Origin of the sequence: Porphyromonas levii (assembly GCF_018206105.1) — a bacterium.
In the GTDB taxonomy this organism is placed as follows: Bacteria; Bacteroidota; Bacteroidia; order Bacteroidales; family Porphyromonadaceae; genus Porphyromonas_A; species Porphyromonas_A levii.
This window is the reverse complement of the sequence record NZ_JADRGN010000001.1, coordinates 1-57,671: the sequence shown is the minus strand read 5'-3', so window position 1 is coordinate 57,671 and position 57,671 is coordinate 1. Positions and strand designations below refer to the sequence as shown.

The following is a 57,671-nucleotide window of genomic DNA, read 5'->3' as shown; positions in this document are numbered from 1 at the left end:
TAGTTCGGGCTCTCCACCAATTGCTTCGTTGCTTGTAGCTCTTCTGCATCGTGGTGCTCAAAAGGTTGCCCATCCCATTCTACGAACTTAAAGTGGGCACTCATTTCCTCCTCTAACTGCTCCACGTTTTGTTTCACCTTCTTGTAGGGTGACTGGTTGTTCTCAGCTGCCATACTCTTATGCTCATTTTGGTTAATACTATAGTCCCTTATCTCAGGAACCTCTAGAGTCTTCTCCTCTTCCTCCTCATAGCCCACAGGCTTCCACCCCATAGCGCAGTCATACAGTCTATCCTGATAATGCTCCAGATAGCCGTGTAGTTCTTCTGGGTAGTTATCACTATTCGTACGCCTAAATCGCCTTATCAGGCGGCCAAATTCTGCTCTCTTCTTTTCGTCAGGAAAGAAACCACCCTCCGTGTGGATCATATTCTGAAACTTACTATCCGTCTCCACATACTTCAAGAAGTCCTGCTCCAGTTGGTGACCAGCATCGATAAGCTCTCGATCCATCTCCTCTTCTAGATTGAGTCTTTTCACGAACTCCTCCACAGAGTCTACCTTTGCCGCCCCACCGTTGGCGGGCTTTTTATTGGCATCTGGTGCCTTAGGCAAAGCGGTCTCCCCCTTATCCTCTGGATATACTGTGGCAGTTATCTCCAGCGAAGTGGCAGGCAAAAAGCCCGCATCATCGAGCTGAACCCCAATCTCGCTCTTACTACTAGGGTTGCGGGTGATGGTATTGTATATCCGCTTGTAGTGCTCCCAGAATCCCATAAAGTAAGGCTCCCTCAGCTCTTGGTCTATCTCAATGATACCATTGAAGTTGAAGATCGTAATCAGGTACTCCTGTACGCTCTTCTTCAGTTGCTTGGCACGGTCTACGAAGCCCTTATCATCGGCCCCCTCTGTTGTTTCCTTGCCTGCCGCCATGCGCTTCTGGGCTTCCATCATCTCCCGCCTTATCCACTCCTCTATCTTGAGTAGCACCTCATTGAGTGCCGTAGTCCGCTCCGTTGGTTCCAGTTTGTGCAGTTCCACAAACCGCCTGAAGTAAAGGCAGTAGAGCTCCTCGCCCATCAGTTCCTCCCTTATCTTATGGAGCTTATCCAGCGCTTGCAGAGGCTCCAAGATGGTAAAGGTAAGGTCGCTATACTTTGCCAGGGCTTCTTTCAGGTGGTGGATATTCACATTCTTGTGCGAGATATCTATCACATGGCAGTCTACCTTATGCTTATTCTTCGTCGTGCGGTTCACACGGCAAATGGTCTGAATCGCATTGATGCCCGATATCTCCTTATCCAAGAATAAGGTATGTAGTAGCTTCTCATCAAACCCTGTCTGTAGCTTGTCCACCACAATGATAAGCCCATTCTTACCCTTCTGGAAAGCTTCGATCACCTCGGCTTCACTCTTCCCCTCATTGTAGGTAGAGGCAGATGGCATATCTTGGCGGTCGCTATAGACGATATACACCTTGGCGTCATTGAACCTCGGCATTGTCCCTCTTCTGGCGATCTCCTTGCGTATCTCCGTCACGTACTTGATCGCCGACTCTATAGAGCTTGTGGCGAGCATCGCTTTGCCATAACCCCTGATACTAGGGTATACCGTGGTGTAGAGGCGCTCCACAATCTTTTGCGCTATATTTCTGATCCTAGCGTCGTTATTGTAGATCTGTTTCTTGCGTAGAGCGTACTGCTCCTCCTCATTGCTCATCCCTGCGGGCACGGTGTACTCCATAGCCACCACCCACTTGTAGATATGTGCAGCGGGGTTGAGCACATACCCCTCCTCTATCGCCTCTTTCATGGTATAGGAGTCGAAGGGTACCCATATTGGTCGGGTATCTTCTGTCTTCAGGAATTCCCCAAACCTAGCCAGCACTGTATCGCTTGGCGTAGCCGTGAGACCAATGATCACATTCTTCTTCCTGCTCTTTCCTGCCTCGCCCTCTATATAGGGGCGCTCTAGAGCATCTTGGAGCGATTCAAAGCTCGAACGCATCTCATCATGTAGTTTGCCACTATTGGTGCGGTGGATCTCATCGATGATAAAAGCCACCCTCATCTGCTTAGTCCCCAAGCCACGCTCTGCTATTACTTGCTCAAAGTCATTGAACTTCTGGATATTTACCACTGCCACCCGCACATTATCATCGTTCATAGCGTTGATAAGCTCCCGCCTATTGGTAACGTCGGTAAAGTTCACCCTACTGAGGTTCATATTGTGCATCATCTCATTGAGCTGATTGCGTAGCTGTATGCGGTCTACCACTATGAGTATCTTATCGAATACCAGTGTCCCCTCTTCCCTCATATCGCTCATCATAGAGGCGAGCCAGCCGATGATGTTGCTCTTGCCGAACCCAGCGGCATACTGTAGGAGTAGCGAATACACATACTTATTATTGAGTATCTTATTCCGCTCCTCTAGGATCTGCTCTATCCGTTCTGGGCTCAGCTTCTGCGCTTCCAGCTGCTTACGCAGTTGCTCTATATAGTAGTTGGGCTCTCCCTCGTGCTTAAGGAATTCCCGAAGCCTGGTGAGCACCTTATCCACGCCAAACTTCTGCTTGGGGCGAGGACTAATTAGGGTACCCGTATTGCCCGAACGCAAAAGTGTGCCGCTCTTCTCCTTATTATTATAGGTGTACTCTAGGAAGTTGTAATACCTTATCTCCTTCTCCACCTCTTCTCGGGCATAGAAGCGCGCAAAGGTCTCCTTAAATACTGCCACAGGGTCGAGTGTCCCCTCTGCCCCTTTAGGGTACTCCTTGATCTCTGCTGCCACTTGGTCTACAGCATCTGTACGGTATATCTCATTATTGACAAACTGGGTTTTGAGCCCTTTGGTAAGAGTAGAGAGGGTACGCACCACATAGAGCGAACTGAGGTCGCAAGTGGTGACATGGATGGCTTTCTCAAATACATGGAGCATCCTACGCCGTAAAGTCTCCGTTACATCATTGGTATACGCTAGTCGGGCATACTGCTCCACCATCTCCACATAGTCGTTGGCTATCTTGCGTCGCCCCTCTTTCTCTGCGGTCTGACCATCGATGGTACTCTTCAGTTCGCAGTAGCCGAAGTACACGCCATTGACAAAGAAAGCGAGGTCGGGACGGAAGCTAAAGACCTGCTTCCCCTCGTGCTCGAAACGATAAGCTAGCTCGGGAACTACGGAAAAGATATTCTTATCGAAGTCGCGCACCTGACCGCCAATACTACTTCCCGAAGCGAAGAAGAGGAAAAAGGGCTCGCCCTGAAAGGTAAAGCTATTGAGCTTCTGTTTGAAGAACGTAGCTACATTCTGACTACTTAGAATATCCTCATACAGCTGAGCCTCGATAGCCTCGGTCATCTCCTCATCGCTGGAGAAGTGCTTACGTACCTTCTTCCAAGAGGCTGGTGAACTCTCTTTGAGGAAACACTGAAGGTCTGAAGTGAGGAATAGGCGTGGCGATACCATGCCATGCACCTCCTGCTTGTAGCCCAAGCCATTGACCCCATCACAAATATACTCTAGTACAATATCCTTCTGTAGTGCTAATTCGCTCATATTCCGCTCCTTTCTCTCTGTTTAGTTGGTTATCCTGCGTTGCCCCGTTACCACTTCCTCTATCAAACTCTTCTTTAGCGATCCTAGTAGATCTATCTTGCGGTCAATCGCCTCTACTAGTCTATCCAACCGCTTACACCGCTCATCCAAATACGCCACTATCTCCTGCTGCTCCTCTAGTGGAGGTAAAGAGATTGGAAATACCTTTAAATCATCTATGTCAATACGTCTAAGTCCTCCAACACCTTTAATAGTTCTTATTGCTTTATTTTTAAACTGATCAGTTTGCAAAAAATATAGCAAGTAAGTAGGATCTACCATAGTGGAAGGTCTGAATGGAATGAGTTCTGAAGACCCAAAACCGATGCCATTAGTCAAACCATTAAGTAATGCAATATTTCCATTCTCGAAAGAGGGAGTGATCTTTGCCATTACTATATCTCCATTAGCACAATAAGTATATTTCCCTTTTACCTCTGACAGTAGACGATTTTGATCATTAATGAAGTATCCTTGTTTGATATTTTCCATTGGAAAAAATGAAACCTGTTCGTTGTCTGATAAATTACCCGTATAACTAGGGTTAATTATGCAAATATCTTTTAGGCGGAGGGTGCGGTAGTTGGCGGGATTGTGGTGGGGGAGACCATGAGTGACGACTTCGGAGATAAGGGAGCGCTTCAGCTGAGCATAGCATTCTCTTTGCTTGGTCAGTAGCTCTACAATACGATCAATCCGCACTGTCTCCCTATCCAAATACTCAGCTATCGCCTGCTGCTCCTCTAGTGGAGGTAAATAGATAGGCATAGACATAAAGGAAATCATGGGAATAACTTTCCTTAGTCCTCGATATAATGGTTTCAAAGACTTCTCATTATCTAAGGCAATAAAGTAATAATAAACATAGAGAGTGTTTGCATTACTAACAGAAAAGACATCGTAGGCTCCAGTCAACATTCCTGTCTGCTGTACATACCCAACCGTTCTTGGTGTTTCATCAACATCAAAAAGGCAAAATACAAGATTAGTGGGGTTCACTATCTTATAGCTGTCAAACTCTTTTGGAAATTTCCCTTTTCCTGACACTATATCACGTTCAATTACGCCTTGAGTAGATAGAGATAGGAGTGTATAGTCATCACTTCTTTCTCCCACAACCTCCTTAATCTCTGTGAAGATATCCTTAATGCGTTTCACCTCCCAGTGCTCGGGTATAGTTCGGAGCCAAGGGAGTTCACTTTCTTTGTATGCTTTGTAGCGCTCCATCATAGCCCGAGTTCGTTGTAGAGTTGTGTTAGCTCTGTATCTATTGCCTTGATTTCGGAGAGTAGGCTTGCTACCGAGGGCAGTTCGGTGGGCTGGTAGAAGACTTTATTGAAGTTGATTTCCACACCTACTTTATTGTCTCCGAGGGTGTAGGGGCGCCCGTGTAGGTGCTCCTCTAGGAAGCGGGTGATGCCCTGTTTATTCTCCTCTTCATCGGGAAGGTAGGGGATAATCTCGTAGTCCTTCACCTTCTTTCCCCCCTTGAGGGGTTTGCCGTTGTCGTCGAGTGGTGCTAGGTTGACCGCCTGATAATTGTAGTAGAAGTGGTACTTGCTGAAGATCTTGGCGTTTTCCGTCTCTTCATAGTGCGCCAATAGCTCCACAATCTTTGCCCTTTGTGCCGCATCTACCTCTACCCTCTTCTTGCCCTTACTCTTGCGTAGGAGCGTATAGTCTGCCGAAGCATCGATAAGCATCACCTTGTCTTTGCGCTCGGGTGCCTTCGCTTTATTGAGCACCCAGAGGTAGGTGGTGATACCGGTATTGAAGAATTCATCGCCTGGTAGCTGTATGAGAGCCTCCACCCAGTCTTGGTCGAGGAAATGCTTGCGGATATTGCTCTCTCCACTGCCTGCACCGCCACTAAAGAGGGTGGAACCATTGTGTACCACTACGGCAATGCCATTGGGGTTCATCTGATTGGTGATATGCTGGGTAAAGAGGAGCTGACCATCGCTCACGCTGGGCTTGAAAGGGTACCATCCATTCGCCAGACTATTGATCTCCTTTTGGTAGCCCTTCCAATTGACACCATAGGGAGGGTTGGCTACTACCACGTCGAACACTTTATCATGATAAGGGTTCTTCACGAGTGTATTGGCATGCTGTATCTCCGACTCCTCGCGAAAACGGCTCTCGATAGAGGCGAGCGCATAGAGGGCATCGTTCCAGTCCACGCCCTTTGTGACCACCGTCTTGTGTGTAACATTGCGTGAGATAGCATCTGCCACACCAAAGAGGAGGTTGCCGCCACCACAAGTGGGGTCGTAGAGCGAGGTAAAGCCCATGGGCTTATTTTCTATCTTGCTGCATACGATCTCGCCAATCAGCTGTATGATATCATCGGGGGTGTATTGTTCTCCTGCCGTGGTGGCAGAGATATCTGCCCACTTCCGCTTTATGTGCTCCTCTAGGGTGGTGATCTCGGAGTTGTTGTAGGCGCTGAGGTCTACTCTGGACCAAAGAGCTACGGTAGGGTAGAGGATGCCTTTCTTGAGTAGCTGGGCGCTGATGCCAGAGATGTCGAGGAACTTCTCATCGCTACTCCCTCGATTGTAGCCGAGTAGCTTTTGTATCTCGGGATCGAAGCCCGCTAGGTACTGCTCCCAGTCGCGTAGGAAGGTGGCTTCGCTCTTCACTAGGTCGCTCACCGTTACGCCACTCTTCACGATGATAGGGTTGTAGCCTATGCTACTTTGCTTAAACTCCCACTCGATATCTTGCTCGTCGGTAATCTCTTCCTTCAGGAGCATGTTTTTGTAGCGAAGCATGCGGCTCTCCAGCATCATAAGTGCTAGGTACGGCATCATAAAGGCAGGGAAGTCGCTCTGCTTAATTCCTGCCCCAATCAATAGGTCGGCACAGCTCCAAACGAGCGGCTCATAGGTCATTATATTGGGTCTATCCATCTCTCAAACTATTCTAAACGCCCTCCAGCCCAAAATTACCTAAAATTGGGCAAAGGCGAGTGCTTTGGTAGGTATTATTATTGTGAGGGCTAATAAGAAAGGAGGATGTGCTGATGGTTACTGGCCATCGGCACACCCTCCTAGGGATATATTACGTGTGGGCTAGTGGATTAGCCGTTAACCTTGTGCATAGTAGCGATGAGGTCGAGTACACGGTTAGAGTAACCGATCTCATTGTCGTACCAAGATACGAGCTTTACGAAAGTATCTGTAAGAGCAATACCTGCCTCCTTATCGAAGATAGAAGAGTGGGTGTCGCCAAGGAAGTCGCTAGAAACTACTGCGTCCTCAGTGTAAGCAAGGATACCCTTGAGGTTAGTCTCAGATGCCTTCTTGATTACAGCGCAGATCTCATCGTAGCTAGCTGGCTTCTCTAGGTTTACAGTAAGGTCTACTACTGAAACATCGAGGGTAGGTACGCGGAATGACATACCAGTGAGCTTGCCATTGAGTGATGGGATTACCTTACCTACAGCCTTTGCAGCACCGGTAGAAGAAGGGATAATGTTACCAGCAGCAGCACGACCACCTCTCCAGTCCTTTAGTGATGGACCGTCTACAGTCTTCTGGGTAGCAGTGGTAGCGTGTACGGTAGTCATAAGACCGTCCTTGATACCAAAGTTATCATTGATGATCTTAGCTAGTGGTGCAAGGCAGTTGGTAGTACAGCTAGCGTTACTTACAATCTGTGTGCCCTTCTGGTACTCGTTCTCATTAACACCGACTACAAACATAGGCGTTGCATCCTTAGAAGGAGCAGACATAACTACGTACTTAGCACCAGCCTCGATGTGTGCCTGTGACTTCTCAGCGGTGAGGAATAGACCGGTAGACTCTACTACGTACTCTGCGCCAATCTCGTTCCACTTTAGCTCCTTAGGATCACGCTCCTGGGTGCAACGGATGGTATTGCCATTTACGGTGATAGTGCTCTTCTCTAGGTCGTAAGATACCTCACCGTCGAACCTGCCGTGCATGGTATCATACTGTAGCATGTATGCCAAGTAGTCTACAGGAAGAAGGTCGTTGATACCTACTACTACGATGTCGTCTCTCTTTACTGATGCACGGAATACGAAACGTCCGATGCGGCCGAAGCCATTAATACCAATCTTGATCATGTCAGTATTGTTGTAAAAAAAATTAGTGTATTATTATTGTTACCGTCTAAAAGTACCTTCCCGAGGGAAAGCTAACCCTCCATCTTTCGTCTGCAAAGATAATGAATTTATTTCGTTTATTAAAGGAAAAAGGAGGTTCAGTGAATTAAGTGCATCTCTATGCGCCTTACTTCTTTTTTCTCCCGAAGCCAAATAGCCTTTTGAGACCGGCTTGGGCTAATGAGCGAGTGCCTTTTAGGCTGTACGACATGAGCTTCATGCTGCCTAGGGTGTATAGGGTAGGGAGTATCGTAGCCTTAAGCCCTTCGAGAGAGAATGGGTTGGCATTGGTAGTCGTCTGCCGGTTGCCGTAGTTGCTAGGCGCTCCTATGGTTCTGCCGAAAAGACCTTTCTTTGGTTCTGGGGTATCCTTTTTGTTGCCAGTGAGGTAATTGATTACCTTGGCAATGACTGGGCTTTGGGGAGCTACATTATCTGCTACATCCTTGCCTATGAGTCTGATACCATCGGTGCGGAGGTAGTCCATGTTGGTTTTGACTTGCTCCAGATGCCAATCGGCACGTGCTTGGAGCTTCTGTTCTCTTGCCGCTAGTCTTAGTTGGGTCGTCTCTCTCTTATTCATAGGCTTTCCTCCTCTCTATTAGTTGGTGCAATATCCTCCGGTCTCTTTCGTAGTTCCGATGGGTCTGCAAGCTGCTTATCGGCTATTGCGCTAAGCTCTTTGGCGTTGAGGCTACGCTCTTGCTGCTCCTGCTGGTCTATCACCTTATTGATCATGCCTAGCTCTATGCTGCTGAGGAAACTGCTCTTTACGGCGAGTAGGATAAGGATGATAATTAGGAAGAGCCCGAGGAGGCAGAGTGCACCAAAGGTGAGTGCCCTTACGGTGATGAACGGATCTGTGTCGCTCTCTATGAAAAGGAGGGCGATGGCAAAGATAGCTGTGATGAGTGCAATAGAGCCAGCAAAGATACCGAGCACAGCTAGTATGGATGTATAAATGGTCTTGGCGACTATGAGCGAACCCTTTTCGGCTGCTTTGAGCTTTAGGATATCGCCTTTGACTTGAAGGTAATCCGTGAGGTCTTGTTTGATCTCGTCGAAAACCTCTTTAATATTGGTCAATGGCATAACTATATCTTGTGTTTTGTCTCTGAGTGGATAAAAAAAGTGGGCGACTCTGCAACTCCGTATTGCTACAGAGCTCCTCGAGCCACCCACCTTGAACATTAGTTGTGTGTGACATCGGGTGCTATAAGACCTCGGTCACAATCATTGGCTAGTTAGTTGCGTGCTAGCTTCTCAGCCTCCTCGCGTGCAGCATCCTTAAGGTCTGCAAGCTCCTCCTCTGTGAGGTCTACAAGCTCCTCTACGCTATTCTTGGCTTTCTTGCCAAGTCCTTTAGCCGAACTGAGCATGTCATCGTAGAGCGTACCAGCTTCGTCTTTGACATCAGCCATGTACCTAGAGAGGTCACGCTTAGCCTTACGAGCGCGAATCTTGCCATCGTAGTAGGCATCCTTGACATTGCTCTTCATCTTCCCACCGTAGTCTGAAACGTCGTCGATAAACTGATTGCGCTTCTGGCTATCTGAAAAATAGGCGAGTGCTGCACCAATTGCTGCACCGATTGCTATGCCTACAAGTACTTTTACTCCATCATTACTTCTCATAATCTTTTCTGCTTTTGTCTGTATTATACACTAGTCATAACCCCTCCCACACCACAAATGTACACTAATTAGGTGAGACTAGTGGAGAAATAGTTTGGAAAAAAGGTTAAACTTCTCTTGCCTGTCGGCACCTCTCGCCTGATAATGGTCTTGGATAGTGAAGGGGGATTCATCTGTCTCGAGGAAGTAATCGTGTAGGGGTGGAGTGGGGGCTAATGGGTGGAGACTAAGGAAGATGCCTGCGTCTGCAAGCTGCTGAGCAAGCTGCGGTTTGCCCCTAAAGCCGTGAACGCACCAAGGGGTGGTGGCTGCTCTGTGCTTACGCAATAGGTGATGCCAGCCCCCAACGATATGAAAAACGATAGGGAGATGGCGTGCTTGGGAGAGCACTATGTGGAAGTCCACGAGTAGGTCTTGCTGCTTGAGCGATAGTGGGGCACGATGATCCCATCCACATTCGCCAAGGGCGATGATGGGGGTAGGGCTACTCTCTATGCGGTCTTGCCACTCTTGGAGTAGCGCTTGGGGCTCGGCTTGATACCTCTGTAGTACATCGGACGCTCCTGGTAGCATAGGGTGTACGCCTAGGGTAGCATAGTCGGCACGGGGGTGTAGGGGTTCCAGTAGGTGTAGTGACTGTACGACAAGTACCGTACTATCGTCTGTATATTTTTCACAGCCCGAGGCATGGGTATGAAAGTCTAGGTACTTCATCAGGGTACAGGGTCATAGCCACTGCCGCCCCATGGGTTGCAGCGAAGGATACGCCAAATAGCTAGGAGTAGCCCCTTGATAGGGCCGTGCTTCTTGAGTGACTCCACAGCGTAGGCACTGCAGGTAGGCGTGAAACGGCAAGAGGGGGGAAGCATGGGCGAGATATACCTCTGGTAGAGGTATATCGGCTGTAGTAGGAGCCACACGAGTAGCCCTTTAATCCACTTGAGCACCTTCATCGTACAGTTTGGATAGCTTGGTGAGGGCTTCGGTTACACCTCGTGTTACCGACTTGTGCCCTTTCACGCCCTCGCCGACATAGATGTATCCGATGAGCAGGGTGTGCTCGGCAGGTAGATGGTCTAGCAACTCCTTTTTATGGAGACGAAAAGCCTCACGGGTTAGTCGCTTGATTCGATTACGATCGACCGCTCTTTTAAGTCGCCTCTTGGGTACAGAGACCATCATCTTGAGGTGCTCTTCTTGGCGGGGTAGCTGGTGGTAGATGACTCGGAAGGGGTAACAAACGAAGCTACCTCTCGAAGCGAATAGCTGCTGCAATTCGCTCCGGAGGTAGATTCTTTCCTCTTTACCGAGTGTGTGCCTAAGCATAGCTCTAGGCGTGTTTCTTGAGTCTCGACTTCACCAAGTGGTCGAGCGCAGCATTGATACTGGTAAAGTCCTTATTTGGTACCGCCATAATGACCTTGATATTGGCCTCCTCAAGTGACCTGAGAGTGCCTTCACCCAGACAGCCTACTAGCTGGTCGCCTTGGGTGTAGTCGGGGATGCTCGCAAATAGAGACTGTACGCCATTGGGGCTAAAGAAGATGAGCAAGTCGTAGCTATCTATCTCTTCTTTGGTCACAGGCGTGTACACAATCCTACTCATCACTGCGGAGGTGAAGTTGATGCTCTGCTCATCGAGGTCGGATAGGTGTTGTTCGCTAACGCCCTCTATCGTGGGAATGAAGTAGCGCTCCTTATTATATTTGTGGATAAGGGCAGCTAGATCAGGAATATTGCCACTCTTCTCAGGGAAGAATACCTTGCGCTTCCTCACGGTGATGTGCTTCTGGAGGTAGGTGGCGATGACCTCTGAGCTACAGAAGTACTTGTAGTCTTCAGGAAGTTCCACTCTAAGCTCCTTTACCAATTGGAAGAAGTGGTCTGCTATAGTGCGCGAGTTGAGGACTACTCCCGTGTGTCCGAGAATGTCTACCTTCTGATCGCGAAACTCGCGAGCACTTACAGGGACTATGCTAAAGAGTTGTTTGAAGTCAATCTCGACTCCCGTTTCTTCAGCCAACTGAAAATAGGGAGACTTCGAATTAGCTGGCTTGGGTTGAGATACCAATATCCGCTTAATTGTTTTAGACATCTTAAATATATCTACTAAATATCAGTTACACTAGGAGAAATAGCAGTGGAGCTATTTCGCAGGTGCAAAGATACAAAATAATATGCAAAGGGTATTTGCGTAGCTTCGGAAAAGTAGTCAGACTAATGACGAGTAGGGTAACTCTAAAGAGTAAATAGATGATGGCAAATAGCACAAAAAAGAGCGACTCGAACTCTGAAAGGTTGATGGAGATAATTAATGGGAGGATTAGGGCAAAGCCGAGGACGCTCCAGATAGTAAAGTACTTCCCAAACCATTGAGTGATATATTCTTTGGTACCGAAGGTATACCACGAGATGCCGTAGAGGAGTGTATTGAACGTGAAGTAGCTTAAGCCCAAGAGTAGACCCTCGCCTGCCGCTCGCCAATAGGCGTCACTAGTGCCGAGCGTATTGGCATAGATCAGTCCTATAACGACGATGGACTGAAGCACGGCATAGACACTGAATACACCTCTTGTGGCTGATACTTGTTTGTGGATATATCGCTTCCGAAGCCCCCAGAATATAGCGCCAATGAGGAGCATTACTAAGAGGAGGGCTACCAAGGTGTCCTGGTAGCCCGGTGCTTGGGGAAGGGTTTCGGGGGCATAGCGCTGCTCAAAGAGCGGCCAGTTATTCATACTCTGTTGCCGAGGTTACTTACGCCACACTTCAGATAGGTCGGCAGGAAGCATGGCTAGGGCATTCTCCTCTGCGGCACGCATCTCAGCTTCTTGCTCCTCCGTCTGATCATCAAATTGGCACATGTGGAGCACGCCATGGATAATCACTCTCAGAAGCTCGCGCTCGAAAGGTTCGCCTAGCTCCTTAGCATTATCCTCGACCATCTCTAGGCTAATCACGATGTCGGCAAAGAGGAGGTTATCTCTCGTCTGGTCGAAGGTGATAATATCCGTGTAGTAGTCGTGCAGAAGGTACTGCTTATTGATCTCCAGAATACGCTCGTTATTACAGAATTGATAGGTTATATCGCCTACCTCGTAGCCATACACAGCAGCTACATCCTTTATCCAAGCGTTTACTGCTCTCCTCCTAAACTGAGGAATCGTCACACCATCTGAGTAGTAATTAATAGCCATATATCTCTTCTCTTTTAGGAATATATTCCGAATAATCTTCTCCAAAGGCAGCAAGCTCACGTACGAGAGAGCTGCTTACGTAGCTGTATTTGCTCTCCGAGAAGAGGCAAAAGGTCTCCACTCCGAAGCGCTCTTTATTGACCTCAGCCATAGCTCGTTCGCTCTCTAGGTCTGCTACGTTGCGTAGCCCTCGTATGAGTATGGCATCATGTTGGCTGGCATACTGGGCAATAATCCCTTGGTGCGACACCACCACGATACGAGGGTTGTCGGCATAAAGCCCTCTGATATCCTCCAACCTATCATCTACAGTGTGGAAGGAGTGCTTCTGTATATTATGCCCCAACACGATATGAAGTTCGTCCACCACCTCTAGTGCCCGCCGAACAATATTGGCGTGCCCAATCGTGAAGGGGTCGAAGCTCCCCGCATATACACCTATTCGTCGCTCTTTCATACTTCCTCTGGCTCTAGGTTCTGTACAATGAATTCCTGACGGTCGGGGGTATTACTACCCATGTAGAACTTTAGGAGTTCCTGTACGTTGTCCTCCTTCTTCATGGTTACAGGGTCGAGGCGGATATTATCACCGATAAACTCCTTGAACTCCTCGGGTCGGATCTCTCCAAGACCTTTGAAGCGTGTGACCGTACAGCCCTTCCCGAGCTTCTTCATGGCGCTGTCTCGCTCTGCTTCGTCGTAACAGTAGATGGTAGTGGCATCCTTCTTATCGCGTACTCTGAATAGAGGGGTCTGGAGGATGAATACATGGTTTTGTCTTACGAGGTCGGGGAAGAACCTCAGGAAGAATGTAATAATAAGAAGCCTAATGTGCATGCCATCGACATCGGCATCGGTAGCCACAATTACCTTGTGGTACCTGAGGTTGTCCATACCGTCCTCAATATTGAGCGCTGCTTGAAGGAGGTTGAACTCCTCATTTTCGTAGACCACTTCCTTCTTTAGCCCATAGCAATTGAGGGGTTTTCCTCGGAGCGAAAAGACCGCTTGGTAGTCTGCGTTGCGGCTTTGGGTAATACTTCCACTCGCCGATAGACCCTCGGTAATAAATATCTGGGTCTGCTCCGCAAGCTCGGCCTTGGGGTCATTGTAGTGCTGTGAACAATCGCGCAGCTTCTTATTGTGTATCGATGCCTTCTTTGCCCGCTCCTTTGCCGCTTTGGATACTCCCGCAAGCGCTTTCCGCTCCCGTTCATTCTCCTGCACCTTTTTCAGTAGTGCCTCGGCTGTCTCTGCGTGGATATGCAGATAGTCGTCTAGGTTGCTCTTGAGGAAATCACCAACAAACTTTTGGATGGTGGTACCACCTTCCTCTATCTCCTTCGACCCTAGCTTGGTCTTGGTTTGGCTCTCGAAGAGCGGCTCTTGTATCCTTATACTGATGGCAGCAGTGATACCAGAGCGGATATCATTGTAGTCGAAGTTCTTCTGAAAGAAGTCTCGAACCACCCTTCCTATTGCCTCTTTGTAGGCGGAGAGGTGGGTACCGCCATGGATGGTATTCTGACCATTGACAAAGGAGTAATACTCCTCACCGTACTGAGTAGAGTGGGTAATCGCCACCTCTATATCCTTGCCGGTAAAGTGTATGATAGGGTAGAGGGGCTCACTTGTCATGTTCTCCTCCAAGAGATCCATCAAGCCATTTTTGGAGACATAGCTCTTGCCATTTAGGGTCAGCTTCAGTCCTGGCTGTAGGTAGGCATACATGCGGAGCATTTCCTGTATGTACTCCATCTGATAGCGGTAGTTGCGGAAGAGGAGCTCATCGGGCAGGAAGTCTACCTTCGTGCCATCTTTCTCCTCGGTATCGAATAGCTCGGCATCCTCCACCAGCTTGCCTCGCTCAAAGACGACTCTCTTGCCCTTTCCCTCCCTGTAGGAGGTCACCTCCATGCGTACGCTCAGTGCATTTACAGCCTTGAGTCCTACGCCATTGAGCCCTACTACCTTTTTGAATACCTCGCTATCGTACTTGGCGCCAGTATTCATCGTGCCCACTGCTTTTACTAGCGAGCCTTGTGGAATACCCCTACCGAAGTCGCGCACCACCACGTGGCGCATCTCCTCTTCGTCTATTGTGATCTGTATCTGGCGACCGAAGCCCATCGTGTACTCATCGATAGAGTTGTCGACTACCTCTTTGAGGAGGACGTAGATACCGTCGTCCTTCGAGGTGCCATCGCCCAACTTGCCTATGTACATACCCGGTCTGAGCCTGATATGCTCCATAGGGTCGAGGGTGACCACCTTATCATCTTTATAGACGGTTTGGGTCGCCTCCTCCTCTGGGTTCCTTACTAGTTCGTCGTCACGATTTATCGCCATATACTCCTTATCCTATAGCACGAGGTGTGGATAGTGCCCACACCTCTATCTATTATTGTTTTACAATTCCTTTACGTAAGCCCTACGCCTCTTGTGGTGTACCTTCTTGAAGTAGTTCCACTGGAGCATCACGCTGAGGTTGGTCTCCAGCTCGGGGTTGCTTTCAGCATACTTCACTTGGTACTTGTTCATAACCTTGATGAGGTCCTCAAATATCAGAGCATTGACCCCTTTATTCTGATACTCAGGCTTCACCCCAATGAGTAACAGCTCCACCACTTCGGTGCGCTTGGCTTTGAGCGCTTTGAGGAGGTGTACAAAGCCTGTAGGGAAGAGCTTGCCACCTGTCTTTTGTAGCGCTTTGGCAATACTTGGCAGGGTGATACCGAAACCAACGACCTCGCCCTGCTCTGTTACCACTAGGTTGATAAAGTCGAGATTGATCAGCGGTAGGTATTGCTTGATTGCCATATCTATCTGCTCGGAATTGAGCGGAGAGAATCCATAGAGCTTGGCATAGGCTTCGTTGTACAATTGGAAGATAGCCTTGCCGTACTGCTGTACGAGGACATCTCTATCGTCAAACTTGAGTAGCCTAAGGCCATACCTATCCTGGACAATTTGACTCATGCGCGCATGCTTTTCGGGTACCAGTTTGGGAATGTATATCTTGTACTCCATCCAATCGGTATCCTTGGTATAGCCTCTGCGCTCTACTTGGCGTGGGTAGTAGGGATAGTTGTAAATGGTTGTCATTGTCCCCATCTGGTCAAAACCCTCTATCAACATCCCCTCCTTGTCGAGGTCGGTAAAGCCCATAGGTCCGTGTATTTCTGTGCATCCCCGCATACGTGCCCACTCCTCTGCGGCATCGAAGAGCATATCTACCACTTGGTTATCATCGATAAACTCTACCCAGCCAAAGCGAGCTCTATTCTCGTTCCACGCCTTATTGGCTCTGTGGTTAATAATCGCTGCAATACGCCCAACTACCTCTAGCCCTCTGTAGACCATGAATAGCTCCGCCTCGCAAAACTCAAATGCGGGATTGCCTTCTTTGGAGAGCGCACTTATTTCGTCGTTGGTGAGGTCAGGGACGAAGTAGGGATTATCTTTGTAAAGATCTAGTTTGAATTGTATAAACTCCTTCAGCTGGTCTTTCGTAGTTACACGTACCAGCTTAAGTCCTTGGTCTGAGTCGTCACTATCGAAGTAACGAGCTACTCTCCTCACCTTCTTTTTGATATCCCAAATCATGAGTCTAATATCTTCGTCTTAGTTCATACCTCCTTTACCAAAGGCATCACCCGCAAATATACACATATTTTGTGGAGTGCGTGTGTGCCGGTCGCTCATCTCGCTGTGGAGAAAGGCTATCAGTGCAGGTAATAGGCAGCAAGATTATATCTGGTGCACCCCCGCTATGAGCGGCTATTCAATAGGTAGAGGGTAAGCGAAGCGATGCCTTGTGTACAATGTATGGCCCTACACCCCCTGCGACCTCGCGGGCGTCGGACTTGTGTAGCCCATATAACGCTTAAAGCCCCCTTTAGGGGGTTGGGGGCTTATTGAATAGTCAACTACTTAGTGCGCATAGTCAAGTAAATTAGGACGTGGTAGTCAACGCATCAGTAAACCCTTTGAGCATAAGGGGAAGTAGATAGTTGGTTCGCCTCGAAAAAAGGTCAACTAATCTAGGAAAAAACGATGCTAGTAGTGGAGATAAATCTTTCAGCCCTACTCGTTGACCGCTCTCACTATACCCCATGACCATTTAATATATACTAATCACCCCATTTAATATATACTAATTGGGTGAATTAATATATATCAAATGGAGTGGTTAGTATATATTAAATGGTCATGCCCTGTATAGAGGAAGGTCAACCGCTTTTGCTATTGCGATCAAGCGGAACGCATTCAGAAATCATATAGTGTTATGGGAAATAATTTGTGGCTTTATCTCAAGAGATTGCTATTATAGCATATCTGTATTGGATAAAATAGGTTGCAATGACGAGTAGAGTTGTAATTTATGGTAGTTTGTTTTGCAAACTACTAAATTGTTTGTATCTTGCCATCGAAAAGGGGTAGGGAACTATTCCGAATTAGGCATTAGAGTAATAACAATAAGGAACAATAGCGTATGCAGGAATCATTGGAAAAAATCAAATCGCAGATGCGTAAAGGGATTATGGAGTATGCCATTCTCCTAGTGCTACGTCATCGTGAGGCGTACAGCGTGGATCTGATAGAGATTCTCAAGCAAAATGATCTGATTGTGGTGGAGGGTACGATATATCCGCTGCTTACCCGACTGAGAAAGGAGGGGCTGATTAAGTATACTTGGGTGGAGAGCACGCAAGGACCTCCTCGTAAGTATTATGTGATTACAGATACGGGTAGGAGCTATCTAGACGAATTGCGAAAGCTATGGGTAGCGATGCGTGACTCTGTGGATCTGCTGGATAGCGATACTCCTGAGTGGGGAGTGGGGAGTTCTAGGACTGGTCTAGAGGTGGCTGAGGGGGAATACATTATCTCCAACCAAGATGATGAGCGAATGATTGTGGATGTTAATGATGAATCAGAAGAGTAACACAGGATTATGAAAAAGACGATAAGCGTGAATCTTGCTAACCGCAACTTCTACATAGAGGAGGATGCGTTCAATGTACTGGATCAGTACATCAAGGGTATTCGTGAATACTATAAGGCGGACGACCCAGAGGGAGAGATAGCGGGCGATTTTGAGATGCGTATGGGAGAGCTTTTCTCGGAGAAAATGCGCCTTGGCCATGAGGTAATTACGCTAGAGATTACTACCGAGGTAATTAAGCAGATGGGGCGAATAGAGGATCTTGATGATCCTGAGGTGAGCAGCGAGGAGCCTGAGTCTGACCAGACAAGTACGGAACGGAGCAACTGGTCTCAGGTTACGGAGAGTTTTTCTGAGAAGTTGGAGAAGAAGCTCTATCGCGACCCGAAGAATAAGTGGCTGGGCGGAGTGATAGCTGGTTTGGCAGTTAATTTCAATACCGAGGTGGCTTTGCTTCGACTCATAGCTGTATTGCTTCTCTTTACTCCACTTACTTGGTTGGTGGTGATTCTATATGTAGCCGGCTGGATTTTCCTACCTGCAGCGGAGACTGCATCGGACAGGCTGAAGATGGAAGGTAAGCCTTTGAATAGTGAAAACCTATGGCATACTATTTCTAAGGAGACGCCTGAAATCAATAAAGGTGAGAAGGTAGAAGAGGAGAGCACAAAGCCAAAGAAAAGCAACGCTATTTGGTGGGTTGTGACCGTGCTATTAATACTCGGTATCATTGGGATGATCGCTTGGGCTATTTCCTCTCTTATTGGTGGGTTTGTAGCGGATCCTGACTATTGGATGGATGGAGACTTTTTGAATCAGGATGGCTGGAGTCTCTTTCTCCTACTAGTGATTGCATTGGTTGTGGTGCTATTCGTCATCTTATTTGGGGTAGGGATTATTGCCCTGATATATATTGTGCCTATAGGATTGATATTGAGGAGCAACTCTCTGAATGCTGTGGCTAAGGCGTTGCTGATTGTGCTTTGGCTCTTCCTTACAGGAGGATGGTTTATCTTGGCCAATATAATGTAGCATAGACTATTGAATATCTTGCCACTTGTGCGAGAGGTGAGCTATAGTAGAGTGATATTGTAAGTTTTCGATTAGTGAGAAGAGGCTACGCAAGACCGGGAATAGGTCTTACGTAGCCTCTTGCTATGATAGGACTATAGGTCTGAGCCCTGATATCAATTGTTCTTCAGGTAGCGATCCATCCAATCGAACCATGTGCGATAGAATAGGACGCCATTCTGTGGGCGGAGAATCCAGTGGTTCTCGTCTGGATAGAATAGGATGCGTGCGGGGATGCCACGGAGCTTAGCAGCATCGAAGGCCATGAAACCTTGGCTCGCTAGGATACGGTAGTCCTTATCTCCGTGAATAACGAGGATAGGGGTGTCCCACTTATCTACGAACTTGTGAGGAGAGTTAGCGTAGATGTGGCGAGTGGTAGCATTGTCTTCCCAGTAGGCACCTCCCATATCCCAATTGACGAAGAACTTCTCTTCGGTCTCGAGGTACTGTGATTCGAAGTTGAAGATACCCGCGTGCGCTGCAAGCGCCTTGAAGCGACCTTCGTGGTGCCCAGCCATCCAGTAGGTAGTATAGCCACCGTAGCTAGCGCCAGTACATCCGAGACGATTCTCATCTACATAAGGCTCCTTTGCTACCTCGTCGATAGCGGCGAGGAGATCCTTCATATTCTGTCCACCCCAGTCTCCGGAGATTTGCTCGTTCCACTCCTTACCGAATCCAGGTACGCCACGGCGGTTAGGTGCTACAATGATGTAACCACCTGATGCGAAGGTGCGGAGATTCCAGCGGTAGCTCCAGAATTGGCTTACAGTGTTCTGTGGTCCACCCTGGCAGTATAGGATAGCGGGGTACTTCTTATTGGCATCGAAGTTAGGAGGGAGTACGACCCAAGTGAGCATCTTCTTGCCATCTGTAGTCGTAATCCAGCGCTTCTGAATCTCGATATTTGGGATATCCTTGAGGAGCGCATCGTTTTCAGTGGTCAGCTTAGTAATGGTTGGCTGTCCTTTCTTGCCCTTAGGTGCCACAAATGAGTAGATATCATTAGGCGTCTTCATAGAGTGAAGGACGAAGAGGAAGTTCTTACCCGAGCCAGTGAAGCCAGCGACATCGGCCATGTCGTAGTTGGTAATCTTGGTAGCGGTCTTACTCTTTAGGTTGATCTCAAAGAGGTTACCTAGTCCTTGGTCGTTGGTAAGGAAACGGATGTTCTTACTATCATCTAGCCACTCGTACTGGTCGAACCAGAGTTCGTAACGCTCGCTTAGGAAAGTCTTCTGTCCCGTAGCAAGGTCTAGGATAAATAGGCGCTTGAGGTCTGCCTCATAGCCATCACGCTCCATGCTTGTCCATGCTAGGTATTTGCCATCGGGAGAGAACTTAGGGGTATCATCGTAGCCCATCATCCCTTCGGATAGGTTGGTGGTGGTGCCAGTAGTGAGGTCGAGCAAGTAGATATCTGTATTGGTAGAGCGTGCGTAGTCGATACCCTTGAGCTTCTTGCAGCTGTAGGCGATTGCCTTGGAGTCGTTGCGCCAAGCAAGCTGGTCGATACCACCGAATGGCTCTATAGGTAGCTCGAAGGTTTCACCCTCGGGTAGGATGTTGGTCACCTCCTTAGAGATGGTGAGGTCTTCAGCGACATTAGCATAATAGCTCTGAGGGTATTCGAGAGTCCAGTGATCCCAGTGTTTGTACATGAGGTCGTCATAGATGCGACCGCTAATCTTATCTAAGTCGGGGTTTTCTTGCTGAGCTATCTGTGGCGTAGTGACCATGCGGGTGATGATGATCTTGGAACGGTCGGGCGAGAATAGGAACTCCGAGATATCGAAGTCGAAGTCTGAGAGCACCCTCTTGTTGCTACCATCAACGCCGATGAGCGCAATCTGGGTGTGCTCGCCTTCAGAGGAGATGTATGCAATAGTGTTATTGTCTAGGAATGTAGGGGCATAACCCTTCACCTCGAGCGCTTTGCCCTTGCCTGCCTCCCCAAATGGCGCGAGGACAATCTCCGTTCGGCTGTTGTTCTCAGCGAGATTAGGAAGGCTACGGGTGTAGACGTAGTTTTTGCCATCAGGCGAAAGGGTAGGTGTATTGATGCGCCAAAGCTTCATCATTACCTCGGGTGTAAAGGTGTTGGCAGGGGTTTCAGCTTGTGCCCCAGCCATTCCAAAAGTAGTCATACTACTGAATAGCAGTGCCGATGATACGGCTGTTATAAAAGTTTTCTTCATCGTAAAAAATGATAATAGATACAAATATCTCGTTTCAAGGTGCTAAATTACAAAATAAAAGTCTAACTTTGTGGGAAATGTGGTACGAACCCCATTTTTATTGAGTCGTAGAACAATTAATAATACATATAGTAATAGAACGGTATGAAGAAAGTAGTTTACGTAGCAATGGCTCTACTATTAGCAGGTGCGTTTACCTCTTGTAAGCCTAAGCAGAGCGCCTATAAGGCAGTAATGGAACGCGCTCAGCAGCGTGAGATTGCTAATGCAGCAAATGAGACTCCTAAGGACGACATCACGCCTGTAACGGTAGACGACGCTGATGTTCGCCCAGAGAGGGTGACTGCAGCCCAAGGTGAGAATGCCAATAACCTAAAGCGCTTTAGCGTAGTTATCGGTAGTTTCCAAAACGAGACCAATGCCCGCTCTCTGAGAAATCGTATGTCTGACCAAGGCTATAACGCTATCCTCGCTCAGAACGAGCAGGGTATGTATCGCGTGATCGTGACTAGCTTCGACGATAAGAATGAAGCTGTTCGTAGCCGTGAGTCTATCAAGAGTATGTTCGCACCACAGTTCCAAGACGCTTGGATCCTTGAGCGCACTTATTGATAAGTAAAAGAGCATGATCATTCTATGTAGAGACGTAAGAGATTACGTCTCTACTAGTTTTGAAAGCTATGGGTCGGAAGGAAATACGAAAAGAAAGTTTGCAAAAGGCAATAGAGCTATACCAGTCGGGCGAGATAGCTAATATCCCGGTGGGTACTGTGGAGGGGCTATGCGCTATCCATAGAGCTCTATTTGGTGGGCTTTACTCTTTCGCGGGGGAGATAAGGAAGATGAATATCTCGAAGGAGAGGTGCCGCTTTGCTAACGCTATATACCTAGATGCCATACTCCCAATCATAGAGGCAATGCCCGAGGATACAATGGCGAATGTGGTGGCTAAGTACGTGGAGATGAACTATGCGAGCCCTTTTATGGAGGGCAACGGAAGGGCGATGAGGATTTGGCTAAACCAGATTCTCCGGCGGTCGATAGGACAGGTTGTGGACTGGAGTAAGATAGACAAGACTGGCTATGATCTTGCAATAGAGCGTAGCGGAGCTAATGACACTGAACTTAGGGTATTGCTAGAGTCTGCACTTACTGATGATGTCGATAATCTAGAGCTTGCACTGAGGGGGATAGAGCAATCTTTTAGTTACTAAAGGGTATGGCACGTAAGAGGAGAAAGGGGACACCACAAAAGCATTGGCGCTTCGACCAGAAGCAGGTAGAGAATATGGAGAAAGCGTATTACTCGATTGCGGAGGTGGCAAAGATGTTCGATGTGGAGGAAACACAGTTGCGCTACTGGGAGAAACATACTTCTCTTAATCCTCAAAGAGCGAGTGGTTCGGGTGCTAGATTATATGATAAGGATGACCTAGAGACGGTCGGGCAGATAAAATATCTGCTGCAGGAGAAAGGATTGGCATTATCAGCCGTCCAAGCAAAGCTAGATGCGGAGGGCGTACATGCTGAACTAGAGATTCGGGGGAAACTCTTTGAAATACGAGACAAGGTGGAGCAACTGAGGGAGATGGTACAGAAACAACTGGGAAGCAATTAAAGATGGCTGAGTGTAATTATGGTGATGGAATGTATCTCAAGGTGCTAGGTTGTGGCTCGGCTATGCCCAAGCCATTGCACCAGCATAGCGCACAGATGCTACGACTGAGGGACAAACACTTCTTGATAGACTGTGGAGAGGGAACACAGATGCAGCTCCTAAGGTTTGGTTCCTCTTGGGCAAACCTCCATCGTATATTCATCTCACACATGCATGGTGACCACTGTCTCGGACTGCCAGGGCTACTCAGCAGTATGTCCATGAGCGGACTGGATCATCCCGTGCATATATATGGGCCGGCGGGCATAGATGAGTACGTCGCCTTTATCCTCAAGACCTTCTGTAGGGAAGATGCCGATAGAATCTTCGCTCATGTGATAGACCACACTCAGAGGTCGGTAGTCTACGAGGATCACTCTATCTCTGTCACTGCATTCCCTCTGAAGCATCGTGTTGCGACTGTAGGGTACCGCTTCGATGAGAAGCCTAAGCAACGCCACCTCAATAGAGAGATGGCGGACTTCTACGGTGTACCTATGGCCTACTTCGGATTGATAAAGCAGGGGCAAGACTATGAAAAGGAGGATGGCACCATTATCAAGAACGAAATGATTACTATCGCACCCCGTGCACCCTACAGTTATGCCTACTGTAGCGATACTGCCTATCTGAGTAGTGTCGCCGATGCAGTGAAGGGAGTTGACCTCCTATATCACGAGACGACATTCGGCGCAGAGATGATCAGTAGAGCCAATGAGACCCTACACAGCAGATCTGTAGATGCGGCTCGTGTTGCTACTGAAGCAGAGGTGGGGCACTTGCTGATAGGGCACTATAGTGCTCGATATTCAAGCCGAGCAATGGTACAAGAGCTATTACAGGAAGCGCAGGCCGTATTCCCCCGCACTATAGCTGCGGAAGATGGGTTGACGCTAGATTTTCAGACATTGAGAGAACAAGGACTATGAGGATATCGGTTTGCAGCTCAATGCACCAGAGGAGTTCGGAAGAGAGTTTTCGCACACTTATCGAGGCCATATTAGCGCTCAGCTCCGAGCATCATGTAGAGATTGAACAGCGTTTGTATAGCTTCCTACTGTCATCGGGATATAATCTGGGAGGGACCTCTATGCTAGTGCCTAAGGGCGTGATAGATACAGATGTGCTATTGAGTATTGGGGGTGATGGCACTTTCTTGCGTACCTCCAAACTGATTGCTGGTACCAAGGCAGGTATCGTAGGTATCAACTCAGGTCATCTTGGTTTCCTAGCTAGTTTGCAACCCGAGGACTTCCCCGCTTTTTGGGCTGAGTATGAAGCTGGGCAAGGGACTACAGAGGAGCGCCAGATGGTAGAGTGCTTTGTGGTGAAGGAGGATGGCAGTGAGGTGTCTCGAGGTTGGGCACTCAATGAGGTCGCAGTCTCTAAGCGCGATACCGCAAGTATGATCTCTGTGGCGACCTATGTCAATGGCGAACTCATCTCCAATACCGATGGCGATGGTCTACTCATCTCTACACCTACGGGTTCGACCGCCTATGCTCTGAGTGTCAATGGTCCAGTCATTCAGCCTCAGAGCCCAGTATTGCTCATCAGTTATATCTCCCCACATACGCTGAACATGCGTCCGATAGTGCTGCCTAATAATGTAGAAATCGAGCTCCATATAGAGAGCCGTAGTGGGAGCTTCCTACTTGCTATGGATGGAAAGAGTACGCCAGAATCTGTGGGTACCATTATCCGTATCCGAAGAGCGCAAAAACACGTGAAGGTATTACACCCTAGTAGCTATTCCTTTTACCAGACACTGAGGAAGAAGTTGATGTGGGGGCAAGACCCACGCCTCTGAAGCCTTAGTCTAGTTCTGCCAGGGCTGAGAAGTAGTCGGTAAGTACCCAGTGCGAAGCACTGTCCTTACGTGTAAACGTGTACTCTTCTAGCATCTCAGAGCCTAGCCACCCGTGGCAGAACGATGCCTCATTAGGTGCAATGTTGCTCCAAGCTCCGAAGAAGTTGGTGCTATCAGGCTCGGCAATCACCAGCGAAAGCGAACTGAAGTCGGGGCGCATACCACCCTCCGAAATCTTTGTACGATTGGCTTGGAACTGGCTATCTCTCGAAAATTGCTCTACAAAGGCTTGCAGAGCTTCCGTGCCTTTGTTGCAGGGCGCCTCTTTATCCAGAAAGACCATGTTGTTGTCGTTGTAGAAACGATAAAGATCGTAAAGCGGATTCTCGCCAGTAGCCTCGGCCATGAGCGCTGTAGCCTCGTCTACAGAGATATCTGTAGCAGGCTGGCTTTCTGGGCGAAATATCTGAGCAGAGGCTGTAGCTGTCTCGTTTTTCCCCCTTCCTCTAGTAAATGCACTATAAGCCATTATGCCCCCAGCTATGACTATTATGACGCTGCCACCTATCAGTAACCCTTTTTGCTTGTTCATATACTTTTGGATGTTTTTTGATTAACGCACCAAAGATACAAAAAAAGTGAATAGAGTAGTAGTATAAGGGTATTATTTTAAGTACCATAGCCGTTTATTGCTAGCTTTAGGTATAATATATAATGTATATTAGTATAGTTAGACCTTCCGGAGTGTCGTTTGCGTAATCCTACTCCTCCGATAATTATTATCCTCTTTAAGCATCATCTGCCCAAGCGATTCTACTTGATCAATGGGTGCTCCCTATGTGGTGCCAATGTTGTCGTAACGGTAGCGCTTGGGTGTAGTCCCAACTTTCCCAACATTTTCCAATAGTGGAAAGCAATCGTTCCAAGGCTGGAAACTTCCCTTTCCAAGGCTGGAAACTTATCTTTCCACCCTTGGAAAAATTAGTCACTATGGTGGGTCGCATGAAATAGTAGGCACTTCCGCTAGTGTTGCGCTCTGTATGGGGCAGTGAGACGTACGATACTAATTGGAAACTGTAGCCCAAAAGCCAACCACGCTGTAGCTGTTGGCATTTGGGCTTGGTCACGTACCCGAGTACGCTTCCGTCATCCTCATCCTCAGCGCCTTGTATTTCGTCTCCGTGCATAGTCTCAGTCGATTGGCGAGCAAATGGGTGAGAATGTCTTGCGAAGTAACAACCTCTATTGGCATTTTTTATTTACTTTTGTAGCTAGAAAGGCGAGTTGTACCTTTTTTTAAGAATTGAAAGTATGAGACAGACTGTATATATATGGAGTGCGCTCCTCTTATTCCTTTCGGCACTGCCACTCAGGGCTCAGATAGTGTCTGGAGGTGAGAGACGTGCAGAGGGCGGTGAAGTGCGTACCTCGGAATTGCTACAATTACCTACACTTAGGTTGCCAGTTTTTGACCAAGATTCAGCGCTTATGGCTATGGAGCAGGCTTCGGCAGAGCTTCGTACCTACGTCTTTGCCCACACCCTTCCCGCAGGAGTAGATATTATTCAGCAGGCGGAGAAGAGTGTGTGGTCGGATGGCACACAGGTCTGGCGCTACAGAGTACGTTCGGCAGGTGCTAAGAGTCTAGGTTTTTTCTTTAGTACTTTTGATATCCCTGAGGGTGCTTATCTCTATGTGTATAGTACACTCGATAATAAAAATGTCATCGGAGGCTTTGGTTCGGAGAATAACAATGCCCAGCATTCGTTGCCCGTTCAGCCTATCTTTGCCGATGATGTCATTATTGAGCTACAGGCTCCTAAAGGTAGCCCTTCCCCTCGTCTCTATCTACAAGAGGTACACCATGGTGTGCGTAGTCTCAAGGTGCCCCCACGTCTTGGTAATCCGAAGAGCTTATTATGCACTCCAGAGCTCGCTTGCTATCCGGAATATAGCGAGGTAGGCAAGAGTGTTGTGCTGATTATGGTCGACGGAAAAGCACTCGGAACAGGTGTGATGGTTAATAATAGTTCAGGGGATGGGCGTCCATTGATTCTTACTGCCGCGCACGTTATCAGTTGGAATTTTTCGAAAGTCGATGTAACAGCTTTCTCTAGCAAGTTCCTTTACTTCTTCGGGTATCAAACCCCTATGTGCGACGGGTCTATACAACCTAGCTTCAGTCATTCGATAGCTGGATCTAGTCTGCTGGCGTACCATCCTTATACAGATACGGGTCTGATAGAGTTGAACCAGCGCCCACCAGTGGCGTATCCTGCCTACTACTCGGGGTGGAATGCTAAGCCCAATCTCCAAGAGACTTATTTCAATATCCATCACCCATATGGATTTACCAAGAGGGTTAATCTCTATCTGGATCATCTAACGTATGGTTCGTTCCCAGGAAATATTAACCCTGCAACAGGCAAACCATACCCTTTTGGTCGTGATCAGCACCTATTTGTTAAGCAATGGACTATAGGGACTACAGCTTCTTGTTCATCGGGTTCGCCTCTTTTCGACTCGGGTCACAGAGTTATCGGAGTGCTTACTGGAGGACAATCCTCTTGTGCACAGAGATATTCCGATCAGTTTGCTTCTCTAGAGCGTGTATGGGCTTCCTCCGACGACGAAGCGCGTAAACTCGTGCAGGCTCTTGACCCCTCGGGGAAGGGACAGACCACAAGTACTCCTGGGCGCACTAGTGGTAACAGTAGCCAGCAAGCGCCTGTACGGGTTACCAATATGTCTATCCCACCGAGCACCAAGCCCGTTTTGGAGATTCTACCACAGCTAGGGAGAGCAGAGGTGGTAGGCGCAGCACAGAGTGCTACAGTGGTAGCAGAGCGCTATCGTGTGGCGGCTGGCTCTAAAATTTATGGAGCCTATCTGATGCTTCATGGCAAAGCTAATAATACTGATCGCTTGCAGCTCAACCTCTATTTCGATGGTTCGACGACTCCTGCTCAGACTTTTCAGTTGCCACTGAGCGAGCTAGGCTTGAATCTCAATGATGGTAGACCACGTGAGGTGTATCTCTCCTTCGAGAAACCTATCACGGTGAGTAGTGAGCAGACCATTCACTTTGGGCTTGCGCTCAACCAGCTGCCAGCCGAACTGAGTATTGTCCACCAGCAGCACGAGGATGCTTCACGAGGTACAGCTCAATGGTTGGTGGGTAGCCAGTGGGTACCAGCAACTGTGGGAGGAAGTAATAGAGGACTTTCCTTGTGGATAGATCCGCTATTGAGCAATGCCCAACTAAAGCCGCAAGATGTAGCTGCACCTCATCTTCGACTCACCCCAGCGCTGGATGGTCAGATGCTCCTAACGCTTGGAGAGGTTGCAGCGGAGAGTGTTAAGAATATCAATGTATACACCCTTCAGGGACAGAGACTATTTTCCGACACACGGGTAGGCGTGCATTTCTTCATCCCACGGAACCTACTCGAAGGGGTAGGGGTGGTTATCATCCATGTAGAGACACCCGAGTGGTCAGACCGTGTGAAGGCATACTTCCCAAAGAATTGAAATACAGAGACAATAGATATATGAAGAGAATTAGTAGCATCATCGTCGCTCTTATCAGCATCTTTATCGTAAGTAGCTGTAATAGTGGCAAGGAATTTAGGGTCGCCGGGACTATAGCAGGTGCCGATAATCAGACTATTTACTTAGAGTACTTAGGATTGGCTGGGACGGAGGTCGTTGACTCCGTAGCACTTGGTCGCGACGGGAAGTATAGCTTCAGTCATGAATTGCCAGAGTATCCCGATTTCTATCGCTTGCGCTTAGGCAAGCAGGTTATTCCTTTTGTGGTGGATACCTTGCCTACCGACCTTACGATTACCTCCGATGTACAGAGTTTTGCCACCAGCTATTCTATTAGCGGCGATCAAGCTTCGGCTCAGATGCGAGAAGTATGGTTGGCATTGCTCGATGCCAATGTAGCTCTCTCCAAGCTCGTGAACGTTCCATCGGACAGTCTCTACACAGTGCGTCGTGATAGCATTATTGGTGGGTATAAGAGTGTGGCAGAGCGTTTCATATTTAGCAACCCACAATCTCCCGTTGCCTACTTTGCACTCTTCCAGCAGGTAGATGGCAATCTGGTATTCAACCTATACGACGAGAAGGACTCTAAGGCCTTTGCCGCCATTGCCAACGTATATCAGGCATTTCAGGCAGAGAATCCTCGCACCAAGCACCTCTATGATTTGGCGCTTCGCTCTATCGCTGTAGTGCGCGAACAGAAGAGGATGGCTCAGGCTGCTACTATGCCACAGGATAGTACCCTATTGGCTGCGGCAGCTAAGCCCATTGGTTATATCGACTTCTCTCTTCCCGATACAGAGGGTAACCAGGTAAGTCTCTCTGCCATCGTTGCTCAGGGCAATAGCCTGCTACTTGCCTTCTCTACGATGCAAGCCAATTGGAGCCAAGAATTCAATGCTGCACTAGCTCAGCTCTATAGTAGGTATAGTGCAAAGGGGCTAAAGATAGTTCAGGTATCGCTAGATACAGACCCGCATATTTGGATTACCTCAGCTAAAGATCTGCCATGGACTAGTCTCATCGATAGAGATGGAGCTTATTCGCGCCTCGTAGGGTTGTACAACCTCCCCTCTCTCCCTTCACTATTCCTTATTAAGAATAACGGGGACGAGCTTCATAGGATAGGTTCGCTAGAGCAGATCTCCTCACTTCTCTAATAGAGGTCTAATGGAAGGGGGGTATTCTTCTCCATTGTAGGTGGTCTCCCTATAGATGCCTGATAAGGTTTCTATAGGGAGACCATTTATAATTAATACTACTTAACTTAATATTGAGGCGCAGTTCGGGCTAACTTCACTTATTGTTGCTACCTTTGATGAGCAATATGAGAGAGATAAATAAAGTCAATATTTAACTACTACAATAGGTAAAAGAATGAAGGGTTCAAGAGCATTGCCTTTGGTTATTATCGCTTTCGCCATGGGATTTTCTTTTTGTTCGAGCAAAAAGGAGGTGGAGGCTCACAATGGGAATATGGAGTTAGGGCTTACCACTTCTATGCTAGGGGAATCGTCTGTAGTGATTCAGCCTGGTAGTCTAGGTGAATCTTGGGCGAGTGATGACGCTATCGGGGTATTCTCTACTACACTAAAGGCGAATAATGTACGGTATGTGGCAAATGGGCAGGGCAATGGTACTCGTTTTACAGGAGGTGTGATTACGATTCCATTCGGTATCGAAGCACATGCTGTTCGGGCTTATGCTCCATACAATCCCTCGGCTACAGATGGGGCTGTGAGGGTAGACCTTTCTAAGGAAAACAACCAACCATTGCTTTGGGCTAAGGGTACGGTTACCAATGCAGAGCCTAATCTGGCGCTCAACTTTACACATAAGCTAGGGCAGCTCCGTATCTCACTCGATACCTCTAAGACTTCTGCCCCTAGCACCTCAGCAAAGGTAAGCGTGCTAGATGTCCTTACCACAGGTGTACTAGACGTGACGAGTGGTCGCTTCACTACAGATTCGGAGGTTGCCTCCCTCTCTTTGGTGCACCGTGGTAGCGAGTACCATACTTATTTGATGCCAGGACAGAGACTTGATGGCATGAGGATTCTGATAGAGCACGATGGTAACCAATACGATGCTAAGTTGTCTTCTTCTAAGTCTGTGGAAGGAGGGAAGTATTATGGCTATACGGTATCGCTAGAGAATGGTGCCGCTGTAGTCCAAGCGGGAGCATTGGTCTACAGTACTTCGTATATGGAGCAGGTGTTGGTGCAGAATGGTTCTATGACAGATATGTATGTGGTACAGCACAATGCTCCCGATGCTTGGTTCGGTGGTGGGTCTACTTTAGGAGGTGTTCGGCGCAACTATACGGTTTACTTTAGTCAGGATAAGTTCCAACCCTATATTGTTGCCTATCCACTATATCATGATTGTGTAGGTAACTCAGGTAGGGCTGATAAAGTGATAGGAAACGATGCTTGGGTGTATGACCCCGATGTCCCCAAGAGGTATCAAATGAATTTATCCAGGAGCTATCGCCCTAGGGAGCTAGACTTTAGTCGTGGGCACATGTTGGCAAGTAACCAACGGACTGCTTCAATAGAGTTGAATAAGACGACCTTCTACTACTCCAATATGGTACCACAGAAGCAATCTCAGAATAGTGGTATCTGGAATGTGCTAGAGAATAAGGAGAATAACTGGGCAAAGCGGGCAAATCCGACCGATACGATGTATGTAGCATGTGGCCCTATATTCTCCCATAATAATGGTACCGTTACCGATAGGGATGGAGATAAGCAGTGCCCTATCCCTACCCATACTTGGAAGGTGCTCCTAAAGAAGAAAGGGGGTAAATGGATATCTATAGGGGTTAAGATGCCTAATATCGATACAAAGAGCAAGTGGTCAGACTTTACTTGTACAGTGCAGCAACTAGAGAAAGAGTTGGGCGTGAAGTTCTTCCCCCATCTCCCCGAGTCGGAAGCTGCGCATGTGAAGAGTCTCAATAATAGTCGCGACTGGTAGACTTGGGAGTTCGGTATACATCAGTTGAAGATAACATAGTTAACAGAATAATAATTTACTAATTAGAAAAGAAAGAGAAATGCAAAGGCTTTATAGACTTATGGCTATGGTCTGCACGCTGCTGTCGGTCTCTCTACTCTCTGCTAGCGCACAGTCGGGCACATCGCTCCGGGGTGTAGTGAAGGATAGTGGTACAGAGCATCCGATAGGCGGGATAGTGGTAACACTGCTGAATAATAATCAGCGGACTACCACGGGAGCGGATGGTAGCTTTGTATTCTACAACGTCGAGGGCGGAAAGGATAAGCTAGTCCTCACCTCTACGCTCCACGCTACAGTCGAACGAGAAGTGGAGATCTCGGCGAATCGTACAAATGATGTGGGTACCATTGTGATGGTACAGAATGTGATGAAGGATAATGCACACTTCGTGGGTATTGTAGACAATATCGACCTTGATCAGATAGATGATGAGGGTCAGGGGCAGAGCGCCAATACAATGGTTATCTTCTCCAACGATGTCTACTTACAGAATGCGGGCTTCCAATTTTCACAGTTCCGCCATCGTACACGTGGTTATGATAGCCAATACGAGCAGAGGTATATCAATGGAATCAACTTCAATGAGGGTGTCCGCGGGGTATTCAACTACTCCTCTGTAGGAGCACTCAATGATATGACGCGCAATGGGAACCGCATTAATTATATGGGTGCTTCCCCATTCTCCTTCGGTGATATAGGTGGTTCGGAGAATATCAATATGCGCCCAGCCAACTATACCCGAGGTGGTAAGTTTACCGTCTCTGGTACCAACCGCAATTATTACCTCCGTTCTATCCTAAGCTACAATACCGGATTGATGGATAATGGTTGGGCAATCTCTGGTGCTATCGGCGGAAGATATGCACACGAAGGCGCAATCCCAGGTGTATTCTACAAGAACATCTCCTATATGTTGGGCGTAGAAAAGGTGTGGGACAATGGCAGACACAGTCTTAGTTTTATCACTTTCGGTTCGCCAGTAGAGCGCGGTCAACAGGGCTCGTCGGTCAATGAGGCAGTAAAGCTCGTGGGTGATAATCTATACAATCCCAACTGGGGATGGCAGAATGGCAAGAAGCGCAATGCCCGAGTGGTGAAGAGCTGGGACCCTACAGCAATTCTCTCTCATGTATGGAAGCCCGATTATCGGACTACTCTTACTTCAGGTATAGCTGCCCACTACAATAGGTATGGTCGTAGTTCGCTCAACTGGTACAACGGTAGCGACCCTCGCCCTGATTACTACCGCTATCTCCCTAGTTACTTCGATGGTGCTCCAGTAGTACAGCACTACTATGAGTCTCTATGGAAGAGCGGTGAGATCTCTCAGATTAATTGGGATCGTCTCTATGAAGTGAACCACCTCAATAATCTCCAAGGTAATGGCTCGGCTATCTATATGGTAGAGGAGCAGAGGAGTGACTTAGGCGAGATAGCCCTTAGTAGCACCCTCAATAGGCAGATCTCTCAGTCCTTGTCGTTTGATGGTGGACTAGAGTTTAGGTACTCACAGTCTAAGCGTTTCAAGACCGTAGATGACCTCTTGGGCGCAGACTACTTGTTGGATAACGACAAGTATGCCGAGAGAGACTTTGCGGGGAACCACGAAGTGCGCCAAAACGACCTCAATAGACCTGATCGCCGTGTCTCCAAGGGCGATGTGTTTGGTTATGATTACCGCTACCATATCTATAACGCAGGTATATGGGCGCAGAACCAACATAAGTACGATAAGGTAGACTTCTACTACGGAGCCAAACTAGCCCTCAATACTATCAGAAGAGAGGGTATGATGAAGAATGGTCGTTATCCCGATAATTCCTTTGGTAAGGGCAAGCTACACGCCTTTATCAATTTCGATGTCAAGGCAGGAGTAGTTTACAAGATTAATGGTCGTCACTTCATTACTGCCAATGCATCCTACCTCAATCGCCCTCAGCTAGAGCGTGAGATGTACATCTCTCCTGATATTACAGACGAAGTAGTGCCAGTACTCAAGAGCAAGCAGATAGCTAACTTCGACCTTAATTATATCTTCTCTGTGCCTAAGTTTAGAGGGCGTATCTCAGCATTCTATACCGGCTTCTGGGATGATATGAAGAAGGTAGCATACTATAATGATAGCGAGCGTACCTTCACCCTCCATACGCTATACGGTATGGATAAGGTGCACCAAGGATTGGAGCTAGGACTAGAGTATCGTCCTACCGACGCACTTACCCTTGAGTTTATCGGTACTGCCGCTCAGTACTACTATAGCAATGATCCAATGGGTGTGCTCAATAGTACCAATGGTCGTATCAAAAACCAAGAAGAAAAGGTGTATTTGAAGAACCTATACATTGGTGGTGTACCACAGGTGCTAGGTACCTTCGGTGTTGGTTACTTCTATAAGTACTGGTTCTTCAATGTCAACTTCAATGGTTTTGGATACAATCATATCGACGTTGCTCATATTCGTAGGATGGCTTCCAACTATACTTCGGTAGTAGCTCCAGGTCAGCCAGGTCACGATCCTAAGCTATATGACGCCTTTGTACAGACGACTACTCAGGAGCGTTTTGCAGCGGGCTTTACCATGGATCTAAGTATCGGTAAAATTCTCTACCTAAAGAATAGAGACCGTATCAACTTCAACTTCTCAGTATCCAACCTTCTCAATAATAAGAACGTACGCGTAGGAGGTTTCGAGCAAGGGCGTATCAACCTAGATCATCCCGAGAGGTTTACAAATAAGCACTACTATATGCAGGGGATCAACTTCTTCCTCAATGCAAGCTATAATTGGTAATATAAAAATTAAGAATACAAATACGAATATGAAACTAAGTAGATTGTCACTTATTTCGCTCGCTGTCCTGCTAGGGTTAGGTTTCGCATCTTGCGAGCGTAAATACGATGCGCCACTGCTAGCTGATCCTACAGTGACACCTGGTGATGAGAAAGTGATCACTATTGCTGAGTACAAGGATAAGTTCAAGAAAGTACCTAAGGAAGGTCAGATAATCGAGGACAACTTGGCCATCCGCGCTGTTGTAGTGGGCAATGATGTATCTGGTAATATCTATAAGCAGATCTACGTACAGGATGCTACAGGTGGTATCTCTATCGGAATCGACCAGAATAATATCTCCAACGACTACCAAGTAGGTCAGGAGGTATTCATCAAGCTACAAGGTCTTGCTGCTACGAGCTATGGCGGCGTGACTCAGATAGGAATGAAAGATACCCAAAGTAATCGCATCCCCTATGAGGTTGTGAAGAAGCAGATCCTACGAGATAAGCGACCAGATGCTGAGAAGGCTAAGCCCAAGACGACAACTATCGCTCAGTTCTCCGATAATATGGTGGGTACGCTTATCAAGTTGGAGAATGTGTATTTCGAGCTAGGTGGTACTGCTACTTATGGTGATCAAGCTCAGAACGCTGTCAACCGTACGCTCAAGGATACCACTGGCAAGAAACTCATTGTGCGTAATAGTAAATATGCTAGCTTCGCCAACGATGTTTTGCCTAAGGGCAACGGTACTGTCGTAGGTATTCTCTCTAAGTTCAACAAAGATTATCAGCTCTTTATTCGTACCGCTGATGATTGTTCTGGCTTCACCGGTAAGGATCCTATCACAGGCGGAGAAGTAAACCCTAATCCTCCTGCCGGTAATGTTATCTATGCCGAAACCTTCGCTGCAGATATGGGCAAGATGACTGCTGTTAGTATCCTGGGTAATGAAGTATGGAAGGTTGATACTAAGTACAAGAATGTTAGTATGTCTGGTTTCAATGGCGGTAAAAACAACCCTAATGAAGACTGGCTTATTTCACCTGCATTCGATCTCTCTGCGGCTAAAAACGCTGTCCTATCCTTTGACCATACCATTAGTCAAGGAAAAGGTAAGACTGTAGAACTAGCCAAGATGAAGGTGGAGCAGACCATTTGGGTGTCTAGCGACTACAAGGGTGATGTTACGAAAGCTACTTGGACTCAGGTGACTATTCCAAACTATCCTACTGGTAAGGATTGGAACGCTGTTAAGAGTGGTGATATCGCTTTCCCCGATAAGATGATGGGTCAGACTAATGTAGTTGTTGCGTTTAAGTACTTAAGTAGTGCAGAGCATTCTTCTACATGGCAGCTTAAGAATTTAAAGGTCACCAGTGAAGGTGGTAAGCTCGCTGCTGGTAGTACAGAGCCTGCTCCACAGCCAAAGCCAGATCCACAACCAGATCCAACCCCTGGTGCTCTGCTCTTCCCAGGTTCTGACTTCGAGGACTGGAGCCTAATGGTGAAAGGCAAGAGCTTGTCGTATGACCTTCATACTATCGTTATGCAGTCTGATAAGGGACATAATGGTAAAGCTCTTCATATCAATGGTACTCCAAGTGGTAATGACTACGTTATTACTGCTGCAGGCAATGGGACTAAGAGCGGTAATGCCATCAGTCTTTATATCAATGGTAAGGCAGACAAATCGCTTTCCTTTATGATTTACAAAGAGGATGGTACCTATGCTGTTTTTAATCTTGACGAGTTTGGCGCAAAGGGACACGTCGTTAGCCCTGTCGATGGAGATATTGTCTTGAAGCCTACTACCAGAACTTACAATGGTAATCCAAGTAATTCATACACAAGAGGTAAGATTGATACCCAAGGAAAATGGATGAAGATAACTTTGGATATATCTAGCTTCAAGCAACTAGCAAAGGAGAAAAACCTTTTCTCTATCAAGATGGGAAATAAAGTAGCCTACGATATCCTCATCGATGATATTACCATCCAGTAAATTTTAGATTATGAGGAAGACACTGTACACGTGGCGTGCCATTATCGTTGTTATTACGGCGCTTGTCTTGGGGAGCTGTGGCTCCACCAAGCAAGTTGCCCGTAATAGTGACGGCAAGCAGTACAACGCCTACGCAGTAGGATTTTACAATCTAGAGAATCTCTTTGATTGCGACGATGATCCCAATAATACGGGGGATGACGACTTTCTACCCACTGGGTCCTATCGCTGGACTCAGATTCAGTATGAGCGTAAGCTCGATAATCTGGCTCGCGTTCTCGGCTCTCTAGGGAAGGAGGTAACACCATACGGTGCTGCTTTTATAGGTGTTGCTGAGGTCGAAAATAGGAGAGTCCTTGAGGATCTTACACAACGGGAAGCGGTAAAAGGTATGGAGCTCAAGGTGGTGCACGAAGATGGTCCCGACCGTAGAGGTATTGATGTAGGTGCATTGTATAATCCTAATATCTTTACCCTTGAGGGTTATGAGTACCATACTCTTAAGTGGGAAGAACAGCCCGATTTCGTTACCCGTGATCAGCTTCATGCGTATGGCTACATTGCTGGTGAGAAGGTGCACTTCATTGTAGTCCACTGGCCTAGTCGCTATGGTGGTGGCGCTTCTGAGCCCCTTCGCTTAGCTGCGGCACGCCTCTCTAAGCAGATTATGGATAAGATATACCAAGAAGAGCCCAATGCAAAGATTATCATGATGGGTGACTTCAATGATGACCCTACCAATAGGAGCGTGACAGAGGTTCTCAATGCCAAGAAGTTGAGGAGCGAGGTCGGTGTCCAAGGACTTTACAATCCCGCAGCATCGCTATTGGAGAAGGGTATTGGTACGCTGGTCTATCAAGACAGCTGGAACTTCTTCGACCAGATGATAGTATCTAAGGGGTTACTTACCGATGATCAAAAACTGAGGCTTTGGAAGATGGAAGTGTTTAACCGTGATTTCCTAGTTACACAGGAGGGCAAACGTAAAGGTTATCCACATCGTACCTTTCAGGACAATTCTTTTATCGATGGTTATAGTGACCACTTCCCTGTGGTTGTATATCTAGTGCAGCAGCGCTAATTTTCGGTAACCAATAGCAGAGCTACGGCGGGGCATTTCCTGTCGTAGCTCTGTTTTCACATACTCTTCTAGGAGACTGTTGCTTAGTGATCTAGTGGATAATCCTCCCCAGTCTCTTTTCTTGCCCCATACGTCGTAATAATATTCTCTCGCCCTAGTGGCTAGAGTTTCTCCCGCTATAAACTCCAGTTTCTCCCGCGAGAGACTCTAGTTTTTCCCGGGAGGAACTCCAGTCCCTCCCGGGAGAGACTGAAGCCGCTCGGTAGAGTACCAATAGCTAATCTCGGGCAAACGGTTCCTTGGTAGGGGTTGTACATAGGATTGCCCTGGATTGCTTTCCAAATGCGCTCTCTATGTGGGGGATTTTAGCTACCTTTGTGAGGTTTATACTGACGGTAATATGACTATGGAAAAGGATAAGAGTATATTGAGGATGCCTGGTGTCCTGGACTTCGTGCAAGTGGCAGCAGCCTACTGTGCACTCGTGGAGCCAGCGACTACTCCTAGATGGGATAGAGATACAGTAGAGAACTGCAGACGCCTTCTTGCTGATATCTATGCATTTGGCTTGGCACTTCCTACGCTTACATTGGATCCTTTTACCGTACTAGAGCGCCAAGTGAGGGAGGAAGACTATGAGGCTGTCCAAAATCGCTTGGAGCGAATATTGGGAGAGCATGATCGTTTTCTCAATGCTCAGATGGAGGAAATGAAGTACTCCGATAGACCTGTTAGCGTAAGTGTGGCTGAAGTGCTAGCCGATATCTACCAAGCACTAGCGGACTTCTTGTGGATTATGAGGAGTGTGCATGAGCAGAATATGTATCAAGCCGTGGCTGAGGTACGCTATACGATGATGGAGCGATGGGGAACGCTCCTATTGGCAGCACTCCGACAGTTACATGACTTATTGAATGATCCCGACTTCGAGCTTGCTGAGGATGGGGAACATGAGGATTGGATGTGATGGCAGAGTATAAGACAAATATCACAAAAGAGGAGCTGCAGAAACTGGAGCCTGAGACCCTACCTATCGGTGTGGTGGTGCTGTCTCATACCAGTTCTATAGAGCAGGTGGAGGAGGCTTGTAATCGTCTGAAGGAGGGTAATAAGGTACTTGGCTTTGATACCGAGACGAAGCCTTCTTTCCGTAAAGGCAAGAGCTATAAGGTCTCTCTCCTACAACTGTCGAGTCCCGACTTTGTGGTGCTTTTTCGTCTATTGCCCTCGTGGGACAAGAAGCTACTGGAGCCGCTGCAGAAGATACTCAAGAGTAAGCGTATCGCTAAGGTCGGTGTAGCTATTGGTGATGATGCCAAAGGGTTGTGGGCGGATCACCAGTTGATAACGAATAGGATGGTAGACCTTCGTACGCTTGCGAAAGGTGCAGGAGTGGAGGTGCTCTCTCTGACTCGGCTTTATGCTGTGCTATATAATAAGCGTATTAGCAAGGGGCAAAGGCTCTCCGATTGGGAGCGTGAGGAGCTTACGGAGGGGCAAGTAGACTATGCCGCACTCGATGCCTATGCAGGGCTTAGGATATTCGAAGGCTTTAAGAGGGTACTCAATAGGAGTATGTATTTTAATTTGGATGTACAGCAACCTAAGAAAAGGGTGCTGAAGAAGAAAGATAGTAAGCAAAGTAAGCAATGAAGCGTGTGCAACTAAATTCGGGGCGTATCGCCTCTCTAGACCGTAGGCATCCTTGGATATTCTCTAGGGCTTTGGTTAGTGTCAAGGGGATAGAGATAGGAGATATTGTGGATGTAGTAGACGAGGGGGATCGGTTTCTTGCCCGTGGCTACTATGAGGAGGGGAGTATCGCTGTACGCTTGCTTACTTTTGATGAGGAGGAAAGCATAGACGCCGACTTTTGGGTACGCCGACTGAGGGAGTCTCTAGATATGAGGAGAGTACTTGGTCTTCTGGAGTCACCTAATGAGGCGTATAGACTAGTTCACGGTGAGGGGGATAGGTTGCCTGGACTTATCATAGATATCTATGGGAATGTGGCTGTCATCCAAGCGCATACCCTAACCATGCATATTCGGCAGAAGGAGATAGTGGAGGCGCTGAAAGCTCTCTATGGTCAACACCTTAGTGCCATCTATTATAAGTCGAGCGACACACTGCCCATAGAGGAACCCGTACTTGATCAATTGCTATGGGGTGAAAGGCATGATATCGAGACGATAGTGGCTGAGGAAAATGGGCTGAGGTTTGCTCCTGATATCCTGAAGGGGCAAAAGACAGGTTTCTTTCTGGATCAGCGACTAAGCCGACAGAGGGTAGGAGAATTGGCGAAGGACAAAAAGGTACTCAATATGTTTAGCTATACGGGTGGCTTTTCGCTCTATGCCCTGAGGGGTGGTGCCCGTCAGGTAGTCTCCCTCGATAGTTCTGCCAAAGCTATTGATATGCTGGAGTCGAATATGAGGCTTAACTTTTCGGAGCCAGAGCTAGAGAAGCATAGTTCTGTGGTGGAGGATGCCTTCAAGTACCTATACGATATGAAAGAGGGCGCATTCGACCTTATTGTACTAGACCCGCCAGCCTTTGCTAAGAGACGTGAAGTCCTTAAAAATGGACTACAAGGGTACCGTAAACTCAATACCGAGGCGATGCGCAAGATAGCTTCTGGGGGTTTGCTCTTTACCTTCTCATGCTCGCAAGTAGTGAGCGTGGAGGACTTCCGTCAGGCGCTCTTCACTAGTGCTCTGCATGCTGGCAGAGAGATAAGGGTACTGCAGCAGTTCGGTCAGTTCGCCGATCATCCTGTGAGTATCTATCACCCCGAGGGTGAGTACCTCAAGGGCTTTTTACTTTACGTAGTATGAAGAATAGAATACTCTTATTGATACCCTTCCTCTTACTCTTGGTCGCCTGTGATGACACAACAGAGACTACCGAGAGTGAGAGGATTTTTTTTCGCTCGTGGGCAGAGATAGAGGAGTCGGATACGCTTAGGATTGCGACAATGACTTCGCCACAGGATTTCTACCTATACCGAGGGGAGACTATGGGTCAAGAGTACCAAAAGGTTGTCGACTTTGCTCAAGCACACCAGTTGGCTCTAGATATTCATATTGCGAAAAGTACCGATAGCCTTCTCAATTGGGTATCTGAGGGTAAAGTAGATTTGTGTATTACCCCTATTCCTATGACCAAAGCCAATACGGAGGCTTTTGACTTCGGCGGTATTGTAGATACTACTTCGCTTGTATTGGTGCAGAAGAAGGGGTCTGTGGTTCATTCCCTCTCTGAGATTGCTGGGAAAGATGTGTGGACAGAGTATGGTAGCGCAGGGGAGCTGCGCCTTCGGCAGATAGAAGAGGAGATAGGGTACCCAATAAATATAACTATTCCAGACACCCTCAGTATAGAGGAAATACTCTTGAAGATGGCTCAGGTGGATAGCATAAAGTATGCGATAGCAGGCAAAGAGCTAGCTAGTAGCATGAAGCTCTTCTACCCTAGTCTGGATAATAGTCTCTTGGTGAGCGCTCCTATCCGTTATAGTTGGGCTGTTGCTAAGGGCAATAGCGAAATGGTAGAGCGACTAGATACCTATCTCTTGGCTCCCGAGAAGATTCGCCATTACTCAGAGCTAAAGGAGCAGAATAGCCATTTGAGGCAATTTATCATAGGCAATACTAAGAAGCCCCTTAAGGTAGCTTTGGAGCGCGGAGCTATCTCGGTCTATGATAATATATTTAAGTCTGAAGCCAAGCGTACACCATGGGCATGGACTTTGCTTGCGGCTATTGCCTATCAAGAGAGTACGTTCAGGAGCAACGTTGTCGGTTGGAGTGGGGCAAGAGGACTAATGGGCATTATGCCGAGTACTGGACGCTCTCATGGTGCTAGCAAGGCACAGTTGTTACAGCCAGAAGTGTCGGTACGTGTCTCTGTGGATGTGCTGATGGATACCTATAGGTATTTTTCGGAAGTGAAGGATCCATTACAGAGGCTTTACTTCACCTTGGCAGGATACAATGCTGGTGCAGGGCATGTCTTAGATGCGATGCGGTTGGCACGCAAACACAATGCCCCAGATACCATTTGGAACGGAGGGGTGAGGCAATTTATTATTCTGAAGAGCAACCCAGAGTACTACAATGATGCGGTTGTCCGTAATGGCTACCTGAGGGGTAGAGAGACCACCAAGTATGTAGAGCAAGTGCTGGAGCGCAAAGCGGCATACGATGCCTTACTGAGTAGAAAATAATACTAAACAAATGATATAAAGAAGTATGAAAGTTATCAATCTTTCGGAGCAAAACTCGATTCTTAATCGCTTTATCGCTGAGCTCCGCGATGTGAATATTCAAGGTGATCGCATGCGCTTCAAGCGTAACATAGAGCGTATCGGCGAGGTGCTAGCTTATGAAATGAGTAAGACCTTTGAATACAAGGCGACTGATGTGCAGACCCCTTTGGCTGTCTCTACCGATATGTTGGATCAAAACCAAGTAGTAGTGGCAACTATCCTCCGCGCTGGATTACCTTTACACCAGGGCTTTGTGAATTACTTCGATAGAGCTGAGAATTGTTTTGTATCGGCATACCGTAGGTACAAGGATCGTCTCAATTTTGAAGTGATGATAGAGTACCTCTCTTCTCCTTCTATTGAAGGTAAGACCTTGATTCTTGTAGATCCGATGCTGGCTACAGGTAGCTCCATGGAGTTGGCATACAAGGCTATCCTTACCAAGGGTACTCCTAAGGAGCTTCATATAGCCTCAGTTATCTCTAGCCAGCCTGCACTAGACTATTTGTCTAAGGTAATGCCTGAGGATTGTACGCTATGGACAGCGGTCAATGACCCTGAGATTGATGACCATTCCTATATTATTCCTGGTCTTGGCGATGCTGGTGACTTAGCTTTCGGAACTAAGCTAGACGACTAAGCCAATAGGTGATAGTAAAACACGGGGTAGACTCATCGCTAGAGTCTACCCCGTGTTTTACTATCTCTTGGCTGTAGCCTATTTGGTTTCAGAACCATCGAGAAGGACTGCGGTAAACATCCATTTATTCGGCGCGTACCAGATGCCGGAGTTGAAGGACGGGATAGGGGCTTTAACTAGAATAGTATTCATACCCTTCTTCAAATGTACTTTGTGTGGAGTACGCATGATATAGTTTTCATCCTCATAGGGGTACTCGTTATCGCCTCCCTTCTGTCCTGCTCTGAGCCACTTAGGTGGGTGTATCTCTTCGCCATTGATCCATATCTTGGCATCATAGTTATTCCAAGTGTCAAGCGCAGGGGTAGGGGTTGCCTGGGAGCGAGAGAAGTCATAGAAGCCTATCCACATGTCTGCTATCTTATCGGTGTCGCTCCACACTTGGCGGGAGGCATAATAAGTGGTATTGGGTTTCGCATCTTGGAAGTGCCCATGGACTGCAGGGTGCCACCAGTGGCGCAGGATAATTGTGCCACCTACTAATGTGGTATCGGGCTGGAGCGTCTCCACACCTTCTATCTCGGGAGCAAAGGCACGAGAGGTCTCTCCTTCGTTGTTGTAGGGACCGTAGATATTCCATCGGATATTAGTCTGCGGAACGTATTGGAAGGGAAGATAAGGGAAGAGGTCTTGGTGTAGAGCTATTATTCGATGCTCTAGGTCGGCAAGTTCTTGCAGGGTTTTCTCCTGAATCCCTACATAGGAGTAGGCGTCGCCACCTCCTACCCAAGTCCTTTCGGCAAAGGCGAATAGGGAAGGGTACACTGCGTTGTGGGCGAAGTTATCTTCTCCTCTCCGAAGTCGACGGTCGTTCCACAGGCAGAGCGTAGCACCGATAGCACGGTCGGATGCCTTGTCTTGCCCGCCTATCTTGTGATTGAATATCAATGGTACGCCCTCCAAAGCGTCGTGGTGATTGATGTAGAGGTTGCGAGAGTCAATATAGACTAGGTCGGAACCCTCTGATAGAGTGCTAGAGTCTTCACCCCATAGCTGTCTGATAACACTATTGGTGAGGTTGCCACCAGGTTGCCATCCCATTACTTTGATACCTTTGCTCTCTAGGATGTGTATCATTGTAGGTAGAAACTTCGTGTCTGTAATCTTGACCTCGTCGCCACCGATATGGATGATATCGAAGTTGTAGGTCTCTGTCACCTCCTTTAGGATATTGGCAACAGCCTGAGTGCCCTCAGGGGTTTGCATCTCGAAGCCCATGGCTCTGACGAATGCTTTGGAGTGCCCTGGCATATCTATCTCGGGCATAAAGGTGATGTGCCTATCTTCGCAGTACTTCTGTAGCTCCTTGATGTCTGCCTCGGTATAGAATAGACCGTGGTCACGGGTCATGGACTCGGGGCTAGTGAGCTGTGGGTACTGCTTAATCTCTAAGCGCCATGCCACATCCTCAGTTAGATGGAAATGGAACACATTGAGCTTGAGTGTTGCCATCACGTCTATCTGCTGCTTGAGCAGGGAGATACTCTGGTAGTTGCGCCCTACATCTACCATATAGCCACGGAACGGGAAGGCAGGAGCATCGTATATCTTGACCATTTGGAAAGCCTCTGTCTCCTTGTTGTAGAGCTGGCGAAGCGTCTGGATAGCGTAGAATATGCCAGTGGGGGTAACTGCGCTTACTTCGATTCCCTTTTGTGTAATAGAGAGTCGATAAGCTTCTTTATTGCTGTCCTTTAGATTGAGCTGGAGCTGTATGCCCCCTCGCTTGCCTTTCCCTTCTAGCGAGAATGTACTTCCGATAAGTTGGGCATATTCCGAAAGGGAGGCGTCTGAGTAAGTGACAGCGCCTAGGTCTTTCGCTTTTGTTTCTCCTCTGAGCCATTCTACTTGCTGTGGCTTCGGTAGCAGTGGCACCTGAGCTAGGCAACTAAGGGTAAATAGAGGGAGGAGAAGGGAGAGCAACAACTTCTTCATATCTTGGCTTTTACGTTGTGTGCAATGAGTGTTTCCTGATTGTATCTATCTATTCGAGTAATAGTGAAAGCCACTCGTTCCTTCCCATTAATATAGGGGAGTACGTAGAAAGGCTCTTGGGTAGTCGCTAATAGATTATCCTCAGAGGTCGCCTTGGAGAGCTTCTCTCCTGGTTTATGGATATAGATAACGTAGTACTTAGTCTCCAATCCAGAGGGATACGGCATATCTGGTTCCCAGAAGAGAGTGAGTTTGCCTTCATGACTCACGATAGAGGTCTCTCGCTTCGGTTCATCGAACCTACGGATACTACTTGGATAGGCAGAAGCTGGTACGAGTGCGGGCTTTGTCCAGTACCGAGTGCGCATAGTTGTGGTGACTCCCTTATAGTTTGAGAATAGCTCATCGGCAGGCCACATTACGACACCCAGTGCTGTGCGATTGGCTATATTGAGTTTGGAGTGTAGCTCATCATGATCCATAGTTCGCTTAACATCCTGACCTATATAGTATTGGGCTAGATGTATATGCTGGCTCCACCACCGAGCGAGCTCAGTATGTTCGGCAGTCTTGTGCCCAATTTCCCAGTATATTTGGGGTACAATATAGTCCACCCATCCCATCACGTCCCATAGGAGAATGTCTGCATAGAGGTCGTCGTAGTTTTGGAGCCCCTTGGTCTTGCTTCCCCTTTCAGGGTCGCTTTTCTCATTACGATAGATACCAAAGGGGCTGATACCAAAGCGGACATGAGGTTTGCGCGCCTTAATCGTAGCCGATAATTGGCTGATGAGTTGGTTCACATTGTCTCTTCTCCAGTCTCCGATATTAGCAAATCCACGAGGGCTCGCTTGGTAGTCTGCAATATCCGGAATCACTTCCCCGGCTATCGGGTATGGGTAGAAGTAGTCGTCAATATGTATAGCATCGATATCGTATCGCTCCACAATGTCGTCGACTACTTGGCAAGTATAGCGCTGTACTGCAGGGAGAGCGGGATTGAAGTAGAGCTGATTGCCGTACTTGAAAAACCACTCAGGGTGCCTATGGTAGGGGTGATTAGGAGCGAGGGTAGTATTTACGTTCGTAGCCGCTCTATAGGGGTTAATCCAAGCATGTAGCTCCATTCCTCTAGCGTGGCACTCTTTTACCATGAAGTCGAGCGGATCCCACATGGGCGCAGGAGCAACACCTTGGGTGCCAGTTAGCGTACGGCTCCATGGCTCATACGGACTATAGTACCAAGCATCTGCCTCCGAGCGAACCTGGAATATTATTACATTGAAGCCCGTCCTCTGTAGTAGGTCGAGCCGATCTCTCAGACTCTTCTGTATGTATGCACTACTCCTACCCATGTACTCCCCTCTCCAAGCATTTGGAATCCATGCTGCTCTAAACTCTCGCTTCTGAGGCTGGTACACCTCTTTCTGAGCCTTATTAGCGTACTGGTCGTTAGTGAGTGCCTTCTTGCTCTTACACGAAGAAAGCCCTATGAGTAATAGGAGGGCGAATAGAATGTATTTTCTCATCCTAATTTAGTTGAAGTAATTGAATAGGAAGTTGGTAACGTTCATGTATATGAACATACCTATAAGGTCGTTCATAATGGTGATGAAAGGACCTGTAGCTCGAGCCGGATCCATCTTGAGGCGCTCCAAGGTAAGCGGAACAATGGTTCCCGATAAGCTAGCGAAGAGTACTACTGTGAAAATACTGATAGAGACCGAGGACATCACAACGATATCCTTGAGGTAGAAGTAATTGTATATGAAGAGAACCAAGCTAAGGATACCACCATTCATCAGCGCTATTGCAAGTTCCTTAAGTAGGAGTGACCCTACCTTTCCAGGCTTGATAGAACCCGTGGCGAGGTCTTGTACGATGATTGCTGACGATTGCATCCCTACGTTTCCTCCTGTTCCACCCATCAAAGGGATAAATAGCGAGATAGCTGGCACAGCAGCAAATACATTGTCGTACCCTCCGAGGATAACACTATTGAGCATTCCTCCTACCATTCCAAGTAGTAGCCAAGGGAGCCGCGCCCCTATCTGTCTTACAACAGTATCGGAGCTCTCAATATCGGAGGAAAGACCAGATGCCAACTGGTAGTCCTTCTCATGCAGCTCACGCATCTGATCCACTACGTCGTCCACAGTAATAACACCAACTAGTCGTCCAATACTATCTACCACCGGTATGGCAACTAGGTCGTAGCGCTCAAAGGTGCGTACCACCTCCTCTGCAGTGTCATTCTCATGAACAACGATAGGGTCGCGTAGTATTACGTGCTTTATCTTGGACACATTGGGGCTGGTCAGTACCTTCTTAATAGGCAGAATACCTTGAAGTCGCTCCTCATCGTCAATCACATAGATGTAGTAGACATCCTCCATCTCTGCCGCCTGTATACGGAGCTCCTCCATACAGCGGGGCATAGACCAGTTCTCGTTGACGACCATCATCTCCTTCCGCATGATACCTCCTGCGGTATCCTCCTCGTACTTTAGAAGGTCTATGATCTCTCCCGCCTGTTCAATATCCTCTACGTGGGCGAGGATAGCATCCTGTTTGTCTTCGTCAAGCTCTTGGAGTAGGTCGGCAGCGTCGTCCGAATCCATGTGGGTCAAGAACGTGTCGGCAATCTCTTCGTCCGTGAGTAGGTCGAGGACTTCCTTACGCTCCACCTCATCCATCTCCATCAGCACATCGGCTGCTACCGTACCTGGGAGCAGGCGGTAGAAGAAGAGGGTCTCCTCTGCTGGGAGCTCCTCCAATAGCTCGGCAATGTCGGCTGGATAGAGCTGCTCAACTAATGACTTTAGCTCCTCTTCCTTCCGTTCTTCTATGAGGCTCGTAATATACTTTGCCTCCTCATTACTCATCTCTATCATCGGAGTACTTCTGCTATATCGTTGGTAAGGGCAATGAAGTCATCTACCCCTAGTTGTTCGGGTCGCTTTTGGAGAAGCGGATACCCCTCTGGTAGATGGCGCTCTCCTAATAGTGGCTGGAGCGAATTGCGCAGCATCTTACGTCGGCGGTTGAAAGTCGTCTTCACCACATTCTTGAAGAGCTGTTCATCGCACCCTAGTTCCTTACGGTTATTACGTACCATTCGTATCACACCACTCTGCACTTTTGGTGGTGGGTCGAAGTTCCCTGGTGCCACACTAAATAGATACTCAATATCATACCATGCTTGGAGGAGCACACTGAGGATGCCGTAGTCTTTCGACCCAGGACCGCTCGCCAATCTCTGCGCAACCTCTTTCTGGAGCATCCCCGATGCTGCCGGAATTAGCTCCCTATACTCTAGCATGTGGAAAAATATCTGGCTACTGATGTTGTAGGGGTAATTGCCAATCAAGACAAATGGTTGCCCATTAAATACTCGATCGAGGGGTAGGGAGAGGAAGTCTGCCTCTATAATATTAGGAATTAGTGATGGGAAAGCGACTCTTAGGTAGCTGATTGATTCAGTATCTATCTCCACCACTTTCGTCTCTTGATACTTAGGGATTAGGTACTGAGTCAGCACCCCCATGCCTGGTCCTACTTCGAGAATGGGTAACTTGTGCTTTACAAGGGTGTCGGCAATCCGCTCTGCAATATCTTGATTGCGGAGGAAGTGTTGCCCCAGTGCTTTCTTTGCTCGTACCTTTTGCATCTCTTTTATTCTAAATATTGCCGAAGAAATGGTAATTTTGCGAAACCATCCTCGCGTTGCTATGCAAAGATACAAAAAAGTGATGAGGGGTGGCGATGAGACAATGAATAAGGGACTTAAGACTACACTAAAGGTGCTGGTGCCGTTGGCCTTCGGAGTATTAATCCTGTGGCTGCTGTACCGCAATATGGATGTGGAGACTCTATTAGAGACGCTTCGTGGTGATGCCAACTTTGGTATCATCATCTTCGCATCCCTATTTGGTACCCTAGGGAATACATTTAGGGGTTTTAGGTGGCACTTGCTCAATAAACGTCTCGACCCTAATGTCCGTGCAGTAAATTCTCTACTTACTACGCACGGAAATTATGTAGTCAATATGGCTCTACCCCGTCTGGGCGAGGTGTGGCGTGTGGGTGCTATGTCGCACTATTCGGGCATCAGTATATCCAAGCTAGTAGGTACCCTCTTCATTGATCGTATCTACGATGTCGTGGCTGTCTCTGTCATGATTTTGTTAGGGCTGTTGCTCAATACCCCTTTCTTTACTAGTTTCTTTGAAAACAACCCCGATGCACTCCTCAAGCTCCAAGGGGTCATGCGCTCTCCTTGGCTCTATATAGTGCTACTTCTCCTTATTGTATTAGTGCTTGTGGCAATGCATTGGGTTCGGAAGAGCGAAAGGACAATGCATAGTTTCCGAAATGTGAGAGAGGGGCTTCGTACTATACGGACGATGGATAAGAAGTGGCTATTCCACCTCTACACGGTGGGGATATGGGCAAGCTACTTCCTGCAGTTTTATATCACCTTTTATGCCTTTAGCTTCACATCGGATCTAGGACCAGCCGTAGGGCTTCTCTCCTTTGTAATGGGGAGTGTGGCTATTGTCGCTCCTGTCCAAGGCGGTATGGGAGCTTGGCACTTTATGGTGATATATTCCCTAATGGCATTTGGGGTAGAGACCTCCAATGCTCAGAACTTTGCACTTATTGTGCATACCTTCCAAGTATTTATCTGGACTAATATGGTGGGGCTGATAGCACTAGGCTTGCTCCCGCTAGTTAATCGACATACGAAAATAGATAACAAATAAGAGATATGAAAGAGAAGATTCAATTACTCTCCCAAGAGGTTAAAGCTCTAGTCGCTCCCCATAATGAAGAGGAGCTAGAGGCTTTGAGGCTAAAGTACCTAAGTAAAAAGGGGCTCCTCAATCAGCTGATGGCAGACTTCAAGAATGTGCCAGCCGAGGAGAAGCGTGAGGTAGGTATGCTCATCAATGAGCTAAAGACGGATGTTACTAATAGGATAGAGGAGTTTAAGCAAAACCTAGCTGCAGAAAGGCACTCAGAGGAGCTTCAAGGGCTAGACCTATCGCGTACAGCGTATCCACTGCCTCTAGGCACACGTCATCCGCTTAGCCTCGTGAGGGAGGAGATTATCGATATCTTTAGTCGTCTAGGCTTCAATGTAGCTGAGGGACCAGAGATAGAGGATGATTGGCATGTATTTGAGAGCCTTAATTTCGCAGAGGATCACCCCGCACGCGATATGCAGGACACATTCTTCGTATCCCACCATCCCGAGGTACTGCTCCGTACACATACGTCATCGGTACAGACTAGAGTGATGACTAGTACGCAGCCCCCTATCCGTATCATCTGCCCAGGACGTGTATACCGCAATGAGGCGGTATCGGCACGTGCACACTGCTTCTTCCATCAGGTAGAAGCCCTCTATATTGCAGAAAAAGAGAAGGTGAGCTTCGCAGACCTCCGTCAGGTATTGATGCACTTCTCTAGGGAGATGTTCGGTGAGCATACCAAGATTCGCCTACGTCCTAGTTACTTCCCATTTACTGAGCCTAGTGCCGAGATGGATATTTCTTGTAACATCTGTGGCGGTGCAGGGTGTAACCTTTGTAAGCACACTGGCTGGGTGGAAATCCTTGGTTGTGGTATGGTGGATAGCGCTGTGCTTGAGGCTTGTGGTATCAATAGTACCAAGTACGCTGGCTATGCCCTAGGTATGGGTGTAGAGCGTATTGCCAACCTGAAGTATAGCGTGAGTGACCTTCGGCTCTTCTCCGAAAATGACCTCCGCTTCCTAGAGCAGTTCGAGGGCGCACGATGAAACTTGCTGAGCGATATCAGGCTGTTCTCGACTGGTTTGCGGAGCATGTGCCAGTAGCGGAGACCGAACTAGACTACCAAAGCCCCTTCCAACTTTTGGTAGCGGTAGTACTCTCTGCTCAGTGCACCGATAAGAGGGTGAACATGATTACTCCGGCTCTTTTTGAAGCATACCCTACTGCCGAAGCTATGTCACATGCTACGGCTGAGGAGCTATTTGAGTATGTGCGCAGCTGCTCTTACCCCAATAGCAAAGCTAAGCATCTCGAAGGATTGTCGCGTATGCTCTCAGAGGAGTTTGGTGGAGTGATTCCCCAAGACCCTAAGGAGCTTGTGAAGCTACCTGGGGTAGGACGTAAGACTGCCAACGTAGTCCTTAGCGTACTCTACGATCAACCCTGTATAGCTGTGGATACACATGTCTACCGTGTCGCTCGCCGTTTAGGGCTAGCCCCACAGACCGCCAATACACCACTTAAGGTGGAGGAGCAACTCGTGAAGCATATCCCCGAGGCACAGAGAGCAATATCGCATCATTGGCTCATCTTACATGGTCGGTACACTTGCCTAGCACGTAGCCCTAAGTGTGCTAACTGCGGGCTAGCTCCCTTCTGTAGGTATTACGCCAAGAAAGGTATTATTCTGCCTGAGAAGTAGGTTGCTAGAAGAATATTGTATAGATATAGGGATTGTCGCAGAGGTGGCAGTCCCTTTTTTTAGTAGCGAAAAGAAGAAGAGGAAATTTGGTAGATTTGTTACATGATTGTACTTAGAGAATTGAAGACTATGGCGCCTGTAGAGCGTTTTTATCTCGAAGCATTCCCTCGGGAAGAGCGTCGAGAGGTGGAGGAAATATCTAGATTGCTTTCGGATGAACCGAGGTATCACCTCTTGGGGATTGAGGATGAAGGGATAGTCGTAGGATTACTTACCTATTGGGAGTTGGGCGAGTGGTATTATGGAGAGCACTTTGCGATTGACTCTTCTTGCCGAGGACATGGGGTGGGCGCCGAAGTGATGAAGTCTTTCCTATTAGGAAAGCGGCAGATTATCTTCGAGGTAGAGCTTCCGGAGGAGGAGATGGCATGCCGTCGGATAGGCTTCTATGAGCGGTTGGGCTTTAAGCTCTGGGATATGCCCTACCTGCAGCCTCCTTATAGAGTAGGGGATGCGCCATTGCCTCTTCGCCTAATGACGAATGGGATGGAGCCGACCGAAGCCATCGTAAAGGCAATACATACATCAGTGTATGGTGTGGATTAATAGTATTCATCATATTATCTGTGTGTGGAAATATTCATATCCCATAATAATAATTAGGCGAGTGCCTGTTGTGGATAGCGCTAGGGGAGAAATTTATTCCTAGGAATAAATAAAATTATCTCTAGGAATAAAAATATTTATTTGTACAGATAAATAAATTTATTCCTAGAGATAAATTTGTATACTTTGGCTAATTCTATTGAATAAGAGCGCTAGCCAGACATTGTTGTAGCGATAACGGCTTTTAATTGAACCGCTTATGCTTCTGGTGCAATGGTCTTGAGGAATAGCTCATCGAGCTGATCAGGATCGAGCTGAGAAGGGGCATCGATCATTACATCACGACCAGAGTTATTCTTAGGGAATGCGATGGTATCTCGAATGCTATTGAGCTGTGCAAAGAGGGATACCCAGCGGTCGAAACCATAAGCGATACCTCCATGAGGTGGTGCGCCGAACTTGAAGGCATTCATGAGGAAGCCAAACTGCTCTTCTGCCTTCTCTTCGGTAAATCCAAGTACCTCGAACATCTTTTTCTGTAGCTTGCTATCGTGGATACGGATAGAACCACCTCCTACTTCTACGCCATTGATGACCATGTCATAGGCATTGGCGCGTACTGCTCCTGGGTTGGTCTCGAGTAGATTGATATCCTCAGGCTTGGGCGCAGTGAATGGGTGGTGCATAGCGTAGTAGCGCTGTGTCTCTTCGTCCCACTCTAGAAGTGGGAAGTCTACTACCCATAGGCATGAGAAGTTGCTTGGATCCATCAGCCCTTGCTCTTCGGCTACGTGAAGACGTAGAGTGCCGAGTTGTTTGCGGGTCTTCATGGTATCATCGCCACTGAGGATGAGGATAAGGTCACCTGCCTGAGCTTCCATGACTTTGGCCAGTTGCTGAAGGGTCTCTTGGGTATAGAACTTATCTACACTACTCTTCACATTGCCACTCTCCTCTACTCGAGCATAGACCATACCCTTGGCGCCCACCTGTGGTTTCTTCACAAACTCTGTAAGTTGGTCTAGTTGTTTGCGGGTGTAAACCGCTGCACCTTTGACGCAGATTCCGCCGATATACTTGGCGTCATCGAATACAGAGAAACCGTGCCCCTGAAGGGTATCCATAAGCTCTACAAAACGCATCCCGAAGCGGGTATCTGGCTTATCGCTACCGTAATACTTCATAGCGTCGTGCCAAGAGATACGTGGATAAGACTCGGTTTGATCAATGCCTAGAATGGTCTTGAATAGGTGTTTTGATAGACCTTCAAAGGTATTGAGGATATCCTCCTGCTCTACGAAGGACATCTCACAATCGATCTGGGTAAACTCCGGCTGGCGATCGGCACGAAGGTCTTCGTCACGGAAACACTTCACAATCTGGAAGTAGCGGTCGAATCCTGCTACCATGAGTAGCTGTTTGAAGGTCTGTGGTGACTGTGGTAGAGCATAAAACTCGCCTGGATTCATGCGGCTAGGTACCACGAAGTCGCGTGCACCCTCAGGGGTCGACTTAATAAGGACGGGTGTCTCCACCTCCAAGAAATCGAGCCCATCGAGATATTGGCGAATCTCGATACCCATCTTGTGACGCAGTTCGAGGTTGCGACGGACAACGGAGCGACGGAGATCAAGATAGCGGTACTTCATACGTAGTTCATCGCCTCCGTCTGATTGGTCTTCAATAGTAAATGGAGGGGTCTGAGAGCAATTGAGTACCTCCAAGCGCTCCACGATTACTTCGATTTCTCCTGTAGCAATCTTATCGTTTTTCGCTGAGCGCTCAGCTACCTTACCCGTTACTTGAATGACATATTCACGACCTAGGTGCGCAGCTTTCTCTGCTAGCTCTGCATCGTGCTCCTCTGTGAATACTAGCTGAGTGATGCCATAGCGGTCACGGAGGTCGATAAAGCTCATGCCTCCCATCTTTCGATTGCGCTGTACCCATCCTGCTAGGGTTACCTCTTCTCCAATGTTGGACGCACGGAGTGCGCCACAAGTAGTTGTCCTATACATACTCTCTATATATGTTCAATTTTCCTTAGTCTTACTAGTGTTATCTTATTGCCCGTAGCCCTCATTACTTGTACTTGGAAGAAGGGTGGGATATTGAATTCTTCTCCTGCATGGGGTATCTCCTGACTATGGTGTAGGATAAATCCGGCTAGGGTCTGATATTCTTCGTCTTCAGGAATCTCGAGATCAAACTCTTCATTGAGGGTGTCGACCTCGGCGCGTCCCGATATGATGTATTCGTTATCACCTACTTTGCGCATAGCAATACGCTTGGTGTCGTGCTCATCTTCAATGTCTCCAAAGATTTCCTCCACGATGTCCTCAAGGGTGAGCATCCCAGCTGTACCTCCTAGCTCATCTACTACGATGGCTACACTCCGTTTCTTTTGCATGAGTTGTTTTAGTGCGTTCTCGGCAGGAAGAGACTCAGGGATAAATATAGTAGGTAGGATGCGACCTTTCCAGTCGTCCTCGCTACCTAGGCGAAACATTTCGATACTGTGGATATAACCGATAATATCATCTATGTCTTCTTTGTATACTGGGAGTTTGGAGAAGCCTGTGCGGTCGAATAGTTCTGTCAGTTCTTCACGCGGAATATCGTAGTCTACTGCAACTATCTCATTACGTGGCACCAAGCAGTCGCGTACTTTAATGTCGGCAAACTCGAGTGCATTTTGTAGTATTCTAGCCTCTTCCGACTTGCTGTCTTGTGTTACATTACTCTCAATAAAGTAGTCTAGGTCTATCTTGGAGAGAGGTTGTACTGTGTCGTCTTCGTTCTTTACGCCAAAGAGCTTAAAAATTAGTTTACTTATCCAAGATACCAGAAGAGTAATCGGAAATAGTAAGATGTAGATGATGAAGAAGGGAAAAGTGATGATGCGAACAGTTATATTGGGTTTCATCTGACCTATGGCCTTTGGTATATACTCTGAGAATACGATGACTAGTGCGGTAGAGATAATGGTTTGTATCAAGACCACAAGGAAGTCGCTATGTAGGAAAGCCTTCAGCGGATTCTCTAGTAACATGGCTACGAGTAGTCCATAGACCACATTCACGATATTATTCCCGACGAGGGCAGTGGTGATGAAGCGACCACCGTTCTTATAGAAGTGTGTTGCGATGCGAGAGAGTGCATTGCCTCTATTTTTATCGAGCTCCACTTGCAGGCGGTCGGCAGATACGAAGCTAATCTCCGACATACTAAAGAAGCCAGAGAGCAGGATACAGATGAGTATTCCGAGGTATATCATAGGGTATTATTAAATGGCAGCTGGGGCTAAGCTAAGAGTGTCGGGCGCTGTCCCAGATGCCGTTGAGGTGGAGTCGGCTGGTGCCATTGGGTGGTCTTCGACATCCACATGACCGAATGACGAATAGAGCTCGTATCGGGTCATAGATTGATTGCTACGGAAGCCGTACTTGCTCTCTATAAGCTGTCCTGGCTTCGGTATGATAAGGGTGTGTTCGTGCGAATATACTTCCTGTAGTTGTTCGTCCCAATAGAGAGAATTGCCAAAGAAGCGACCTCCTTCTCTATTGAGTACTTCTACGTTGCCGACCAATTGCCAGAGCTTCTTTGCCTGGTAATAATAGGCTGTATCGGCTTTGATAGAGGCTTGTGTCGCAAATAGGGTGTCGAACTGCTCTACGTACATCCCTTCTGGGAAATACCAATAGGGTTCTGGATTATCGTAAGTATACCAGATGGGCGCCTCGAGTTTATACTTGGTGATGCCGCTATCGGATATTAGAGAGGAGACATCACGAGTAATCGAGGAGTAGGAAAGGGAGTCAACATCTGCGAGAATGGTGTCGCTCTTTTTACCACCACAAGCCGATAGTGCAGCTGTGATATACAAAAAGATGCCAGCACAGACCCACAAAGTGGGCTGTGCTAGCATCTTACTTATTATATGTCGTGACGATTTATCACTCATATCCTTCACCCCGCATAGGGGGAAAGAGTAATTAGTTAATCTAACTTACTTAGTCCGGATAGTAGTAGCTTCTCCAATCCATCCACCTACGGTGAAGGATGCTCCCTCTGAAAGATCTGGGTGCATAAATACATCCTCCTTTGCTGGGTAGTACTGGCTGAAGCTATTGATCAATTGATTGGCCTGACCAGCTACGCTGCTATCAATAGCCTTAGCACGTTGTGCCTTATCTACTGCTAGGCAGTACACAATTCTCTGCTTGATAGGGTCATCAGGGTAGATGCTCTTTGCAGATGAAGCGTACATACTGGCAATAAGAAGCATTGGCGCACCGAAGTTGCTTTTGAGGCTCATAGCCTGGTTAGCGTAGTTGCGTGCAGTGCCGAAGCTACCCTGCTTCTGGCTCATTACTGCTAGCATGTAGTAGATTTCTCCCTTCTTATTGTTGTCGGTGCTCAGGTCAATAGCCTTCTCGTAGTACTCGCGAGCACGGCTATAATTGCCTTCCTTGTATGCCTTATTCGCAATACCTGTAGCAGCATCTGCAGTAGGCTCAAGGTTGAAAAGGTGCTCAGACATAGTAAAGTATACGTTGCTCTCGATACAGCCAACAGACTGTAGAAGTGCTACGGTCTTTGATAGCCACTCCTTGTCGCTCTTCTTTGACTCTACTAGTGGACCATATACCTTCTCCATTACATCACAGCTAGCGGCGCCACTCTGTGCAAACATAGCTTGGCTACCTTCCTTGTATCCCTGGTAGGCTGCTACAGCCTTCTCGTTGCCTGCTGCTTGAAGCTCCTTAATCTTTTGGTCATAGTAACCATCTACCATGAGGTGCTCATTGATATACTGCTGCTTGAGACTAGGATCCATAATCATCCTTGCCATAGAAGCGTAATCAAATAGTGATAGTGCTAGAGGGTCGGTATTTACACCTAGCTCCTTAACTACTGGCTCTAGCCAGCTATAGATTTTGTTGTAGTCAGACTCATTGCCCATGTGACGCATGTAGTCAGATACTTTATCGCCTAGGATAAAGTCTTTACCCGCATTCTCATCATCACCGAAGTACTTGATACGGGTATCGTACATCTCCATAAGAAGGTCTACAAACTTGACCTTCTCTTCAGGGGTCTTAGCCTGCTCTACCTTCCAATTAAGTAGTTCCTTACCTATGATATAGGTGTCCTTGCTTGCTGCAGGGCAATTGTCATATACCTTCTTCCAGAAGTCGTATGCGTCCTTAAAGTTTTGGCTCTGGTGATAGGTCTTGTAGAAAGTAATGTTTCTACGGCACTGAATACTGTCGTTGCCGTGACCAAAGGGAGTTCCAGATGCTACTCCTGTCTGTGCACTCACCTTAACTAGTGAGAACAGGCTCAACATTAGAGCCGATAGTAGTAAAAGTCCTTTCTTCATTGTCTTATTCCTTTATAATTATATATTCCTGTTCTATAAGCCGACCACTAATTGTTAGCTTTATATCTCTGTGATTACACTCGTAGCAGTCGGTTTAGTCTCTTAATAGATTTTTAGTTTTCTGAACCACGTTTCATTAAAGTTGAGGCTAATAGATAGCTTCAGCATATCCTGAGAGAAGTTCTTCTGTATTGTGGAAAAACCTCTATTGTACTCTAGGGTGAGATTGACGAGCGAACTTCTATCGCTAGTAAATAGATTGACTGGCATACCGATACCAAAGGAAGCTCCGACAGTGTGTAACTGTCCCACACTTGGAATATCGAGGTATGAATTGCGGTAGTTGATACCAGCACGGTAGTACATCCTCTGATAGTACCTGCGTGAGTAGTTGTCTGGGGTGAACTCTACACCTAGAGCTCCTCTATAGCTATTCTTTAGCGCAACACCATCCCCAGCAAATGGGTTAGCAATGCCCTTGGAGCCCCATAGCTGAGCCTCGAAATCTGCTGCTAGTGTCATCTTCTCAGGAATGTCCCACGCTACACCAAAGCCAATCTTATGTGGCATAGCTGATGCGAACCTGAGTGTGTCGCTAGAAATATCGGGCTTATTTGTGGAGCCGTAGTTACGATTGACGAAAGAGGTAAGCTCCGGGGTGAGCTTGATCTGAGGAGAGTAGGTGATACCTATTGTTACCTGGTCTTTTTGCTTGGTGGGGAGATTGAACTTATATTGTGCCCCTAAGTCCATACCCCAGTTATCAAGGCGGATACTATAGCTCTGAAAGTCCTGTGATAGCACTTGAGCGCTTGGTTGTAGGTGCACCGTATGCGTGAGCCTGCCGAAGTGGTACTTCACATTGGCTCCGAGGTACAATCCTCCTGCTACTCTGGCTCCTAATCCTAGGTAAAATGACTGTAGAGAACCTTTGCCTGTAAAAGTTTGGCGCATCAGGTTGGCATTTTCCCTACCATCAATGGTGACATCACTGATAAGGCTATAACCTACGCTTGAGAATGGTACCACACCTGCGCTTACCGCAATCCTATCTTTGTAGAGCGGGAATTGTAGGGCGAGGTAGTCTAGTCCACCTAGGAGCGCATTCTTGGAGCCTGTCTGGTCTGTGTAGTGCCCCCAAATAGCCGATGCTCCTATATCCATAATGAAGGAGAGGGAGTCTGTAGCACCGTATGCTGCAGGGTTTTGTAGATTGATTACTTTAGGGCTACTCATACCGATACCTACACCACCCATTCCTCTCCATGCGACTGGTGAGGTGTTAGATAGATTACCGTACCCAAGTCTGGTGAGTGGTGTAGACTCTACACCCTGAGCTGCAGCTTGGAATCCACTTCCTGCTACCAGTAGTGTTGCTACCGAGAGAGTCAGTGTCAGTAGTCTTCTCCTATTTTTATGCATACGTATTATCATTATCTATTATTCTTGATAGAAATCACCTGCAAATATAAGGAAAAAACTCATACTGCCTTAATTCGTGGACGAATCCAACTTCGCTAAAAGATAATATCTATTAAATGGATTCGATACTATGCTAAAAGAATTGAGAAATACACAGATGAGAGGTTTTATAGGCTAGGTGGTAAGAGCTCATAGGATTA

The 57,671-nt window shown here is 47.5% G+C and carries 50 protein-coding genes (1 of these 50 running past the window's edge); 22 read left to right on the top strand and 28 right to left on the bottom strand.

What is annotated here, in order from left to right:
- From IX315_RS00250 to IX315_RS00175, 16 genes are all read right to left on the bottom strand, one after another.
- A protein-coding gene (locus IX315_RS00250; protein WP_211837066.1) for a DEAD/DEAH box helicase family protein crosses the window boundary here: on the bottom strand, positions 1 to 3,560 show its 5' portion. The gene continues 538 nt to the left of window position 1, outside the view; 3,560 of the gene's 4,098 nt are visible here — the first part of the coding sequence; it begins with the start codon at positions 3,558 to 3,560; the stop codon falls past the left edge of the window.
- A 21-nt stretch (positions 3,561 to 3,581) separates the two neighbouring features.
- Entirely contained in the window at positions 3,582 to 4,829 is a 1,248-nt protein-coding gene (locus IX315_RS00245) for a restriction endonuclease subunit S (protein ID WP_211837065.1), read from the bottom strand.
- Complete coding sequence (locus tag IX315_RS00240) at positions 4,826 to 6,514, bottom strand: HsdM family class I SAM-dependent methyltransferase (RefSeq protein WP_018357437.1); 1,689 nt, start codon at positions 6,512 to 6,514, stop codon at positions 4,826 to 4,828. The genes IX315_RS00245 and IX315_RS00240 overlap by 4 nt, the downstream gene beginning before the upstream one ends.
- A gap of 170 nt (positions 6,515 to 6,684) precedes the next feature.
- Positions 6,685 to 7,695, bottom strand: a complete 1,011-nt coding sequence (gene gap, locus IX315_RS00235; protein WP_018357436.1) for a type I glyceraldehyde-3-phosphate dehydrogenase — start codon at positions 7,693 to 7,695, stop codon at positions 6,685 to 6,687.
- Positions 7,696 to 7,861: 166 nt separating this feature from the next.
- Positions 7,862 to 8,317 carry a hypothetical protein gene (locus tag IX315_RS00230; RefSeq protein WP_018357435.1) on the bottom strand — a complete coding sequence of 152 codons (456 nt, stop codon included), beginning with the start codon at positions 8,315 to 8,317 and terminating at the stop codon, positions 7,862 to 7,864.
- Positions 8,314 to 8,826, bottom strand: a complete 513-nt coding sequence (locus IX315_RS00225) for a hypothetical protein (protein ID WP_211635611.1) — start codon at positions 8,824 to 8,826, stop codon at positions 8,314 to 8,316. The genes IX315_RS00230 and IX315_RS00225 overlap by 4 nt, the downstream gene beginning before the upstream one ends.
- Positions 8,827 to 8,978: 152 nt before the next feature.
- On the bottom strand, positions 8,979 to 9,368 hold the full coding sequence (locus IX315_RS00220) for a YtxH domain-containing protein (RefSeq protein ID WP_018357433.1): 390 nt from the start codon (positions 9,366 to 9,368) through the stop codon (positions 8,979 to 8,981).
- Positions 9,369 to 9,446: 78 nt separating this feature from the next.
- Positions 9,447 to 10,082 carry a TatD family hydrolase gene (locus tag IX315_RS00215; RefSeq protein ID WP_018357432.1) on the bottom strand — a complete coding sequence of 212 codons (636 nt, stop codon included), beginning with the start codon at positions 10,080 to 10,082 and terminating at the stop codon, positions 9,447 to 9,449.
- Positions 10,082 to 10,321: a membrane protein insertion efficiency factor YidD gene (gene yidD / locus IX315_RS00210; RefSeq protein WP_211837064.1), complete on the bottom strand. Its 240-nt coding sequence runs from the start codon at positions 10,319 to 10,321 to the stop codon at positions 10,082 to 10,084. The genes IX315_RS00215 and yidD overlap by 1 nt, the downstream gene beginning before the upstream one ends.
- Complete coding sequence (gene rnpA, locus IX315_RS00205) at positions 10,299 to 10,694, bottom strand: ribonuclease P protein component (RefSeq protein ID WP_211837063.1); 396 nt, start codon at positions 10,692 to 10,694, stop codon at positions 10,299 to 10,301. The genes yidD and rnpA overlap by 23 nt, the downstream gene beginning before the upstream one ends.
- Positions 10,695 to 10,698: 4 nt before the next feature.
- Positions 10,699 to 11,463: a uroporphyrinogen-III synthase gene (locus IX315_RS00200; RefSeq protein ID WP_211837062.1), complete on the bottom strand. Its 765-nt coding sequence runs from the start codon at positions 11,461 to 11,463 to the stop codon at positions 10,699 to 10,701.
- 25 nt (positions 11,464 to 11,488) lie between these two features.
- Positions 11,489 to 12,106 carry a DUF4271 domain-containing protein gene (locus IX315_RS00195; RefSeq protein ID WP_018357428.1) on the bottom strand — a complete coding sequence of 206 codons (618 nt, stop codon included), beginning with the start codon at positions 12,104 to 12,106 and terminating at the stop codon, positions 11,489 to 11,491.
- A gap of 15 nt (positions 12,107 to 12,121) precedes the next feature.
- Positions 12,122 to 12,565 (bottom strand): rRNA maturation RNase YbeY, encoded by a 444-nt coding sequence (gene ybeY / locus IX315_RS00190; RefSeq protein ID WP_018357427.1) that lies wholly within the window; start codon positions 12,563 to 12,565, stop codon positions 12,122 to 12,124.
- A complete protein-coding gene (gene coaD / locus IX315_RS00185) occupies positions 12,555 to 13,022 on the bottom strand; it encodes a pantetheine-phosphate adenylyltransferase (RefSeq protein ID WP_018357426.1) in 468 nt (155 codons plus the stop codon). The genes ybeY and coaD overlap by 11 nt, the downstream gene beginning before the upstream one ends.
- A complete protein-coding gene (locus IX315_RS00180; RefSeq protein ID WP_211837061.1) occupies positions 13,019 to 14,914 on the bottom strand; it encodes a DNA topoisomerase IV subunit B in 1,896 nt (631 codons plus the stop codon). The genes coaD and IX315_RS00180 overlap by 4 nt, the downstream gene beginning before the upstream one ends.
- Positions 14,915 to 14,974: 60 nt before the next feature.
- Positions 14,975 to 16,171: a hypothetical protein gene (locus IX315_RS00175; protein ID WP_018357424.1), complete on the bottom strand. Its 1,197-nt coding sequence runs from the start codon at positions 16,169 to 16,171 to the stop codon at positions 14,975 to 14,977.
- Positions 16,172 to 17,060: 889 nt separating this feature from the next.
- Between IX315_RS00175 and IX315_RS00170 the strand changes: the two genes are divergently transcribed.
- Positions 17,061 to 17,513 carry a PadR family transcriptional regulator gene (locus IX315_RS00170; RefSeq protein WP_018357423.1) on the top strand — a complete coding sequence of 151 codons (453 nt, stop codon included), beginning with the start codon at positions 17,061 to 17,063 and terminating at the stop codon, positions 17,511 to 17,513.
- Positions 17,514 to 17,522: 9 nt separating this feature from the next.
- The gene (locus IX315_RS00165) at positions 17,523 to 18,545 is read left to right on the top strand and encodes a PspC domain-containing protein (RefSeq protein ID WP_018357422.1); all 1,023 of its coding nucleotides are present in this window, start codon (positions 17,523 to 17,525) and stop codon (positions 18,543 to 18,545) included.
- Between the two features lie 155 nt (positions 18,546 to 18,700).
- Here the strand turns inward: IX315_RS00165 and dpp5 are convergent, their stop codons facing one another.
- Complete coding sequence (dpp5, locus tag IX315_RS00160; protein ID WP_134848922.1) at positions 18,701 to 20,785, bottom strand: dipeptidyl-peptidase Dpp5; 2,085 nt, start codon at positions 20,783 to 20,785, stop codon at positions 18,701 to 18,703.
- 144 nt (positions 20,786 to 20,929) lie between these two features.
- Between dpp5 and IX315_RS00155 the strand changes: the two genes are divergently transcribed.
- The 5 genes from IX315_RS00155 (at position 20,930) to IX315_RS00135 (ending at position 24,252) form a co-directional block, all read left to right on the top strand.
- Positions 20,930 to 21,397 carry an SPOR domain-containing protein gene (locus IX315_RS00155; RefSeq protein ID WP_134848923.1) on the top strand — a complete coding sequence of 156 codons (468 nt, stop codon included), beginning with the start codon at positions 20,930 to 20,932 and terminating at the stop codon, positions 21,395 to 21,397.
- Between the two features lie 68 nt (positions 21,398 to 21,465).
- The gene (fic, locus tag IX315_RS00150) at positions 21,466 to 21,999 is read left to right on the top strand and encodes a protein adenylyltransferase Fic (RefSeq protein ID WP_018357419.1); all 534 of its coding nucleotides are present in this window, start codon (positions 21,466 to 21,468) and stop codon (positions 21,997 to 21,999) included.
- Positions 22,000 to 22,004: 5 nt separating this feature from the next.
- Positions 22,005 to 22,403 (top strand): MerR family transcriptional regulator, encoded by a 399-nt coding sequence (locus tag IX315_RS00145; protein WP_018357418.1) that lies wholly within the window; start codon positions 22,005 to 22,007, stop codon positions 22,401 to 22,403.
- 2 nt (positions 22,404 to 22,405) lie between these two features.
- A complete protein-coding gene (locus IX315_RS00140; RefSeq protein ID WP_211837060.1) occupies positions 22,406 to 23,371 on the top strand; it encodes a ribonuclease Z in 966 nt (321 codons plus the stop codon).
- A complete protein-coding gene (locus IX315_RS00135) occupies positions 23,368 to 24,252 on the top strand; it encodes an NAD(+)/NADH kinase (RefSeq protein ID WP_033408015.1) in 885 nt (294 codons plus the stop codon). The genes IX315_RS00140 and IX315_RS00135 overlap by 4 nt, the downstream gene beginning before the upstream one ends.
- A gap of 4 nt (positions 24,253 to 24,256) precedes the next feature.
- Here IX315_RS00135 and IX315_RS00130 read toward each other — a convergent pair whose 3' ends face one another.
- Together IX315_RS00130 and IX315_RS00125 are read right to left on the bottom strand one after the other, a co-directional pair.
- Positions 24,257 to 24,844 carry a hypothetical protein gene (locus IX315_RS00130; protein WP_033408011.1) on the bottom strand — a complete coding sequence of 196 codons (588 nt, stop codon included), beginning with the start codon at positions 24,842 to 24,844 and terminating at the stop codon, positions 24,257 to 24,259.
- A gap of 229 nt (positions 24,845 to 25,073) precedes the next feature.
- Positions 25,074 to 25,439: a hypothetical protein gene (locus tag IX315_RS00125; protein WP_211635621.1), complete on the bottom strand. Its 366-nt coding sequence runs from the start codon at positions 25,437 to 25,439 to the stop codon at positions 25,074 to 25,076.
- Positions 25,440 to 25,563: 124 nt separating this feature from the next.
- Here IX315_RS00125 and IX315_RS00120 point away from each other — a divergent pair, with 124 nt between their 5' ends.
- The 11 genes from IX315_RS00120 to upp all read left to right on the top strand — a co-directional run bounded on the left by IX315_RS00120 (position 25,564) and on the right by upp (position 41,600).
- The gene (locus IX315_RS00120; RefSeq protein WP_018357413.1) at positions 25,564 to 27,783 is read left to right on the top strand and encodes a trypsin-like serine peptidase; all 2,220 of its coding nucleotides are present in this window, start codon (positions 25,564 to 25,566) and stop codon (positions 27,781 to 27,783) included.
- A 20-nt stretch (positions 27,784 to 27,803) separates the two neighbouring features.
- Complete coding sequence (locus IX315_RS00115) at positions 27,804 to 28,964, top strand: redoxin domain-containing protein (RefSeq protein ID WP_018357412.1); 1,161 nt, start codon at positions 27,804 to 27,806, stop codon at positions 28,962 to 28,964.
- A gap of 217 nt (positions 28,965 to 29,181) precedes the next feature.
- The gene (locus tag IX315_RS00110) at positions 29,182 to 30,786 is read left to right on the top strand and encodes a DNA/RNA non-specific endonuclease (protein ID WP_211837059.1); all 1,605 of its coding nucleotides are present in this window, start codon (positions 29,182 to 29,184) and stop codon (positions 30,784 to 30,786) included.
- 79 nt (positions 30,787 to 30,865) lie between these two features.
- Positions 30,866 to 33,619, top strand: coding sequence for a carboxypeptidase regulatory-like domain-containing protein (locus tag IX315_RS00105; RefSeq protein ID WP_211635601.1), 2,754 nt, complete (start codon positions 30,866 to 30,868; stop codon positions 33,617 to 33,619).
- A 28-nt stretch (positions 33,620 to 33,647) separates the two neighbouring features.
- Complete coding sequence (locus IX315_RS00100) at positions 33,648 to 35,609, top strand: DUF5689 domain-containing protein (protein WP_244973035.1); 1,962 nt, start codon at positions 33,648 to 33,650, stop codon at positions 35,607 to 35,609.
- A gap of 10 nt (positions 35,610 to 35,619) precedes the next feature.
- On the top strand, positions 35,620 to 36,690 hold the full coding sequence (locus IX315_RS00095) for an endonuclease/exonuclease/phosphatase family protein (protein ID WP_211640616.1): 1,071 nt from the start codon (positions 35,620 to 35,622) through the stop codon (positions 36,688 to 36,690).
- Between the two features lie 406 nt (positions 36,691 to 37,096).
- Entirely contained in the window at positions 37,097 to 37,657 is a 561-nt protein-coding gene (locus IX315_RS00090) for a DUF5063 domain-containing protein (protein ID WP_134848929.1), read from the top strand.
- Complete coding sequence (locus tag IX315_RS00085) at positions 37,657 to 38,343, top strand: 3'-5' exonuclease (protein WP_211635597.1); 687 nt, start codon at positions 37,657 to 37,659, stop codon at positions 38,341 to 38,343. Before IX315_RS00090 ends, IX315_RS00085 begins: the two co-directional genes overlap by 1 nt.
- The gene (locus IX315_RS00080; protein ID WP_211833413.1) at positions 38,340 to 39,527 is read left to right on the top strand and encodes a class I SAM-dependent rRNA methyltransferase; all 1,188 of its coding nucleotides are present in this window, start codon (positions 38,340 to 38,342) and stop codon (positions 39,525 to 39,527) included. Before IX315_RS00085 ends, IX315_RS00080 begins: the two co-directional genes overlap by 4 nt.
- Entirely contained in the window at positions 39,524 to 40,918 is a 1,395-nt protein-coding gene (locus IX315_RS00075) for an MltF family protein (RefSeq protein WP_134848931.1), read from the top strand. The genes IX315_RS00080 and IX315_RS00075 overlap by 4 nt, the downstream gene beginning before the upstream one ends.
- A gap of 25 nt (positions 40,919 to 40,943) precedes the next feature.
- Entirely contained in the window at positions 40,944 to 41,600 is a 657-nt protein-coding gene (gene upp / locus IX315_RS00070) for a uracil phosphoribosyltransferase (protein ID WP_018357404.1), read from the top strand.
- A 78-nt stretch (positions 41,601 to 41,678) separates the two neighbouring features.
- Here upp and IX315_RS00065 read toward each other — a convergent pair whose 3' ends face one another.
- Genes IX315_RS00065 through rsmA form a run of 4 tightly spaced genes read right to left on the bottom strand, consistent with a single transcriptional unit; the run spans position 41,679 to position 47,265 of the window.
- On the bottom strand, positions 41,679 to 43,595 hold the full coding sequence (locus IX315_RS00065) for a beta-N-acetylhexosaminidase (protein ID WP_018357403.1): 1,917 nt from the start codon (positions 43,593 to 43,595) through the stop codon (positions 41,679 to 41,681).
- The gene (locus IX315_RS00060; protein ID WP_211637881.1) at positions 43,592 to 45,124 is read right to left on the bottom strand and encodes a glycoside hydrolase family 10-like protein; all 1,533 of its coding nucleotides are present in this window, start codon (positions 45,122 to 45,124) and stop codon (positions 43,592 to 43,594) included. The genes IX315_RS00065 and IX315_RS00060 overlap by 4 nt, the downstream gene beginning before the upstream one ends.
- Before the next feature lie 6 nt (positions 45,125 to 45,130).
- Positions 45,131 to 46,489: a magnesium transporter gene (gene mgtE, locus IX315_RS00055; protein WP_211637882.1), complete on the bottom strand. Its 1,359-nt coding sequence runs from the start codon at positions 46,487 to 46,489 to the stop codon at positions 45,131 to 45,133.
- Positions 46,486 to 47,265 (bottom strand): 16S rRNA (adenine(1518)-N(6)/adenine(1519)-N(6))-dimethyltransferase RsmA, encoded by a 780-nt coding sequence (gene rsmA, locus IX315_RS00050; RefSeq protein ID WP_018357400.1) that lies wholly within the window; start codon positions 47,263 to 47,265, stop codon positions 46,486 to 46,488. Before rsmA ends, mgtE begins: the two co-directional genes overlap by 4 nt.
- 61 nt (positions 47,266 to 47,326) lie before the next feature.
- Between rsmA and IX315_RS00045 the strand changes: the two genes are divergently transcribed.
- From IX315_RS00045 to IX315_RS00030, 4 genes are all read left to right on the top strand, one after another.
- Positions 47,327 to 48,361 carry a lysylphosphatidylglycerol synthase transmembrane domain-containing protein gene (locus tag IX315_RS00045; protein WP_211637884.1) on the top strand — a complete coding sequence of 345 codons (1,035 nt, stop codon included), beginning with the start codon at positions 47,327 to 47,329 and terminating at the stop codon, positions 48,359 to 48,361.
- Positions 48,362 to 48,366: 5 nt separating this feature from the next.
- A complete protein-coding gene (pheS, locus tag IX315_RS00040; protein WP_211637886.1) occupies positions 48,367 to 49,401 on the top strand; it encodes a phenylalanine--tRNA ligase subunit alpha in 1,035 nt (344 codons plus the stop codon).
- On the top strand, positions 49,398 to 50,057 hold the full coding sequence (gene nth, locus IX315_RS00035) for an endonuclease III (RefSeq protein ID WP_211837058.1): 660 nt from the start codon (positions 49,398 to 49,400) through the stop codon (positions 50,055 to 50,057). Before pheS ends, nth begins: the two co-directional genes overlap by 4 nt.
- 102 nt (positions 50,058 to 50,159) lie before the next feature.
- Positions 50,160 to 50,663 (top strand): GNAT family N-acetyltransferase, encoded by a 504-nt coding sequence (locus IX315_RS00030; RefSeq protein WP_018357396.1) that lies wholly within the window; start codon positions 50,160 to 50,162, stop codon positions 50,661 to 50,663.
- A 257-nt stretch (positions 50,664 to 50,920) separates the two neighbouring features.
- Here the strand turns inward: IX315_RS00030 and aspS are convergent, their stop codons facing one another.
- From aspS to bamG, 5 genes are all read right to left on the bottom strand, one after another.
- Positions 50,921 to 52,681 carry an aspartate--tRNA ligase gene (gene aspS, locus IX315_RS00025; protein WP_211637889.1) on the bottom strand — a complete coding sequence of 587 codons (1,761 nt, stop codon included), beginning with the start codon at positions 52,679 to 52,681 and terminating at the stop codon, positions 50,921 to 50,923.
- Positions 52,682 to 52,686: 5 nt separating this feature from the next.
- A complete protein-coding gene (locus tag IX315_RS00020; protein WP_018357394.1) occupies positions 52,687 to 53,940 on the bottom strand; it encodes a hemolysin family protein in 1,254 nt (417 codons plus the stop codon).
- Positions 53,941 to 53,949: 9 nt separating this feature from the next.
- The gene (locus IX315_RS00015) at positions 53,950 to 54,627 is read right to left on the bottom strand and encodes a hypothetical protein (RefSeq protein ID WP_240704053.1); all 678 of its coding nucleotides are present in this window, start codon (positions 54,625 to 54,627) and stop codon (positions 53,950 to 53,952) included.
- 45 nt (positions 54,628 to 54,672) lie between these two features.
- Positions 54,673 to 56,049 (bottom strand): tetratricopeptide repeat protein, encoded by a 1,377-nt coding sequence (locus tag IX315_RS00010; RefSeq protein WP_018357392.1) that lies wholly within the window; start codon positions 56,047 to 56,049, stop codon positions 54,673 to 54,675.
- A gap of 102 nt (positions 56,050 to 56,151) precedes the next feature.
- Positions 56,152 to 57,471 carry a BamG family beta-barrel-assembly machinery protein gene (gene bamG, locus IX315_RS00005; protein WP_240704054.1) on the bottom strand — a complete coding sequence of 440 codons (1,320 nt, stop codon included), beginning with the start codon at positions 57,469 to 57,471 and terminating at the stop codon, positions 56,152 to 56,154.
- Positions 57,472 to 57,671: the final 200 nt, after the last annotated feature.

Excerpts from the sequence above, each read along its gene's own strand:
- IX315_RS00245 (WP_211837065.1), bottom strand. The coding sequence starts at position 4,829 with ATGATGGAGCGCTACAAAGCATACAAAGAAAGTGAACTCCCTTGGCTC.
- IX315_RS00240 (WP_018357437.1), bottom strand. The coding sequence starts at position 6,514 with ATGGATAGACCCAATATAATGACCTATGAGCCGCTCGTTTGGAGCTGT.
- gap (WP_018357436.1), bottom strand. The coding sequence starts at position 7,695 with ATGATCAAGATTGGTATTAATGGCTTCGGCCGCATCGGACGTTTCGTA.
- IX315_RS00230 (WP_018357435.1), bottom strand. The coding sequence starts at position 8,317 with ATGAATAAGAGAGAGACGACCCAACTAAGACTAGCGGCAAGAGAACAG.
- IX315_RS00225 (WP_211635611.1), bottom strand. The coding sequence starts at position 8,826 with ATGCCATTGACCAATATTAAAGAGGTTTTCGACGAGATCAAACAAGAC.
- IX315_RS00220 (WP_018357433.1), bottom strand. The coding sequence starts at position 9,368 with ATGAGAAGTAATGATGGAGTAAAAGTACTTGTAGGCATAGCAATCGGT.
- IX315_RS00215 (WP_018357432.1), bottom strand. The coding sequence starts at position 10,082 with ATGAAGTACCTAGACTTTCATACCCATGCCTCGGGCTGTGAAAAATAT.
- yidD (WP_211837064.1), bottom strand. The coding sequence starts at position 10,321 with ATGAAGGTGCTCAAGTGGATTAAAGGGCTACTCGTGTGGCTCCTACTA.
- rnpA (WP_211837063.1), bottom strand. The coding sequence starts at position 10,694 with ATGCTTAGGCACACACTCGGTAAAGAGGAAAGAATCTACCTCCGGAGC.
- IX315_RS00200 (WP_211837062.1), bottom strand. The coding sequence starts at position 11,463 with ATGTCTAAAACAATTAAGCGGATATTGGTATCTCAACCCAAGCCAGCT.
- IX315_RS00195 (WP_018357428.1), bottom strand. The coding sequence starts at position 12,106 with ATGAATAACTGGCCGCTCTTTGAGCAGCGCTATGCCCCCGAAACCCTT.
- ybeY (WP_018357427.1), bottom strand. The coding sequence starts at position 12,565 with ATGGCTATTAATTACTACTCAGATGGTGTGACGATTCCTCAGTTTAGG.
- coaD (WP_018357426.1), bottom strand. The coding sequence starts at position 13,022 with ATGAAAGAGCGACGAATAGGTGTATATGCGGGGAGCTTCGACCCCTTC.
- IX315_RS00180 (WP_211837061.1), bottom strand. The coding sequence starts at position 14,914 with ATGGCGATAAATCGTGACGACGAACTAGTAAGGAACCCAGAGGAGGAG.
- IX315_RS00175 (WP_018357424.1), bottom strand. The coding sequence starts at position 16,171 with ATGATTTGGGATATCAAAAAGAAGGTGAGGAGAGTAGCTCGTTACTTC.
- IX315_RS00170 (WP_018357423.1), top strand. The coding sequence starts at position 17,061 with ATGCAGGAATCATTGGAAAAAATCAAATCGCAGATGCGTAAAGGGATT.
- IX315_RS00165 (WP_018357422.1), top strand. The coding sequence starts at position 17,523 with ATGAAAAAGACGATAAGCGTGAATCTTGCTAACCGCAACTTCTACATA.
- dpp5 (WP_134848922.1), bottom strand. The coding sequence starts at position 20,785 with ATGAAGAAAACTTTTATAACAGCCGTATCATCGGCACTGCTATTCAGT.
- IX315_RS00155 (WP_134848923.1), top strand. The coding sequence starts at position 20,930 with ATGAAGAAAGTAGTTTACGTAGCAATGGCTCTACTATTAGCAGGTGCG.
- fic (WP_018357419.1), top strand. The coding sequence starts at position 21,466 with ATGGGTCGGAAGGAAATACGAAAAGAAAGTTTGCAAAAGGCAATAGAG.
- IX315_RS00145 (WP_018357418.1), top strand. The coding sequence starts at position 22,005 with ATGGCACGTAAGAGGAGAAAGGGGACACCACAAAAGCATTGGCGCTTC.
- IX315_RS00140 (WP_211837060.1), top strand. The coding sequence starts at position 22,406 with ATGGCTGAGTGTAATTATGGTGATGGAATGTATCTCAAGGTGCTAGGT.
- IX315_RS00135 (WP_033408015.1), top strand. The coding sequence starts at position 23,368 with ATGAGGATATCGGTTTGCAGCTCAATGCACCAGAGGAGTTCGGAAGAG.
- IX315_RS00130 (WP_033408011.1), bottom strand. The coding sequence starts at position 24,844 with ATGAACAAGCAAAAAGGGTTACTGATAGGTGGCAGCGTCATAATAGTC.
- IX315_RS00125 (WP_211635621.1), bottom strand. The coding sequence starts at position 25,439 with ATGCACGGAGACGAAATACAAGGCGCTGAGGATGAGGATGACGGAAGC.
- IX315_RS00120 (WP_018357413.1), top strand. The coding sequence starts at position 25,564 with ATGAGACAGACTGTATATATATGGAGTGCGCTCCTCTTATTCCTTTCG.
- IX315_RS00115 (WP_018357412.1), top strand. The coding sequence starts at position 27,804 with ATGAAGAGAATTAGTAGCATCATCGTCGCTCTTATCAGCATCTTTATC.
- IX315_RS00110 (WP_211837059.1), top strand. The coding sequence starts at position 29,182 with ATGAAGGGTTCAAGAGCATTGCCTTTGGTTATTATCGCTTTCGCCATG.
- IX315_RS00105 (WP_211635601.1), top strand. The coding sequence starts at position 30,866 with ATGCAAAGGCTTTATAGACTTATGGCTATGGTCTGCACGCTGCTGTCG.
- IX315_RS00100 (WP_244973035.1), top strand. The coding sequence starts at position 33,648 with ATGAAACTAAGTAGATTGTCACTTATTTCGCTCGCTGTCCTGCTAGGG.
- IX315_RS00095 (WP_211640616.1), top strand. The coding sequence starts at position 35,620 with ATGAGGAAGACACTGTACACGTGGCGTGCCATTATCGTTGTTATTACG.
- IX315_RS00090 (WP_134848929.1), top strand. The coding sequence starts at position 37,097 with ATGGAAAAGGATAAGAGTATATTGAGGATGCCTGGTGTCCTGGACTTC.
- IX315_RS00085 (WP_211635597.1), top strand. The coding sequence starts at position 37,657 with ATGGCAGAGTATAAGACAAATATCACAAAAGAGGAGCTGCAGAAACTG.
- IX315_RS00080 (WP_211833413.1), top strand. The coding sequence starts at position 38,340 with ATGAAGCGTGTGCAACTAAATTCGGGGCGTATCGCCTCTCTAGACCGT.
- IX315_RS00075 (WP_134848931.1), top strand. The coding sequence starts at position 39,524 with ATGAAGAATAGAATACTCTTATTGATACCCTTCCTCTTACTCTTGGTC.
- upp (WP_018357404.1), top strand. The coding sequence starts at position 40,944 with ATGAAAGTTATCAATCTTTCGGAGCAAAACTCGATTCTTAATCGCTTT.
- IX315_RS00065 (WP_018357403.1), bottom strand. The coding sequence starts at position 43,595 with ATGAAGAAGTTGTTGCTCTCCCTTCTCCTCCCTCTATTTACCCTTAGT.
- IX315_RS00060 (WP_211637881.1), bottom strand. The coding sequence starts at position 45,124 with ATGAGAAAATACATTCTATTCGCCCTCCTATTACTCATAGGGCTTTCT.
- mgtE (WP_211637882.1), bottom strand. The coding sequence starts at position 46,489 with ATGATAGAGATGAGTAATGAGGAGGCAAAGTATATTACGAGCCTCATA.
- rsmA (WP_018357400.1), bottom strand. The coding sequence starts at position 47,265 with ATGCAAAAGGTACGAGCAAAGAAAGCACTGGGGCAACACTTCCTCCGC.
- IX315_RS00045 (WP_211637884.1), top strand. The coding sequence starts at position 47,327 with ATGCAAAGATACAAAAAAGTGATGAGGGGTGGCGATGAGACAATGAAT.
- pheS (WP_211637886.1), top strand. The coding sequence starts at position 48,367 with ATGAAAGAGAAGATTCAATTACTCTCCCAAGAGGTTAAAGCTCTAGTC.
- nth (WP_211837058.1), top strand. The coding sequence starts at position 49,398 with ATGAAACTTGCTGAGCGATATCAGGCTGTTCTCGACTGGTTTGCGGAG.
- IX315_RS00030 (WP_018357396.1), top strand. The coding sequence starts at position 50,160 with ATGATTGTACTTAGAGAATTGAAGACTATGGCGCCTGTAGAGCGTTTT.
- aspS (WP_211637889.1), bottom strand. The coding sequence starts at position 52,681 with ATGTATAGGACAACTACTTGTGGCGCACTCCGTGCGTCCAACATTGGA.
- IX315_RS00020 (WP_018357394.1), bottom strand. The coding sequence starts at position 53,940 with ATGATATACCTCGGAATACTCATCTGTATCCTGCTCTCTGGCTTCTTT.
- IX315_RS00015 (WP_240704053.1), bottom strand. The coding sequence starts at position 54,627 with ATGAGTGATAAATCGTCACGACATATAATAAGTAAGATGCTAGCACAG.
- IX315_RS00010 (WP_018357392.1), bottom strand. The coding sequence starts at position 56,049 with ATGAAGAAAGGACTTTTACTACTATCGGCTCTAATGTTGAGCCTGTTC.
- bamG (WP_240704054.1), bottom strand. The coding sequence starts at position 57,471 with ATGCATAAAAATAGGAGAAGACTACTGACACTGACTCTCTCGGTAGCA.